The 57,671-nt window shown below is 59.2% G+C and carries 44 protein-coding genes (1 of these 44 running past the window's edge); 23 read left to right on the top strand and 21 right to left on the bottom strand.

Going from position 1 to position 57,671, the window contains the following annotated elements; translation table 11 throughout:
- Nucleotides 1-1,906, bottom strand: a 1,906-nt coding sequence (locus AC3WP4_RS21365) for a dermonecrotic toxin domain-containing protein (protein ID WP_371917831.1), incomplete at its 3' end; no start/stop codon positions are given.
- A 134-nt stretch (nucleotides 1,907-2,040) separates the two neighbouring features.
- Entirely contained in the window at nucleotides 2,041-2,745 is a 705-nt protein-coding gene (gene treR, locus AC3WP4_RS21370; RefSeq protein ID WP_102616052.1) for a trehalose operon repressor, read from the bottom strand.
- Between the two features lie 237 nt (nucleotides 2,746-2,982).
- Here treR and treP point away from each other — a divergent pair, with 237 nt between their 5' ends.
- The 7 genes from treP (at nucleotide 2,983) to tadA (ending at nucleotide 12,688) form a co-directional block, all read left to right on the top strand.
- Entirely contained in the window at nucleotides 2,983-4,425 is a 1,443-nt protein-coding gene (gene treP / locus AC3WP4_RS21375) for a PTS system trehalose-specific EIIBC component (RefSeq protein WP_102616051.1), read from the top strand.
- A gap of 114 nt (nucleotides 4,426-4,539) precedes the next feature.
- Nucleotides 4,540-6,186, top strand: a complete 1,647-nt coding sequence (gene treC, locus AC3WP4_RS21380) for an alpha,alpha-phosphotrehalase (RefSeq protein ID WP_102616050.1) — start codon at nucleotides 4,540-4,542, stop codon at nucleotides 6,184-6,186.
- A 104-nt stretch (nucleotides 6,187-6,290) separates the two neighbouring features.
- The gene (locus AC3WP4_RS21385) at nucleotides 6,291-7,514 is read left to right on the top strand and encodes a maltoporin (protein WP_102616049.1); all 1,224 of its coding nucleotides are present in this window, start codon (nucleotides 6,291-6,293) and stop codon (nucleotides 7,512-7,514) included.
- Between the two features lie 62 nt (nucleotides 7,515-7,576).
- Entirely contained in the window at nucleotides 7,577-10,111 is a 2,535-nt protein-coding gene (gene ptsP / locus AC3WP4_RS21390) for a phosphoenolpyruvate--protein phosphotransferase (RefSeq protein ID WP_102616048.1), read from the top strand.
- A 2-nt stretch (nucleotides 10,112-10,113) separates the two neighbouring features.
- Nucleotides 10,114-10,413, top strand: a complete 300-nt coding sequence (locus AC3WP4_RS21395) for a PTS sugar transporter subunit IIB (protein ID WP_102616047.1) — start codon at nucleotides 10,114-10,116, stop codon at nucleotides 10,411-10,413.
- 404 nt (nucleotides 10,414-10,817) lie between these two features.
- The gene (locus AC3WP4_RS21400; protein ID WP_102616046.1) at nucleotides 10,818-12,194 is read left to right on the top strand and encodes a multicopper oxidase family protein; all 1,377 of its coding nucleotides are present in this window, start codon (nucleotides 10,818-10,820) and stop codon (nucleotides 12,192-12,194) included.
- Nucleotides 12,194-12,688, top strand: a complete 495-nt coding sequence (gene tadA, locus AC3WP4_RS21405; protein ID WP_046049260.1) for a tRNA adenosine(34) deaminase TadA — start codon at nucleotides 12,194-12,196, stop codon at nucleotides 12,686-12,688. The genes AC3WP4_RS21400 and tadA overlap by 1 nt, the downstream gene beginning before the upstream one ends.
- A gap of 122 nt (nucleotides 12,689-12,810) precedes the next feature.
- Here the strand turns inward: tadA and cmoB are convergent, their stop codons facing one another.
- The 5 genes from cmoB to lon form a co-directional block, all read right to left on the bottom strand.
- The gene (gene cmoB / locus AC3WP4_RS21410) at nucleotides 12,811-13,767 is read right to left on the bottom strand and encodes a tRNA 5-methoxyuridine(34)/uridine 5-oxyacetic acid(34) synthase CmoB (protein WP_102616045.1); all 957 of its coding nucleotides are present in this window, start codon (nucleotides 13,765-13,767) and stop codon (nucleotides 12,811-12,813) included.
- The gene (gene cmoA / locus AC3WP4_RS21415) at nucleotides 13,764-14,543 is read right to left on the bottom strand and encodes a carboxy-S-adenosyl-L-methionine synthase CmoA (RefSeq protein WP_173860486.1); all 780 of its coding nucleotides are present in this window, start codon (nucleotides 14,541-14,543) and stop codon (nucleotides 13,764-13,766) included. Before cmoA ends, cmoB begins: the two co-directional genes overlap by 4 nt.
- Before the next feature lie 138 nt (nucleotides 14,544-14,681).
- Nucleotides 14,682-15,326, bottom strand: coding sequence for a lysoplasmalogenase (locus AC3WP4_RS21420; protein ID WP_102616044.1), 645 nt, complete (start codon nucleotides 15,324-15,326; stop codon nucleotides 14,682-14,684).
- Nucleotides 15,327-15,328: 2 nt separating this feature from the next.
- The gene (locus AC3WP4_RS21425) at nucleotides 15,329-15,721 is read right to left on the bottom strand and encodes a protease inhibitor I42 family protein (protein ID WP_074873979.1); all 393 of its coding nucleotides are present in this window, start codon (nucleotides 15,719-15,721) and stop codon (nucleotides 15,329-15,331) included.
- A gap of 215 nt (nucleotides 15,722-15,936) precedes the next feature.
- Nucleotides 15,937-18,354, bottom strand: coding sequence for an endopeptidase La (lon, locus tag AC3WP4_RS21430; RefSeq protein WP_102616043.1), 2,418 nt, complete (start codon nucleotides 18,352-18,354; stop codon nucleotides 15,937-15,939).
- Nucleotides 18,355-18,654: 300 nt separating this feature from the next.
- Here lon and AC3WP4_RS21435 point away from each other — a divergent pair, with 300 nt between their 5' ends.
- On the top strand, nucleotides 18,655-19,902 hold the full coding sequence (locus AC3WP4_RS21435; RefSeq protein ID WP_074873982.1) for an NHL repeat-containing protein: 1,248 nt from the start codon (nucleotides 18,655-18,657) through the stop codon (nucleotides 19,900-19,902).
- A gap of 91 nt (nucleotides 19,903-19,993) precedes the next feature.
- On the opposite strand, the gene AC3WP4_RS21440 is transcribed toward AC3WP4_RS21435, so the two are convergent.
- Both AC3WP4_RS21440 and AC3WP4_RS21445 read right to left on the bottom strand, forming a co-directional pair.
- Entirely contained in the window at nucleotides 19,994-22,402 is a 2,409-nt protein-coding gene (locus tag AC3WP4_RS21440; protein ID WP_074873983.1) for a glucose/quinate/shikimate family membrane-bound PQQ-dependent dehydrogenase, read from the bottom strand.
- A gap of 214 nt (nucleotides 22,403-22,616) precedes the next feature.
- On the bottom strand, nucleotides 22,617-23,999 hold the full coding sequence (locus AC3WP4_RS21445; RefSeq protein WP_102616041.1) for a carbohydrate porin: 1,383 nt from the start codon (nucleotides 23,997-23,999) through the stop codon (nucleotides 22,617-22,619).
- 305 nt (nucleotides 24,000-24,304) lie between these two features.
- Here AC3WP4_RS21445 and AC3WP4_RS21450 point away from each other — a divergent pair, with 305 nt between their 5' ends.
- Entirely contained in the window at nucleotides 24,305-24,535 is a 231-nt protein-coding gene (locus AC3WP4_RS21450) for a VF530 family protein (protein ID WP_007944895.1), read from the top strand.
- Between the two features lie 2 nt (nucleotides 24,536-24,537).
- Nucleotides 24,538-25,194 carry a Pr6Pr family membrane protein gene (locus tag AC3WP4_RS21455; RefSeq protein WP_102616040.1) on the top strand — a complete coding sequence of 219 codons (657 nt, stop codon included), beginning with the start codon at nucleotides 24,538-24,540 and terminating at the stop codon, nucleotides 25,192-25,194.
- Nucleotides 25,195-25,372: 178 nt separating this feature from the next.
- On the opposite strand, the gene AC3WP4_RS21460 is transcribed toward AC3WP4_RS21455, so the two are convergent.
- Together AC3WP4_RS21460 and AC3WP4_RS21465 are read right to left on the bottom strand one after the other, a co-directional pair.
- Nucleotides 25,373-26,158 (bottom strand): siderophore-interacting protein, encoded by a 786-nt coding sequence (locus AC3WP4_RS21460; RefSeq protein WP_102616039.1) that lies wholly within the window; start codon nucleotides 26,156-26,158, stop codon nucleotides 25,373-25,375.
- Nucleotides 26,155-26,730 carry a PadR family transcriptional regulator gene (locus tag AC3WP4_RS21465; RefSeq protein ID WP_076028505.1) on the bottom strand — a complete coding sequence of 192 codons (576 nt, stop codon included), beginning with the start codon at nucleotides 26,728-26,730 and terminating at the stop codon, nucleotides 26,155-26,157. The genes AC3WP4_RS21460 and AC3WP4_RS21465 overlap by 4 nt, the downstream gene beginning before the upstream one ends.
- Nucleotides 26,731-27,234: 504 nt before the next feature.
- Between AC3WP4_RS21465 and AC3WP4_RS21470 the strand changes: the two genes are divergently transcribed.
- The 5 genes from AC3WP4_RS21470 to AC3WP4_RS21490 all read left to right on the top strand — a co-directional run bounded on the left by AC3WP4_RS21470 (nucleotide 27,235) and on the right by AC3WP4_RS21490 (nucleotide 32,905).
- On the top strand, nucleotides 27,235-27,711 hold the full coding sequence (locus AC3WP4_RS21470) for a CS1 type fimbrial major subunit (RefSeq protein WP_102616038.1): 477 nt from the start codon (nucleotides 27,235-27,237) through the stop codon (nucleotides 27,709-27,711).
- Between the two features lie 107 nt (nucleotides 27,712-27,818).
- On the top strand, nucleotides 27,819-30,341 hold the full coding sequence (locus AC3WP4_RS21475) for a CS1-pili formation C-terminal domain-containing protein (protein WP_074873989.1): 2,523 nt from the start codon (nucleotides 27,819-27,821) through the stop codon (nucleotides 30,339-30,341).
- Between the two features lie 4 nt (nucleotides 30,342-30,345).
- Nucleotides 30,346-31,566 carry a hypothetical protein gene (locus AC3WP4_RS21480; RefSeq protein ID WP_074873990.1) on the top strand — a complete coding sequence of 407 codons (1,221 nt, stop codon included), beginning with the start codon at nucleotides 30,346-30,348 and terminating at the stop codon, nucleotides 31,564-31,566.
- A 59-nt stretch (nucleotides 31,567-31,625) separates the two neighbouring features.
- Nucleotides 31,626-32,372: a pilus assembly protein gene (locus AC3WP4_RS21485; protein ID WP_074880501.1), complete on the top strand. Its 747-nt coding sequence runs from the start codon at nucleotides 31,626-31,628 to the stop codon at nucleotides 32,370-32,372.
- A gap of 32 nt (nucleotides 32,373-32,404) precedes the next feature.
- Entirely contained in the window at nucleotides 32,405-32,905 is a 501-nt protein-coding gene (locus AC3WP4_RS21490) for a CS1 type fimbrial major subunit (protein WP_102616037.1), read from the top strand.
- Nucleotides 32,906-32,975: 70 nt separating this feature from the next.
- Here AC3WP4_RS21490 and AC3WP4_RS21495 read toward each other — a convergent pair whose 3' ends face one another.
- Nucleotides 32,976-36,092, bottom strand: coding sequence for a transglycosylase domain-containing protein (locus AC3WP4_RS21495; RefSeq protein WP_074873992.1), 3,117 nt, complete (start codon nucleotides 36,090-36,092; stop codon nucleotides 32,976-32,978).
- Nucleotides 36,093-36,754: 662 nt separating this feature from the next.
- Between AC3WP4_RS21495 and AC3WP4_RS21500 the strand changes: the two genes are divergently transcribed.
- Nucleotides 36,755-38,173 (top strand): amino acid permease, encoded by a 1,419-nt coding sequence (locus tag AC3WP4_RS21500; protein WP_074873993.1) that lies wholly within the window; start codon nucleotides 36,755-36,757, stop codon nucleotides 38,171-38,173.
- 191 nt (nucleotides 38,174-38,364) lie between these two features.
- Here the strand turns inward: AC3WP4_RS21500 and AC3WP4_RS21505 are convergent, their stop codons facing one another.
- On the bottom strand, nucleotides 38,365-39,489 hold the full coding sequence (locus AC3WP4_RS21505) for an OpgC family protein (protein WP_102616035.1): 1,125 nt from the start codon (nucleotides 39,487-39,489) through the stop codon (nucleotides 38,365-38,367).
- Between the two features lie 240 nt (nucleotides 39,490-39,729).
- Between AC3WP4_RS21505 and AC3WP4_RS21510 the strand changes: the two genes are divergently transcribed.
- The 4 genes from AC3WP4_RS21510 to AC3WP4_RS21525 all read left to right on the top strand — a co-directional run bounded on the left by AC3WP4_RS21510 (nucleotide 39,730) and on the right by AC3WP4_RS21525 (nucleotide 43,076).
- Nucleotides 39,730-40,104 (top strand): GtrA family protein, encoded by a 375-nt coding sequence (locus AC3WP4_RS21510; RefSeq protein ID WP_074873995.1) that lies wholly within the window; start codon nucleotides 39,730-39,732, stop codon nucleotides 40,102-40,104.
- Nucleotides 40,101-41,042, top strand: a complete 942-nt coding sequence (locus tag AC3WP4_RS21515) for a glycosyltransferase family 2 protein (RefSeq protein ID WP_074873996.1) — start codon at nucleotides 40,101-40,103, stop codon at nucleotides 41,040-41,042. The genes AC3WP4_RS21510 and AC3WP4_RS21515 overlap by 4 nt, the downstream gene beginning before the upstream one ends.
- Before the next feature lies 1 nt (nucleotide 41,043).
- Entirely contained in the window at nucleotides 41,044-42,552 is a 1,509-nt protein-coding gene (locus tag AC3WP4_RS21520; RefSeq protein WP_102616034.1) for a glucosyltransferase domain-containing protein, read from the top strand.
- Between the two features lie 149 nt (nucleotides 42,553-42,701).
- Nucleotides 42,702-43,076 carry a GtrA family protein gene (locus tag AC3WP4_RS21525; RefSeq protein WP_076028495.1) on the top strand — a complete coding sequence of 125 codons (375 nt, stop codon included), beginning with the start codon at nucleotides 42,702-42,704 and terminating at the stop codon, nucleotides 43,074-43,076.
- 55 nt (nucleotides 43,077-43,131) lie between these two features.
- Here AC3WP4_RS21525 and AC3WP4_RS21530 read toward each other — a convergent pair whose 3' ends face one another.
- The 3 genes from AC3WP4_RS21530 to AC3WP4_RS21540 all read right to left on the bottom strand — a co-directional run bounded on the left by AC3WP4_RS21530 (nucleotide 43,132) and on the right by AC3WP4_RS21540 (nucleotide 46,072).
- Nucleotides 43,132-43,416 carry a putative quinol monooxygenase gene (locus AC3WP4_RS21530; RefSeq protein ID WP_076028494.1) on the bottom strand — a complete coding sequence of 95 codons (285 nt, stop codon included), beginning with the start codon at nucleotides 43,414-43,416 and terminating at the stop codon, nucleotides 43,132-43,134.
- 57 nt (nucleotides 43,417-43,473) lie between these two features.
- Nucleotides 43,474-45,093: an FMN-binding glutamate synthase family protein gene (locus tag AC3WP4_RS21535; RefSeq protein WP_102616033.1), complete on the bottom strand. Its 1,620-nt coding sequence runs from the start codon at nucleotides 45,091-45,093 to the stop codon at nucleotides 43,474-43,476.
- A gap of 178 nt (nucleotides 45,094-45,271) precedes the next feature.
- The gene (locus AC3WP4_RS21540) at nucleotides 45,272-46,072 is read right to left on the bottom strand and encodes a helix-turn-helix transcriptional regulator (RefSeq protein WP_102616032.1); all 801 of its coding nucleotides are present in this window, start codon (nucleotides 46,070-46,072) and stop codon (nucleotides 45,272-45,274) included.
- A 125-nt stretch (nucleotides 46,073-46,197) separates the two neighbouring features.
- Between AC3WP4_RS21540 and AC3WP4_RS21545 the strand changes: the two genes are divergently transcribed.
- Both AC3WP4_RS21545 and AC3WP4_RS21550 read left to right on the top strand, forming a co-directional pair.
- The gene (locus tag AC3WP4_RS21545) at nucleotides 46,198-47,019 is read left to right on the top strand and encodes a carbon-nitrogen hydrolase family protein (protein ID WP_102616031.1); all 822 of its coding nucleotides are present in this window, start codon (nucleotides 46,198-46,200) and stop codon (nucleotides 47,017-47,019) included.
- Between the two features lie 184 nt (nucleotides 47,020-47,203).
- Complete coding sequence (locus AC3WP4_RS21550; protein ID WP_102616030.1) at nucleotides 47,204-48,529, top strand: APC family permease; 1,326 nt, start codon at nucleotides 47,204-47,206, stop codon at nucleotides 48,527-48,529.
- A 125-nt stretch (nucleotides 48,530-48,654) separates the two neighbouring features.
- Here AC3WP4_RS21550 and AC3WP4_RS21555 read toward each other — a convergent pair whose 3' ends face one another.
- The 5 genes from AC3WP4_RS21555 to AC3WP4_RS21575 are packed head-to-tail and all read right to left on the bottom strand — an operon-like array spanning nucleotide 48,655 to nucleotide 57,046.
- Entirely contained in the window at nucleotides 48,655-50,061 is a 1,407-nt protein-coding gene (locus AC3WP4_RS21555) for an ATP-binding protein (protein ID WP_102616029.1), read from the bottom strand.
- Nucleotides 50,058-51,869, bottom strand: a complete 1,812-nt coding sequence (locus AC3WP4_RS21560) for a DAHL domain-containing protein (protein WP_102616028.1) — start codon at nucleotides 51,867-51,869, stop codon at nucleotides 50,058-50,060. The genes AC3WP4_RS21555 and AC3WP4_RS21560 overlap by 4 nt, the downstream gene beginning before the upstream one ends.
- The gene (locus AC3WP4_RS21565; RefSeq protein ID WP_076028487.1) at nucleotides 51,866-52,825 is read right to left on the bottom strand and encodes a cytochrome-c peroxidase; all 960 of its coding nucleotides are present in this window, start codon (nucleotides 52,823-52,825) and stop codon (nucleotides 51,866-51,868) included. Before AC3WP4_RS21565 ends, AC3WP4_RS21560 begins: the two co-directional genes overlap by 4 nt.
- A gap of 43 nt (nucleotides 52,826-52,868) precedes the next feature.
- Nucleotides 52,869-54,743 carry a putative bifunctional diguanylate cyclase/phosphodiesterase gene (locus AC3WP4_RS21570; RefSeq protein ID WP_102616027.1) on the bottom strand — a complete coding sequence of 625 codons (1,875 nt, stop codon included), beginning with the start codon at nucleotides 54,741-54,743 and terminating at the stop codon, nucleotides 52,869-52,871.
- Nucleotides 54,740-57,046 carry a GGDEF/EAL domain-containing response regulator gene (locus tag AC3WP4_RS21575; RefSeq protein WP_102616026.1) on the bottom strand — a complete coding sequence of 769 codons (2,307 nt, stop codon included), beginning with the start codon at nucleotides 57,044-57,046 and terminating at the stop codon, nucleotides 54,740-54,742. The genes AC3WP4_RS21570 and AC3WP4_RS21575 overlap by 4 nt, the downstream gene beginning before the upstream one ends.
- A 259-nt stretch (nucleotides 57,047-57,305) precedes the next feature.
- On the opposite strand from AC3WP4_RS21575, the gene nosR reads away from it, so the two are divergent.
- Nucleotides 57,306-57,671, top strand: partial view of a response regulator c-di-GMP phosphodiesterase, NosR family gene (gene nosR, locus AC3WP4_RS21580; protein ID WP_102616025.1) — the start only. It continues 993 nt past the right edge of the window; only the first 366 of its 1,359 coding nucleotides appear in the window; the start codon lies at nucleotides 57,306-57,308; the stop codon falls past the right edge of the window.

The following is a 57,671-nucleotide window of genomic DNA, read 5'->3' on the forward strand; positions in this document are numbered from 1 at the left end:
AGGTAGAAGCTACTGGTTCAAGGGGGACAGGGGCTGGTGGCGCGGAGTTGCTGGTGCTCTGGCCGGGCTTCGGTGTCGCCGGTTTAGAGAGGTTTTTGCCACCGCCCTTCAAACCCTGTCGCGAGAACATTTCCCATTCATCTGCTTCATTCAGACGTACCGGAATGTTGCGGAAAAAGGAGTAGGGATTGGTGGGGGCGACGATTGCCCAGGACCGCAGTTCATTGCTGTAACGCACCTGAAAAAAACGGTCGTCGATAGTAATGTAGTGACCCCCGGTTGCGGGTTGATAGATGCCTTGAAATTTACCTTCAACACTCACCGGGAATTCGCCGTCGAGAACCTCATTGGTTTCAAAGGGCGCCAGTATGTCCCTGTCTGAGGGGCCAATAGCCTCGGCGTCGACGGAAAGGGAAGGTATCGCCGGCGATTCTATGTCTGTCTTCGGCGCTTCCCCGGAGGCAAGCGCCTCTTCTGTCTCGGCGGCCTCTGCGATCTCGGCGGCATCTGCCAGTTCAACTGCGCCGCGCAGAAATGGCAAATTAAACAGTACATCCACACTGCCAAAAATCGCAGCTTTGACCGCGGCCTTACGTTCCATCGCAGTGGTGCCGTTGATGGCCTGGTCGATGTGCAGGCCGACATTGGCGATGCCGGCACCGATGACGACCAGCGCTGCCGGCCATGCAAGGGCGGCCATCGGTCCGAACGTGTGGTTGAAGGCATTGAGGTAGCCGATCCACAGCTTTTTCCTGATCTCGCCGTTGGAGTGCAGCAGGAAATTGGCGTCGCTGAGCATGCGCTCATGGGTGGACTGATTCAGATAGGTGAACGCATCACCGGCAATTTTCTCGCCACGATAGTGGAGCAAATGAACGTTCCCGGCTTCATTGTCACTGGGTAGAACGTCATAGGCGTGGGTGAGGCCGACATTTTCATGTTCCGTGTTTTCCAGGAAATGAACGATCAGACCAATGCCGGTGAAGTTGGCCAGTTTGTGCCCTAGGGAAGTGGGCTTTTCCTGAACGATGTCGCGCTCTTCCTGCTTGAAGTGCATGAGCATGCGTTCACGGCCTTCGGCGTCCTTGACCTCATTGACCAGCCATTCGTGCAGCTCTTCGACCTTGTTGAAACAGTGAAAACCTCTGAGCTCGCCCGGAATGTAGAGAATGTTCAGGTCACTGTCGTCAGTGATGCTGAGGATGTCCGTCGACACGAAGTGGTCAATGCAAAACTTGCGAATCGATAAACCGCTGGGTGTGGTCGCCTCGTCCATCAGCATTTGCCGGGTGAGCGGCCTGCTGACATTACCGGCGCAGGCGCTGAGCACCGTGCTGAAGTGTTCTTGGGTCAAGTAACCCTTCTCATAGTCTTCAATCGCTTTGGCGATGAACGTGCACTTGGCCAGCGCACGGAAGTTGGCGCTGTGTTTTTCCCAGAATGTCGCAATGGCCGTTTTGTAGCGATCAGCGAAATTGATGTCCCAGAAGGCTTTCAGCACGTCGTTGCCGTGCAGGCGCACTTCATTGGTTTCATCGTAGGATTCGGCGTCCGCCCCCACACGATAAAAGCCGCCGTAGAGGTCCAGCAGGTCGGCATTGTCCTGATCGTGGACGCTGAAACGTTGCATGACCAGTTGCGGGAAGGTCATGGATTCCTTGGGTTTTTCAAGGATGTGCTGCCAGCCGGTAAAAGCCGTGGAGCTGCTTTGGGCGCCATGGAACCGGTGCCAGTAGACTTTGTCGGGTTCGATATCCGTGATGTCGTGCTTGACGAGAATGTCCTTGGCGACCTGATATGCCAACGCGTGCAGGTCGGGGCAATCGGCAACGAGATCAGTGATCAGGGGCTGGAGGGCCAACACATCGGCAGCGTCGGGCAGGGTAATTTCTTGGGTATCGTCCATGATGTCTTCCTTGAGAGGTGGTCGGGGCGCTCACTATCTCAAGGGGCATCGATTCCAGCTGTAAGGCACTGGGTCGCTGGCGGTGGTCAGTTGCTGACGCAAGACGTAGGAAATGATGAGTACCAGAGTCAGGCTCAGCGGCGCGCAATGTCAGAAAAGTAAAACTTGTCCAGCGTATGCCGCGACTCTGTGTATTCGAACTGCCGACCATCCTGCAAAAACGTCTGATTGCTGACCACTATCACATGGCTCTGGCCGTCGAGGTCCAGGTGTTGCTGATCGTCCTTGCTGCGGGGCACCGCTTCGATGGTGCGCTGGGCGTAGGCGATTTGCAGTTGCAAGGTCTGCTCAATGAAGGCGTAGATCGAGTGCTCGGCAATGTCCCGGGACAGGCCGGGGATCACGTCGCTGACGAAATGGTTGATGTCCAGGATCACGCGTTTACCGTCGATCCACCGTACTCGCTTGATCCGCGTGATCTGGCTGCCGGCTTCGGCCTGGATGTGTTCCAGCAGCGTGCCCTCAAGGGGGATTTGAGTGAACTCGACCACCTCGGTGCTGACGTCGTTACCCAGGCGTGGATACGTTTCCTGAAAGCTGACGATCCCGCCGAGCTGGAATTCGATCGGGTTGGTCGACAGCACGAACGTGCCTTTGCCGTGAACCTTCTGCGCGAAACCGCGTTCCTGCAATTGCTCGATGGCCTTGCGCACGGTGCCGCGACTGGCCTGATAGCTGTCCATCAGTTCGGTTTCGGAAGGCAACCGGGCGCCGCGTTCCAGACGTTCGGTCGTGATGCTGGCAAGCAGATCGCTGTAGATCTGGTTGTATTTACTCATGGGAATGGCTCTATGCCGCGCTGTACTCAAGGCTTCGAACCTTAAGGGCAGGGTAGGGGTTTGTCCATGCGGCGTTAGGTTTCTTTGACTTTGGAGGTAGGAAACATCGCCGCCTGTCGGGTTCAGGATAAACAAATTCAAACTCGTCTGTACGAGTTGTTGCTTTAACTCGTACAGACGAGTACTTTTCGTTTCGGCGTGCTGCCAATAACAAAAAACTACAGCGGAAGAACAAGCATGAGCCACGACTATCCGAATATCGCCAGCGAGCTGCTGCAAAGCCTCGGTGGCAGCGACAACCTCGAGCAGGCCGCGCACTGTGTCACACGGTTGCGCCTGGCTCTTAAGGACCCGAGCCTGGTCAACAGCGCCACGCTGAACCAGATCGATCTGGTCAAAGGTTCGTTCTTCACCGGCGGCCTGTTCCAGGTGGTCATCGGTCCCGGTGAAGTGGAAAAGGTCTACGCCGAACTGCGCCGGCAAACCGGTCTCGCCGCCTCGACCATCGCCGACGTTAAACAAAAAAGCGCTGACAAGATCAACGCCGTGCAGCGTCTGGTGCGGGTGTTTTCCGACGTCTTCATGCCGATTCTGCCGGCGCTGATCATTGCCGGCCTGTTGATGGGCATCAACAATCTGATCGGCGCCAAAGGCATGTTCATCGAGGGCAAGACCCTGCTTGATGCCTATCCCAAGCTTGACGGGCTCTGGAGCCTGATCAACCTCATGGCCAACACTTCGTTCGTGTTCCTGCCGGCGCTGGTGGGCTGGTCGGCGGCCAAGCGGTTTGGCGGCAGCGAAATCCTCGGCATCGTGCTCGGTTTGATGCTCGTTCACCCCGATCTGCTCAATGCCTGGAACTACGGCAAAGCGGTGGCCGGGTTGGACGGGCAGAGCCTGCCGTACTTCGACATCCTCGGTTTGTTCCAGATCGAGAAGGTGGGTTACCAAGGGCAGATCCTGCCGATCCTGATGGCAGCCTACGTGATGAGCGTCATCGAAAAATGGCTGCGGGCGCGGGTGCCAAATGCGGTGCAATTGCTGGTGGTGCCGATCACCACCATCGTCGTCACCGGCGTGCTGGCGCTGGCCGTGATCGGCCCGGTGACCCGGCATCTGGGGATTCTCATCACCGAAGGCGTGGTCATGCTGTTCGACCTGGCGCCGATGGTCGGCGGGGCGATTTTCGGTTTGCTCTACGCACCGCTGGTGATCACTGGCATGCACCACATGTTCCTCGCGGTCGACTTGCAGTTGATTTCCACCCAGGGCGGCACTTTCATCTGGCCGATGATCGTCATGTCCAATCTGGCCCAGGGCAGCGCGGCATTGTCGGTGTTCTACATGACCCGCAGTGTGCGGGATAAAAGCATGGCCTCGACCTCGGCGATTTCGGCTTACTTCGGCATCACCGAACCGGCCATGTTCGGGGTCAACTTGCGCTACAAGTTTCCGTTTTATGCGGCCCTGATCGGTTCGGCCCTGGGCTGCATTTTCCTGTCGCTGAACAAGGTTCAGGCCTCGGCAATCGGCGTCGGTGGCTTGCCCGGTTTTATCTCGATCATCCCGCAGTTCATTCCGATGTTCGTGATCGGGATGGTGATTGCCATGGTCGTGCCGTTTGTTCTGACCTGCGGGTTGAGCATGAAGATTGTTCGGCCTGGGTATCGGGTTGCCTGACTGATCGCTATCGCGAGCAGGCTCCCACATTGGAACGCGATCAACTGTGGGAGCGAGCCTGCTCGCGAAGAGGCCCGCAAGGCCAGTATCAAACCAAATTGAAGGAACTCAGTCATGCAAGACTGGCAACGTTCGGTGATCTACCAGATCTACCCGAAGAGTTTTCACAGCCACGCCGGCAACCCCACGGGTGATTTGCTCGGCGTTGTGGCCAAGCTCGATTACCTGCACTGGCTGGGTGTCGATTGTCTGTGGATCACGCCGTTCCTGCGCTCGCCCCAGCGCGACAACGGCTACGACATCAGTGACTACTACGCCATCGACCCGAGCTACGGGACCATGGCCGATTGCGAATTGCTGATCGCCGAGGCCGGCAAGCGCGGCATCAAGTTGATGCTCGACATCGTGGTCAATCACACCTCGATCGAACACACCTGGTTCCAGCAGGCCCGCAGCAGCCTCGACAACCCGTACCGGGATTTCTACATCTGGCGCGACCAGCCGAACAACTGGGAGTCAAAGTTCGGTGGCTCGGCGTGGGAATACGAAGCCCAGACCGGTCAGTATTACCTGCACCTGTTCGACCACACTCAGGCCGACCTGAACTGGGATAACCCAAAGGTGCGTGCCGAAGTCTTCAAGATGATGCGTTTCTGGCGCGACAAGGGCGTGGGCGGGTTCCGTCTGGACGTGATCAACCTGATCTCCAAACCGGCGGACTTCCCCGAGGACAATACCGACGGTCGACGTTTCTATACCGACGGCCCGAACGTTCACGAGTACTTGCAGCAGATGCACCGCGAAGTGTTCGAAGGCCATGACCTGATCAACGTTGGCGAGATGTCGTCCACCAGTCTGGAGCACTGCATTCGATACTCGCGACCCGAGTCGAAAGAGCTGTCGATGACCTTCAACTTCCATCACCTGAAGGTCGATTACCCGAACCTGCAGAAGTGGATTCGCGCCGATTTCGACTTCCTCGAACTCAAGCGCATTCTTTCCGATTGGCAAACCGGCATGCAGGCCGGCGGTGGCTGGAACGCGCTGTTCTGGTGTAACCATGACCAGCCTCGTGTGGTCTCGCGTTTTGGTCATGACGGCGAATATCGGGTGCTCTCGGCGAAGATGCTCGGCACGGCGCTGCATTTCCTCCAGGGCACACCGTTCGTGTACCAGGGCGAGGAACTGGGCATGACCAATCCGGGCTTCGATCACATCGATCAGTACCGCGATGTCGAGACGCTGAACATCTTCCGGCTCAAGCGCGAGGCGGGTGCGAGCGATGCCGACAACATGGCGGCGATCATGCAGAAGTCCCGGGATAACGGCCGTACGCCGATGCACTGGAACGCCGAGCCCAACGCGGGTTTCAGCGTTGTCGAGCCGTGGATCGGGGTGCCGGTGAACGCCGGGCAGATCAACGTTGCCGCTCAGCTCGATGACCCGGATTCGGTCCTGCATCACTACCGTCAGTTGATCGCCTTGCGTCGCACTGAGGCGCTGATATCCGACGGCATTTACCGGCAATTGTTGTCCGAGCACACGCAAATCTGGGCGTATGTGCGTGAGGGCAATGGCGAACGATTGTTGGTGCTGAACAACTTCTACGGCACGCCATGCGAAGTCGAACTGCCCGATGAAGTGATCAGCGAAACCATGGCCCAACGTTTGGTCATTAGCAATTACCCGGACTGTCCGACGCGAAATCGGCAGGTCCACTTACGGCCCTATGAATCGTTCGTGCTGCATATGACCGACTGACCGAGCGCAAAAAACACCGAACAAAAAAACACGCAGAACGCTGCGCGGGGGAGTTTTGCGCGCCGATTTTGCCGCTGCACACAATAAAAATAATGGGGTAGCTCTTGAAAACAACAATAAATCGCAGCCTTGCAATGGCGGGCGTGTGCCTGGCTTTGCCTCTTTCGGCCCAGGCGCTGGAGTTCGCCGGTTACTTGCGCAGCGGCGTCGGCACCTCGGTCAACAGCGGTAAACAGCAGTGCTTCCAACTGCCGGGTGCGCAGACCAAGTACCGCTTGGGCAATGAATGCGAGCAGTACGCCGAACTGGAGTTGCGCCAGGATCTTTACACCCTGGATGACGGTTCGGTACTGAGCATCGACGGCATGGCTTCGTTGTACAACCAGTACGACAAGGACCTGACCTTCAACGGTGACAACGGCTCGGTGCGCTTGCCGCAGGCGTACGCGCAATGGTCGAACATGCCAAGCCTCAACGGCGGTTCGCTGTGGGCCGGCCGGCGTTACTACAAACGGAACGATATTCACATTTCCGACTTCTACTATTGGAACCAGAGCGCCACCGGCGGCGGTATCGAGGACGTGCTGATTGGCGATCTGAAATACAGCTACGCCTTCTCGCGCAAGGACAACCTGTACCAGAAGGACTACATCAACCGACATGACTTCAACGTTGCCGGCTTCAACACCAACCCCGGCGGTGCGTTGGAATTCGGGCTGAGCTACATCGATAAACCCGACAGCCGCGACGCTCATCGTGGCTGGGCGATCACCACCCAGCATGTGCAGAAGGGCTTTTTGGGCGGCAAGAACAAACTGGCCTTCCAGTACGGCGAAGGTCCCGGCACTGGGTTGGGTTATACCGGTAACGTGAAGCTCGACGACAGCAACAAAAGTTATCGGGTGGTGGAGTTCTTCGACTGGCAAGTGACGCCGCGATTTGGCGGGCAGATCGAGGCGGTTTACCAGAAAGACATTCGCCCGGACGGCAGTGATCAGAACTGGATTTCCCTGGGTGTTCGCCCGGCCTATGCGCTCACCGAGCAGTTCAAACTGGTGACCGAACTGGGTCACGATCAGGTCGACGCCACGGGCGGCACGCGCAAGCTGAGCAAGTTCACCTTCGCCCCGACCTGGTCGCCCAAGGGGCCGGAATTCTGGGCACGGCCCGAGGTGCGTTTGTATTACACCTATGCGAGCTGGAACGAGGCGGCCAAACGGGCGGCCAATGAACAGGCGCAGGGCTCGGCGTTGTCCGACACCGGGGCGTTTGGCACGGCGCGGCACGGTTCGAACGTCGGATTGCAGGTCGAGTACTGGTGGAAATAAGCGATGCTGTCGGAGCCTCGCGCTCCATCGGCACTTCAAAGAACAAAACAGCAGGTGACGTCATGGCCACACCCCAACTATTGCAACTGCACGCGCCCCTGTCTGGCGTATTGATGCCACTGGACCTCGTGCCCGATCCGGTGTTTTCCACCCGCGTGATCGGCGATGGCCTGTGCATCGATCCGACTTCAACGACGTTGTGCGCGCCGCTGGCAGGGGTTGTCAGCAACGTGCAGGCCAGCGGGCATGCGATCAGCATCACCGACGAAAATGGCGTGCAGGTGTTGATGCACATTGGCCTCGACACGGTGAACCTCGCCGGGAAAGGCTTCACGCGGTTGGTGGAGGAGGGCCAGCAGGTTGACGTTGGGCAGTCGCTGATAGAGTTCGATGCCGATTTTGTGGCGTTGAATGCCCGCAGCCTGCTGACGTTGATGCTGGTGGTCAGCGGTGAGCCGTTCACTTGGCTGACGCCGGAAACGGGTGTGGTCGACAGTGGCCAGCCGTTACTGAGCTTGAAGCCCATCGAGCAGGCAACAGATGAGCCGGTGCCGGAAGCGGGCGAAGCAGTGTTTTCCAAACCAGTGACGCTGGCCAATCCGAACGGCTTGCACGCCCGTCCGGCAGCGGTGTTCGCCCAGGCGGCGAAAGGTTTTTCGGCGAGTATTTATCTGCATAAACAGCAGGCGAGTGCGAACGCGAAATCCCTGGTAGCGATCATGGCGTTGCAGACGGTTCATGGTGACGTTGTGCAAGTCAGCGCGGCCGGCCCGGATGCTGAAGCGGCGATCAAGACACTCGCCGAATTGCTGGCGACTGGATGCGGTGAAGCGGGGGCGGCCCCGGCGCCGGTTGAGGCGGTTGCGATTGAGGCTTCATCGCTGACGGTGTTGCGTGGGGTGTGCGCATCGGCCGGGTCGGCGTTTGGCCAAGTGGTGCAGATAGCCGAACAACACCTGGACGTGAATGAATTCGGCGCCACACCACAGGTTGAACGCGATCATCTGTCCCGCGCCTTGGCCGAGGCGCTGCTGGCCCTGCAACAATTGCGTGACACCGCCGTTGGCAGTGCGCAGGCAGACATCTTCAAGGCTCATCAGGAATTGCTCGAAGATCCGGGTTTGCTTGAGGTGGCTCACGTGCAGATCGACGAAGGCAAAAGTGCCGGGTTCGCCTGGCGCGCGGCCACCGAGTCGGCGGTAACCGTGTTCAACAGCCTGGGCAATGCCTTGCTGGCGGAGCGGGCGGCGGACCTGGCCGATGTCGGCCAGCGAGTGCTCAAGCTGATCCTCGGCGTACAGGATCAGGCGATGGAGCTGCCTGAAGGGGCGATCCTGATCGCCGAACAACTGACACCGTCGCAGACCGCCGGGCTCGATACCCGCAAGGTACTGGGTTTCGCCACGGTCGGTGGCGGCGCTACCAGCCACGTCGCGATCCTCGCTCGGGCGTCCGGTTTGCCGGCGATCTGCGGGTTGCCCGTTCAGGTGCTGGGGCTGGCCAACGGCACTCAGGTGTTGCTCGACGCCGACAAGGGCGAGCTGCACCTGGACCCGGATCTGGCGGCCATCGAGCAGCTGCAAGCCAACCGTCAGCGCCAGCAGAAACGCCATCAACATGAGTTGGCGCACGCAGCGCTGGCGGCGTGTACCCGCGATGGACACCACGTTGAAGTGACGGCCAACATCGCCTCGCTGGCTGAAGCGGAGCAGGCCATGGCACTGGGAGGCGAGGGCGTTGGACTGTTGCGTTCGGAGTTTCTTTATCTGAACCGCAATCATGCGCCAAGCCATGACGAACAGGCGTCCACCTACAGCGCCATCGCCCGCGCCCTGGGGCCGGCGCGCAATCTGGTGGTGCGCACACTGGATGTCGGCGGCGACAAACCGTTGGCCTACGTGCCGATGGAGAGCGAAACCAATCCGTTCCTCGGCATGCGCGGAATTCGTTTGTGCCTGGAGCGCCCGCAGCTGTTGCGCGACCAGTTCAAGGCGATCCTGAACAGCGCCGGGCTGGCCCGTCTGCACATCATGTTGCCCATGGTCACGCAGCTGTCGGAGTTGCGCCTGGCTCGGCAGCTGCTTGAGGAAGAGGCGCTGGCTTTGGCCCTCACCGAACGGCCGAAACTGGGGATCATGATCGAAGTGCCGGCAGCGGCGCTGATGGCTGACCTGTTTGCGCCCGAAGTGGATTTCTTCTCGATCGGCACCAACGACCTGACCCAATACACCCTGGCCATGGACCGCGATCACCCGCGCCTGGCCAGTCAGGCCGACAGCTTTCATCCGTCGGTGCTGCGTTTGATTGCCAGCACCGTGAAGGCCGCCCACGCCCATGGCAAATGGGTCGGCGTGTGTGGCGCCATGGCCTCGGAAACCCTGGCGGTGCCGTTGTTACTGGGACTTGGGGTGGATGAACTGTCGGTGAGCGTGCCGTTGATTCCGGCGATCAAAGCGGCGGTTCGCGAAGTGGATCTGCTGGACTGCCAGGCCATCGCCCAGCAAGTGCTGGGCCTGGAAAGCGCCGAGCAAGTGCGCGAGGCGCTGCGGCTGTATCACGAGGCGACGGTCGATACTTCACTGGTACTGGAGAACTGAACATGTTCGAGAAAATGCAGCGGGCGTTCTGGAAAGCGTTGACGCCGGACTTGGTGGTGGATGAGCCGAAAGTGCTGGCTCAGCCTGTTTCTGGTCTGGCTCCGGAAATTGTGGCCGCTTTGGGTGGTGTGGATAACCTGAAGGCACAGCGGCCGGTGGCGCTGACCCGGGTTCGGGTTGAATTGCGGGATGTGGCGCGGATGGATCGGCAGGCTTTAAAGGTGGCCGGGGTGCCGGGCGTGATGATGCTGGACGAAGGCGTTGTGCATTTGTTGATGGGGTTGGTGGTTGCCGGACGTTAGGTGATCAGATTCAAGAGCCACCCCTCACCCCAGCCCTCTCCCCATGGGGGAGAGGGGAAAGGGAGCAGATCTTCAAGCTTTTCAAACCTGAGTTCGACTCGGTTTTTCAGGTCGATGTAGCTCCAAGAGCAACTCGGTCAGTTCCCTCTCCCCACGGGGGAAAAGGGGAAAGGGAGCAGATCTTCAAGCTTTTCAAACCTGAGTTCGACTCGATTTCTCAGGTCGATGTAGCTCCAAGAACAACTCGGTCAGTCCCCTCTACCCCCTGGGGAGAGGGTTAGGGTGAGGGGTGGCCTCTGCGGCCATCCGCCACCCCACCCTTACTGTTTCTCATCCGCAGGTGTATCGTATTCGCCTTTTACAGGCCCCCGTGCCTGTCGCTGATACGTGAGGTAGTTGAGTTCATGTCCTTTACCCGTCGCCAAATCCTCGGTGGCCTGGCCGGTCTTGTTGTCGTTGGTGTCGGAGCGGGGGGCGCGTCGCGGTACTGGTTGGGCAAGATGGCCGACGCCGACGCGGGCCACGACTACGAGCTGATCGCCGCACCGCTGGACGTTGAACTGGTGCCCGGGCACAAGACCGAAGCCTGGGCGTTCGGCCCGTCGGCGCCGGGCACCGAGTTGCGCGTGCGTCAGGGGGAATGGCTGCGGGTGCGCTTCATCAACCACCTGCCGGTTGCCACCACCATTCACTGGCACGGCATCCGCCTGCCACTGGAAATGGACGGCGTGCCCTACGTCTCGCAGCTTCCAGTGCTGCCGGGCGAATACTTCGACTACAAATTCCGCGTGCCCGACGCCGGCAGTTACTGGTATCACCCGCATGTGAACAGCAGCGAGGAACTGGGTCGCGGGCTGGTTGGCCCGTTGATCATCGAAGAGCGCGAGCCTACCGGCTTCAAGTACGAAAAGACCTTGAGCCTCAAGAGCTGGCACGTCGATGAAGAGGGCGCTTTTGTCGCGTTCAGCATTCCTCGCGAAGCGGCCCGTGGTGGCACGGCGGGGCGCCTGTCGACCATCAACGGTGTCGCGCAAGCTGTGATTGAATTGCCCGCCGGGCAGATCACCCGGGTGCGCCTGCTCAACCTCGATAACACCCTGACTTACCGCCTCAACATCCCTGGCGTCGAAGCGCAGATCTACGCGCTGGACGGCAACCCCATCGAACCGCGGCCGTTGGGCAAGGAATACTGGCTCGGCCCGGGCATGCGCATTTGCCTGGCGATCAAGGCCCCGCCGGCCGGTGAAGAAATGTCCCTGCGCAATGGCCCGGTACGCCTGGGCACGCTCCGTTCGGTGGCGAACGCCGATGCACCGACCGAGTGGCCACCCGCACTGCCCGCCAACCCGGTGGCCGAGCCGGACCTGGCTAACGCGGAGAAACTCAACTTCAATTTCGAATGGGTAGGCTCAGTGTCGGTGAACGTCGACAATGGCAAGCCGCCGAGCCTGTGGCAGATCAACGGCAAGGCCTGGGACATCACCGACAAGACGTGCGCCGACCGCCCGATTGCCAAGCTCGAGAAGGGCAAGAGCTACATTTTCGAATTGAAGAACATGACTCAGTATCAACACCCGATTCACCTGCACGGCATGAGTTTCAAGGTGATTGCGTCGAACCGGCACAAGGTTATTCCGTATTTCACGGACACCTACTTGCTGGGCAAGAACGAGCGCGCACAAGTGGCGCTGGTGGCGGATAACCCTGGGATCTGGATGTTCCACTGCCATGTGATCGACCACATGGAAACCGGCCTGATGGCCGCCATTGAGGTGGCCTGATGCGTCAGATACGCCCGACAGCAATCATTGATCGCAGCCGTGATCGTGACTTCATGCGTGAAGCCCTGGCCCTGGCCGCCCAAGGCGCGGCGCTCGGTGAAGTGCCGGTGGGTGCGGTGCTGGTGCAGGATGGTGAAATCATCGGTCGGGGTTTCAACTGCCCGATCAGCGGCAACGACCCGAGTGCCCACGCCGAGATGGTGGCGATCCGCGCTGCCGCGTTGGCCGCCAGCAACTATCGTCTGCCCGGCAGCACGCTGTATGTAACGCTTGAGCCATGCAGCATGTGCGCCGGGCTGATCGTGCATTCGCGGATTGCGCGGGTGGTGTATGGGGCGCTGGAGCCGAAGGCCGGGATTGTGCAGAGTCAGGGGCAGTTTTTTACCCAGGGATTCTTGAACCACCGGGTGCTGTATGAAGGCGGGGTGTTGGCCGAGGAATGCGGGGCGGTGTTGAGCGAGTTCTTCAAGGCCCGAAGAGCCAGTAGAGACTGATCGTTCCCACGCTCCGCGTGGGAATGCATCCAGTGACGCTCTGCGTCACATCCGCAAGGGACGCGGAGCGTCCCGGGGCGGCATTCCCACGCGGAGCGTGGGAACGATCATTGGAAGGGGATTTATTTGCGGGCGACGATGACGGCGCGCATCGGCGCCGGCAAGCCTTCAATCGTCTTGCTGTGATCTTGCGGATCAAGGAAATCGCTCAGCGACTGATACTTCATCCACTCCGTCCCGCGCTGTTCCTCGACCGTGGTCACGCTAACGTCCACACAGCGAACATCCGTGAACCCGGCGCGGCGCAGCCACAGTTCCAGCGCGGGCACTGATGGCAGGAACCACACGTTACGCATCTGTGCATAACGGTCTTCCGGTACCAGCACCTGTTGCTGATCGCCTTCAATCACCAGCGTTTCCAGCACCAGTTCGCCGCCCTTGACCAAGCAATCCTTCAGCGCCAGCAAATGCTCGATCGGTGAACGACGGTGATAGAACACCCCCATGGAGAACACCGTGTCGAAGCCTTCCATGTTCGGCGGCAGGTCTTCGAACGGGAACGGCAGGTGCCAGGCGTTGGGTTCGGACAGGTAGCGCTGTACCGCCTGGAACTGACAGAAAAACAGCCAGTTCGGGTCGACACCAATCACACTGTCGGCCCCGGCACCGAGCATGCGCCACATGTAATAGCCGTTGCCGCAGCCGACATCGAGGATGCGTTTACCCTTCAGATCCAGATGCGGTGCAACCCGCGACCACTTCCAGTCCGACCGCCATTCGGTATCGACGTGCACGCCAAACAGATCGAACGGCCCTTTGCGCCACGGCGATAAACCCATCAGTGCGGTGCGCATCTGAACGCGGGTTTCGTCATCGCAATCGGTGTCCAGCGTCAGGCCATTCAGTAAATCGACGACCTTCGGCTGAATCTTCGGCAAGGCGTCCAGCGCACTCTGCCAGCGCTCCAGATCGCCGTGACCTTTTTCCATTTTCTTGTCGAGTTGCGCCTGCAGGGTGTTCGCCCAGTCGGCCAGCGGAGTACCGGCCAGACGGCGGGCGAGGGGGGAGAGATCAATCATGGCAAGGCAATCAACGAGGCAAAGTTAAGACACTGGAACCACGGCACGACTTTCGAGAACCCGGCGGCCAGCAAGCGCTCGCGGTGTTCTTCGAGGCTGTCGGGCTTCATGACGTTTTCGATGGCGCTGCGCTTCTGGGCAATCTCGAGTTCGCTGTAGCCATTGGCGCGTTTGAACGCGACGTGCAGGTCGGTGAGCAGCGCATGTTCTTCGGGGTCGTTGAAGCGCAGCTTCTCCGAGAGGATCAACGCACCACCGGGCAGCAGCGATTGGCGGATGCGCGAAAGCAAGGCGGTGCGCTGCTCCGGAGCGATGAATTGCAGGGTGAAGTTCAGCGCCACCACCGAGGCTGGCTGGAATTCGAGGGCCAGGATGTCGCCTTCGATCACTTCCACCGGCAGCAACTCCTGGAACATCGAGTCCTGACCGTTGAGGTATTCGCGGCAGCGTTCGACCATCGCCGCCGAGTTATCCACAGCGATGACGCGGCAGCCGTCGGTGCGCACGTGACGGCGCAGGGCCTGGGTCACTGCGCCGAGGGACGAACCGAGGTCGTAAAGCATGCTGTTGGGCTGGGCGAATTGCGCGGCAAGTACGCCCAGGTTTTCAACGATGGTCGGATAACCTGGCACCGAGCGCTTGATCATGTCCGGGAACACCCGCACCACGTCCTCGTTAAAGGCGAAGTCAGGCACCTGGGCCAGAGGCTGGGCGAAAAGGCGATCGGATTCTTTGCTCACGGCGGTTCCAGCGGTGTAGGTGGAAAAGGCCGGCATTTTAGCCAAATTGACGGGGTTACGCACTGATCGTTCCCACGCTCCGCGTGGGAATGCATCCTGTGACGCTCTGCGTCACGCTTGCGCAGGGACGCGGAGCGTCCCGGGCGGCATTCCCACGCAGAGCGTGGGAACGATCTATTGGGGGCGGTGAGCGGATTGAGAAAAGGCCGACGCCGCAATCCCCCATTGCCCCAACCAATAGCTGAGGATGATGACGTAAGGCGCGGCATGGAATGGCATCACAAACCGATTAATGCCAATCACGCTGTCCGAAAACACAAACGCCACCGCACCTGCGGCCGCCAGCAGCGCCGAGCGCTTGGGCACATCGGTGTCGAGTCGGGCGAGGGCGCGCCAAAGCATGGCGCTGATGGCCAGACCATAGACGATCACCGGGATCAGCAGCGGCCCCAAGCCATTGGAAATCAGAATCCCCAACAACACCGCGCCGACGCCCAACGCGATGATCAGTGGCAATAGCGCCAGTCGCTGGCAATCACTCAAGTAGGCTTTCAGGTACGCCAGGTGCGCGACCAAAAACGCGCCGAGTCCGAACACAAACAAGTCCCCGGGCCATGCCAGCAACACATCGCCGAGCAGGGAGAAAATCAATCCAAGGCTGATCCAGCGCCGATATTCGCTGGGCGGTGCGTCATGCAACCAACCGAGCAGCGCCAATACCGGCAGCGGTTTGACCAGCAGGCAGAGCAACGCTGCATGCACACTGACGCCGTAGAGGAACGTCACCGCGCCCATCAGCGCCAGAATCAGCCAGCCCACGATCAGTTAACCGAGATCGCGCAGTCGAAGGTTTCCACTGCCGGTACTTCCGGTTCCCATGGCTGTGAGTAAATCAGGCGCAAACGGCCAGTGCCCGCGGCGAAGGACTGGAAGCGCCAGGTGGAGAGGCCGGCGCTGCCGACGATCCCCGCGTCTTGCGGATTGCTGTAAACCTCGGGGCTGAGCGCGCGCAATACGCCACCGGCCGAATCCTGGATCGTCCAGCGATAACCCGTGGTCGGGTTGCTTGGCAGGGTCAGGATCAGGTTTTGCCCGTTGTGCAATTGCACTGGGCATTCGCTTTGTTTTTCCACGGTCACGTTCTGTTTCGGTTGCGTGGCGCAGGCGGCCAGCAAGGAGAGGGCGAGGGGGACAAACAGGCGGGTGGGGGACATAAGGTCAGTGGCTCCGGCATTCACGACGAACGGCGAGCATAACTGAAGATGAGACAAAGTGTGACGGCACAGAAGGAGATGTGTTGTAAGTGCCGACGCCTTCGCGGGCAAGCCCGCTCCCACAGGGATCGAGTGTGGTCACACATTTGTGTCCACCCCAAACCTGTGGGAGCGGGCTTGCCCGCGAAGGCGTCGGTACAGGCGCTACAGTTCTGTCAGAACAGAATTTTCGCCACATCCGCAAAGCGCTTGGCAAAGTGCACGGTAATCCCTTCCTTCAAATAATCCGGCAACTCCTCAAAGCTGCCGCGGTTAGGCTCGGGCAGGATCAACTCGAATATTTTCTGCCGCCGCGCCGCAATCACCTTTTCACGCACGCCGCCAATCGGCAGCACATGCCCGGTCAGCGTCAGTTCGCCAGTCATGGCGATGCCTTTTTTCGGTGGCTGGTTTCGGGCGAGCGAAAGCAGGGCGCTGGCCATGGTCACGCCGGCACTCGGGCCGTCTTTCGGGGTGGCGCCTTCCGGGACGTGCAGGTGAACGAAGGCTTCGTCGAAGAACTTCGGATCACCGCCGAACGATTTGAGGTTGGAGCTGACGTAGCTGTAGGCGATTTCCGCCGACTCCTTCATCACGTCGCCCAATTGCCCGGTGAGTTTGAAGCCGCGGTTCAAGGTGTGAATCCGCGTGGCTTCGATCGGCAAGGTTGCGCCGCCCATGCTGGTCCAGGCCAGGCCCGTGATCACACCAGTCCCCGACAGCACTTGTTCATTACGGAACACCGGATGACCGAGTGAGGCTTCCAGGTCTTTCGGCCCGAGCTTGATCACCGCTTTCGGCTCGTCGATCAGTTTCACCACGGCTTTGCGCACCAGTTTGCCCAGTTGTTTTTCCAACTGCCGCACGCCGGCTTCGCGGGCGTAGCCATCGATCAACGCCTTCAACGCGCTGTCGCTGATCGACAGGCTGCCTTTGGACACGCCGGCCTTCTCCAGTTGCTTGGGCCACAGGTGACGTTTGGCGATGGCGATTTTTTCTTCGGTGATGTAGCCCGACAGGCGAATCACTTCCATCCGGTCCAGCAACGGGCCGGGGATCGAGTCCAGGGTGTTGGCGGTGCAGATGAACAGCACTTTCGACAGGTCCAGACGCAAGTCCAGGTAGTGGTCGAGGAATTCGACGTTCTGTTCCGGGTCGAGGGTTTCCAGCAGCGCCGAGGCCGGGTCGCCCTGGAAGCTCTGGCCCATCTTGTCGATCTCGTCGAGCATGATCACCGGGTTCATCACTTCGACATCTTTCAACGCATGGACGAGTTTGCCCGGCTGCGCGCCGATGTAGGTACGGCGGTGGCCCTTGATCTCGGCTTCGTCGCGCATGCCGCCGACGCTGAAGCGGTAGAACGGCCGACCGAGGGATTCGGCGATGGATTTGCCGACACTGGTTTTACCCACGCCCGGCGGGCCGACCAGCAGCACGATGGAGCCGCTGATTTCGCCTTTATAGGCGCCGACCGCGAGGAACTCGAGGATGCGGTCCTTGATGTCGTCGAGGCCGGCATGGTGTTTGTCCAACACCTTGCGTGCATGCTTGAGGTCGAGTTTGTCCTCGCCGTACACGCCCCACGGCACCGAGGTCGCCCAGTCGAGGTAGTTGCGGGTAACCGCATACTCCGGCGAACCGGTTTCGAGGATCGACAGTTTGTTCATTTCCTCTTCGACGCGTTTTTGCGCCTGAGGCGGCAGAACCTTGCCGGTCAGCCGCTGTTCGAACTGCTCGATGTCAGCGCTGCGATCGTCCTTGGTCAGGCCCAGTTCTTGCTGGATGACCTTGAGCTGTTCCTTGAGGAAGAACTCGCGCTGGTGCTCGCCGATCTTGCGGTTCACTTCGGCGGAGATTTCTTTTTGCAGGCGCGCGACTTCGACTTCCTTGCGCAACATCGGCAGGACTTTTTCCATGCGCTTGAGCATCGGCACACAGTCGAGCACTTCTTGCAGCTCGCTGCCGGTGGCCGAGGTCAGTGCGGCGGCGAAGTCGGTCAGCGGCGACGGATCGTTGGGGCTGAAGCGGTTGAGGTAGTTCTTCAGCTCTTCGCTGTACAGCGGGTTGAGCGGCAGCAGTTCCTTGATCGCGTTGATCAGCGCCATGCCGTAGGCCTTGACCTCGTCGGTCGGCTCGGTGGGCTGGTGCGGGTATTCGACTTCCACCAGGTACGGCGGGCGATGGTGCTTGAGCCAGGTCTTGAGGCGGACGCGGGTCAGGCCCTGGGCGACGAATTGCAGTTTGCCGTTTTCGCGACTGGCGTGATGCACCTTGACCAGCGTGCCGTAGAGCGGCAGGGCCGAGGTGTCGAAATGGCGCGGGTCTTCCTGGGGCGTGTCCATGTAGAACAGGGCCAGGCAGTGGTGATCGGATTTGCTCACCAGATCCAGCGTTTCCGCCCACGGTTCTTCATTGACGATGACCGGCAGCACTTGGGCCGGGAAGAACGGGCGGTTGTGGATCGGGATGATGTAGACCTTGTCCGGCAGGTTCTGGCCTGGCAGGGCGAGGCCTTTGCCGGTGGAGTGGTGTTCGGCGTTCTCTGGGTCGGCGTAGTCGCTCGGGTCTTCGGGGAATTCTTGCTGGTCGGTCATGGGGCACCTGCGCAATTGGGTATGGGTGTTAGATGGGGCAAGTGGGGGGTGGTTTCAATGGCTCGGGATATTTCTGATTCGCTGCGCCAGCTGTAATTACGCCGCGGACGATTGGGGCTGCTTGGTATACAAAGACATCAATTTGGCTTTTAAGGATTCAAACGCTGTTATTTCTGTCAGGTCCCAGCAGGTGAAGAGCATGGTTCAGTAGTCAGGTGAGAGGTTTCAGGAACTCATCACAAAACTATCGCGCGCCGCAGGATATGCCGTGCTGCATATCGCTTGCGTCAGGGAGGAAAGATGAGCAGCAATTTTGAGTTGGTATCCGCATTGAACACAGGAAATCTGGACCCCTCCTTCGGATCAGGAGGCATCGTCGGCTTTCCCGGATTACAAGGGCAGTGTCGAGCTGTGGCGAAAGATCAGCAGGATCGCTTGATCGTCGCGGTCTGGGCCAATAGGGCATGCGAAGTGTTTCGACTGGATCAACATGGCACGGTTGATCGCTCGTTCGGCATGAACGGTAGTGTGCTGGTTGAGTTCGAAGCAGGATTTGATACCCGGGTTAACCACATCCTGATTCAGCCTGACGGGAAGATATTGTTGGCGGGAGTACGGTTCCAACTGAACCTTTCGAAAGGTTTGCCGGCTCTTGCCCGATTGGACGACAAGGGTAGCCCTGATCATCAATTCGGGGTGGACGGCAAAGTTGTTTTCAAGGGGCGCCCCGGTGCGGAATACAGCATTTTTCTGGGGGAGGTTGATGTTGTGTCAGGGGCCCCCGGAGAACTTTTAATGACATTTCCCTACGTGGACATTGCTGGAGGAATCGGCACTGGCACCACATTACTGCTGACAGTCAATGATGTGACGGGAGAGTTGATCAGAACGCATCCCGTTCAATACCGAGGTTTGAACACGGTCATTAACAGCATTGCACGCTTGAAGAGCGGAAAACTCATTGCAGGCGGCTATGTCACTCTGTCTTCAGGAGAAGATCGTATTCTCTTGAATCGCTACGACGCTGATGGCTGGCCTGATCTGAATTTCGGTGAATATGGATCTATTGTGTATGGGCCTCTTCCCGGCTATTACAAAGCATCGAAAGTGTTGTTGCAGGCTGATGCTGTTGATCAGGGAATTCTGGTAATGGGGTCGTATCAGAAAGAGGGTTCCTTACCCCATTGGAGTGCTTTGGTGATGAGATTCACTGAAAACGGTCAACCGGATGGTTCGTTCAATAAAGGCGAACCCGCTTTGGTTGATGCCGAACAGCAAACCGATTGGGCGGCAGGTGCTCTGCAACAAAATAAAGCCATCGTCATGGCCGGAACGGCGGGCCTGCGCGGTATTTCACAGGCATTGATACTCGGGCGAGTGCTTGAGGATGGGAGCTTTGATAAAACATTCACGGACAAGGGGTGGGTCATAGGCCCAGGCGGGAGCGGCGTCTCGGGGTTGGATATTCAGGACAATGGTCGATTGGTTATTGCGGGTGATGAAATGGCTGAGAGATTCTTGCCCAAGGTATTCGGCTACCAACCCTGAGTGAACGCATACCGAGCCGATTTGAGTAGTCACTCGCAAAAAAGGCGCCTCCCCAAACGGGAGGCGCCTTTCCTTTAACCGCCGCTAAAACTTACTCGGACAGTTTGTACGCAATCACATAATCACCTTGCTTGGTGCCCAGCGACCCATGACCACCCGCAACAACGAGCACGTATTGCTTGCCGTCCTTGCCGGTGTAGGTCATCGGCGTGGTTTGTGCACCGGCTGGCAGGCGGCCTTCCCACAACTGGTTACCGTTTTTCACGTCGTAGGCGCGCAGGTATTGGTCGAGGGTGCCGCTCAGGAAGGCCACGCCACTGGCCGTGGTGAAGGCCCCGCCCAGGCTAGGCACGCCCATGCTCAGCGGGATCGGAACCGGTGAGCTGTCGCGCACGGTGCCGTTCTTGTGCATCCAGATGGTTTTGTTGGTGGTCAAGTCGACCGCGGCCACGTAACCCCAGGCCGGTGCCTGGCACGGCAGGCCCATTGGCGACAGCAGGGCTTCGAGGATCACGCCGTAAGGCGCGCCTTTGTTGGGCTGTACGCCTTCGGTTTCGCTGACGCGAGGGCCTTGTTTGGCTATTTCGGCGGCCGGGATCAGTTTCGATTTGAACGCCATGTAGCTCGGGTTCACGAAAGCAATCTGACGCACCGGGTCAACCGAGATGCCGCCCCAGTCGAACACGCCGAAGTTACCGGGATAAACGATCGAGCCTTGCAGCGATGGCGGGGTGAACATGCCGTCGTAGCGCAGGGATTTGAAGTCGATCCGGCACAGCATCTGATCGAACGGGGTCACGCCCCACATGTCGCGTTCCTTGAGGGTCGGCGGCACGAAGTTGAGGTCGGACATCGGTTGGGTCGGCGAAGTGTGGTCGCCTTCCACTGCGCCTTGCGGCACCGGGATTTCCTTGATCGGCACGATCGGCTGACCATTGCTGCGGTCCAGCACGTAGATGCTGCCTTGCTTGGTGGACGCGAGTACCGCTGGCTTGACGCCGTCAGCGGTTTTCAGGTCCATCAGGGTTGGCTGGCCGCCGACGTCCATGTCCCACAGGTCGTGGTGGGTGAACTGGAAGTGCCAGCGCACTTTACCGGTGGCGATGTCGAGGGCGGTCAGGCCGGCGGCGTGCAGTTCCGATTCAGGGGTGCGTGCGCCACCGAACTGATCCGGGGTCTGGTTGCCCATCGGCAGGTAGATCATGCCGAGTTTTTCGTCGACGCTGAAAATCGACCACATGTTCGGCGAGTTGCGGGTGTAGACCTTGCCTTCGGCAATCGGCGTGGTGTCGTCCGGGTTGCCGCTGTCCCAGTTCCACACCAGTTTGCCGGTGTGCACGTCGAACGCGCGGATCACGCCGCTTGGCTCGTCGATGGAAACGTTGTCGGTGACGTGGCCGCCAATCACCACCAGGTCTTTGGTGACCGCTGGTGGAGAGGTGGAGTAGTAACCGCCGGCGGTGAATTCACCGATGTTGGTCGTCAGGTCAACCTGACCACCGTTGCCGAAGTCTTCGCACATTTTGCCGGTGTCGGCGTTCAGGGCGATCAGGCGGGTGTCGGCGGTCGGCAGGAAGATCCGGCGCGGGCAAACACTGGCGACTGGCGCGTTGGCAGTGCCGGTAGGGCTCTGCTCGGATGCGTAGGCGGCGTCATCGTGATAGGTCACGCCACGGCAGGTCATGTGCGCCCAACCCTTGAAGTTCGCCGCGTTTTGCGTGGAGAGCTTCGGATCGAAACGCCAGATTTCCTTGCCGGTGTCCGGGTCCAGCGCGATCACCTGGCTGTGCGGCGTGCAGACGTAGAGCATGCCGTTGGCTTTGAGCGGGGTGTTTTCGGCGGTGGTTTCGCCCGGATCGTTCGGCCCTGGCAGGTCGCCGGTGCGGAAGGTCCAGGCCGGAACGAGCTTGTTCACGTTCTGCGGGGTGATCTGGCTCAGTGGCGAGTAACGATCGCCATGGGCGCTACGGCCGTAGGAATTCCAGTCACCGTCCGGCATGGCCGGGGCGGTGTTGCTCATGCCCGGCACGCTGTCGCGATCCAGTTGGCCTTTGATTTCACCCGGGTTGGTGAACAGGCTGGCCAGCGCGGCGATACCGGCAATGACCACGGCAGCGCTCAGTACGCCAGTGCCGACCGGGTTGAATTCGCCGATACGCAATGGACGACGAAACCATGGCAGCAGCATGACGATACCGAGGGCGAAGAGCAGCGCCAGGCGTGGCACCAGTTGCCACCAGTCGAGGCCGACTTCCCACAGTGCCCAGACGGTACTGGCGAACAACACCACCGCGTACAGGCTCAGCGCGGCATAACGGTCGGCAAGCAGCAGCACGCCGGTCAGCGCCAGGCCGATACCGGCCAGCAGGTAATACAGCGAGCCGCCGAGCATGCTCAGCTTGATCCCCCCGGCCAGCATGGCCAGGCCCATTAGCAGAAGCAGGATACCGAGCAGGCTCGGCAGCAGACGGCTTCGACTCAAAGCACCATCAGTGCTCATAGTGTGGTTCTCCGTGACGTTTTAAGTAGTCCCGCGCCAGTTCACTGTAGATGACGATCCGGCGCGGGCAGGGTTCAGTTAAGAAAGGTGTGCGGTTGATTCAATCCCTGTGGGAGCTGGCTTGCCTGCGATGACGGTGTGTCAGTTGGCAAAAGTGTCGGCTGACACACCCTCATCGCAGGCAAGCCAGCTCCCACAGGTCTTGTGGTTTTAATTAGAACGACGACTGGATCTTGATCCCGCCAATCAGCGCGTCATCGACCTGGTCAACGCCACCGGGGTGGCGGATGTATTGCAGGTTCGGGCGCACGGTCAGCCAGTTCGTGACGTGCACGCCGTAATAGAGTTCGGCGCTGTATTCGGTGTCTTGCGGTGGCAGGAAGGACGGGTCGTTGTAGTCGAACACGGCGCGGGCCTGATTGGTCGCCTCGGCGTTCTTGCGATAGGCCGGGTTGACGTGGACGCGAGCCAGGGCGAAACCGATGTCGTCCCTGGCGCGTGCATCGAACAAGCCTTTGTAGACGACGCCCGCCTGGACATAGTTGTCGATGGCGTTGGTCTTCTTGTCGTGCATCGTGCCGTTGGCAAACACGCTCAGGCCCCGAGAGTGGTCGCTGGCGCGGCTGGTCAATTGCTGCTGCACACCGAGCCACACGCCGTGTTTGCTCGACGCGCTGCGGTAAGCCTCGCCACTCAGGGCAGCCGGCTGACCGTTGCTGTCCTTGTAAGCGTCGGTGGCATTGGCATTGCTGTAGTAATAGCCGGCACGGTATTCACCCGGCAGGCCGTTGAGCTTCGGCGACCAGACCAGTTCCACCGGCAGGATCGCCCCCTGGGTGCCGCTGCCGCTGAGCTTGAAACCATTGTCGCGATCAAGGTTCGACGGGTTTTGCTCGTAGGCGCCGACTTGCGCGTACAGCTCGGGCGTCAGGTGATATTTGACCCGCATCGCCCATTGGCTGACCGGCCAGTTGTACCAGATGTCGCCCACCCAGTTACCGACCTGGGAGCCGCAGAACGCCAGGTTCTGGAAGTCGCAGGGGAAGCTGTTGAAATCTTCGCCTTCGCCGAAACGGCCGACTTTGATGTCGAGCTTCTGATCGAAGAATTTCTGCTGATACCACATCTGCGTCAGGCGCCAGGTTTGCCCACGGCCCCAGACTTCCTGAGCCGAGGTGAACCCGCCCACGCGCGGATCATTGATGCGGTCGTTGCTGATGTTGTTGCCGTTGCGCTCGGTGATGGTCAGCTGAAATTCGGCGTCGTCCCAGCCCAGAATTTTCTGCAAGTCCAGATGAGTGCCAAAGCCGAACTGGTCGCTGTAGCGAGCGGTACGGTCGTGGTCGTAACCGCCGTGCAGATTGCTGCCCATTTCGCCGGTGTAATCGACTTTGAAGTCGTAGCCTTTTTCCGAAAGTTCGGTGCGCGTGCCGTTCCAGTCGCCGAGCATCCACGGCGACTCACTGTCGAAAGCCGGAGCGGCCTGGGTGCAAGTGGCGAGGCCCAACGCGGTGAATCCGCCGATCAGGTTCAGGGCTTTTCGATGAGCAATAGGGGGGCAGACAGCGCTGTCTCGCGGAGTTTGAAGATAAGGCATAGGGGAAGTAATTCTGGGTCTTTTTCTGGGAAGTGAACTGAAGCGGCAGTATGTCGCGGGCAACGGAAGCGTTTCAGCTTGACGGGCGCAAGGATAATGTCCTGTTACAAATAGAGAAAGCGCTTTTACTGACATGGAGCGTTTCGGATTTGGTAACAGTGCGCACCGCTTGCTCCTACAGGTCCGGGTGCGTTCTTTTGCAGGTCACCTACATTTAATGGAGGAACACACAGAGCGCTTCCACCCGACCACACCCTCGGCTAAGGTGCGCGGCTTCCCATTCTTTCACCGCTCGAAGGCCCGGCATGACCGAACAGAACAACAACCCGCTGCACGGCGTGACCCTGGAACAAATCCTCAACGCGCTGGTTGAACACTACGAGTGGTCGGGGCTGGCCGAACGCATCGATATCCGCTGCTTCAAAAGTGATCCGAGCATCAAGTCGAGCCTGACTTTCCTGCGCAAAACCCCGTGGGCGCGGGAAAAGGTCGAACGCTTATACGTGAAGTTGATGCGCACCAAGCGCCCGGTCTGAGCATGGTTAGCCTCTCGACGCCGGGGGCCGCCGCGAGGCGTCGTTTTGTTGCAGTGGCGACGGTGCTCGGCTGGGCGGGACTGAGCATTCAGCTGTACCTGATTTTCTACTCACGCTGGACGCTGGAGGCCAGCCTGCTCGGCGGGCTGGTCAGCTTCTTCAGCTATTTCACGGTGCTGACCAATACGCTGGTGGCGACCGTGCTGACCTGTGAACTGACGTCCCGCGAGTCGGCGACACGCCGCTGGTTTTTGCAGCCGTGGGTGAGTAGCGGCATTGCCGTGAGCATCGCCGTGGTCGGCCTGGCCTACAACGTGTTGTTGCGCCATTTATGGCATCCACAAGGCTGGCAATGGCTGGCCGATGAGCTGATGCATGACGTCATGCCCCTGCTGTTTCTGGCGTATTGGTGGTGCTGTGTGCCGAAAGGCGCGTTGCGACTGCGGCATATCGCTGCGTGGGTGATCTATCCAGTGGTGTACTTCGCGTATTCATTGTGGCGGGGGCATCTGCTGGCGGTTTATCCCTATCCGTTCATTGATGTCGAGAAGCTGGGTTATCCACAGGTGTTTGTGAATGCCGGGGGGGTATTGGTGGGATTTGTGGTGATTGCGCTTGTGTTGATTGGGCTGGATCGCTGGCGCGCGGGTCGAAAGTGAACACTGATGGTGATTTGATTACTTTTGTGGCGAGGGAGCTTGCTCCCGTTGCGCTGCGTAGCAGTGCTAAAACCTGCGACTGAGTTTTAACTGAAACACCGCGTATGCTGATTTCACGACTGCTTCGCAGCCGAGCGGGAGCAAGCTCCCTCGCCACAAAAAAGCTTATAAGCCTTGATCACTCATCAACGCTATCATCCAGCCGCCAGTAACCCACGGCTTTGACGAACTTTTCATCCAGCCCATGCTCATCGAGCAACACCCGGCGGATCTGCCGCGACACTTTGCTTTCGGTCGCCACCCAGGCGTACAGGTTGCCGCTGGGCACTTGCAGTTCCTTCACGGTGTTGAGCAAGTTGTTCTTCCCGCCTTCGCGCAAGACCCAGATCACATTCACCTGCGCAGCGCTTTCCAGCTTCTGTTGCTCGGCACCGTTCTCCACTTCGATGACCGCCAGCACCCGGCGATCGGCCGCCAGGCCTTCCAGGCGTCGAGCGATCGCAGGCAGGGCCGTTTCGTCACCGATCAGCAAGTAGCTGTCGAAGATGTCCGGCACGACCATCGATCCCCGTGGCCCGCCGATGTGCAGGAACTGGCCGGGTTTGGCTTGCTCGGCCCAGGTCGAGGCCGGGCCGTCGCCGTGCAGCACGAAGTCGATGTCCAGTTCCAGCGTGTCGAGATCGTAACGACGCGGCGTGTAATCGCGCATGGCCGGCATCGGCTGATCGGTTTTGCCGGCACCGAGCACCAGGGTTTCCAGCGCCGCTTGTTCCGCCGCGTTTTGTGGAAACAGCAGTTTGACGTGGTCGTCCGTGCCGAGGCTGACGAAGCCCGCCAATTCCGGACCACCCAGCGTGATGCGACGCATGCGCGGCGTCAGGTCGACCACCCGCAACACTTCCAGACGACGGCGTTTGATCTCGTGGCTGACACGGTGGATGGTTTGCACGATCACTTCAGTCATTCGGCTTGCTCCTGAGCGGGTTGAACGGCAGGGCCGTCGACGATGGCTTTGGCGGTGTTGTTCAGCAGGTCGCGCACCCGCAGGATTTCTTCCGGGCTCCAGCGGCCGTGATGCATCTGCAAGGCATGACGCAAGTTGTGCACTGCTTCGTGAATTTCGGCGGGACGGTCATGGCCGCGCAATGAGCGCTTGCTGACTTCGATGCGCATCCGCACGCCGTCCAGTGCGATCGCCTGATCGCTTAATGACAGACGTCCGGCCTCGGTGATGGTGTAGCGTTTTTTTCCGCCCTCGGCGTCGCCCAGGATCATTTCGCTTTCTTCGAGGAAGGTCAGGGTCGGGTAGATCACACCGGGGCTGGGGCAGTAGGCGCCGTCGAACATGCTTTCTATCTGGCGGATCAGGTCATAGCCATGGCACGGCTGTTCGGCGATCAGCGCCAACAGCAGCAATTTCAGGTCACCGGGGGCAAACACCCGGGGGCCGCGTCCACCGCGTTCGCGGCCGGGACGTTTCTCGAAGCCGTCGCGGCCGTCACCGTGTTCACGGTGGGGGGAATGATGGTCTCTCATTTTTTGCTTTCTCTCGTCGTGTTTAGATACAACTTAAGATATATCTTAACGAGAAGGCAAGGACTCCCGACCAGTGGCTACCCCGAACGTCGCGTCGGGTCGAAGCCTGCAATATCAGAAAAATGGTGGTTTTTAATTCAGTTAAAGGCCGGAAATTAGTGTTAACTCTCTAATGTTATGTGTGTGCCTAATGTTTGCTGGGTATGTAGTGTTAGTCCTACAGAAGTTGCTTCGTTAATATCTCGTTGTTATTGCTGATAGAGCAGGGTTTGTAGTCTGTGTCTTACAGTCAGACAGTCACTTTTATGTTATTTCAGGTTTTTTCTTTCCTCGCTGATGCACTTTGGCTACACAGTTGTCGGAACTTGCCTGCTTACTTTCCAGAACAATTGGTCGATCATCTTTCGGCGTTGAAAGTTCAGTTGAGTCATAACTGCTCGTGACAGTTCTACTTATTCAGGAACTTTCAACGAATCGATTATTTAAAACGACAGGTACTGACTAATGTTCAAGAAAATCGCGTTTGCTGCTCCTTTGGCTGTTCTGGCACTGAGCTCCTCGATGGCGTTTGCCGCTACCGAGGCCAAGCACTCCATCAACATTTTGGCCCACGTTCCGGCCGACGATTTCTACGCGGTACCGGTCGATGCGGACCTGGTCAACAAGGACCAGGACATGAGCTACAACCCGTCTACCGACTCCATGAGAACAGTCGACGGGCACTTTGACGTGCTGCACACCGCCGGCAAGGTTCACGCCCGCCTGGAAGGCGTGCCGAAGCTGATTGCCGGTAACAAGACCATCGACCTGAAAGTCGAGCTCAACGGCAAAACGCTGACGACCACTTCGCAGGAAGTTGTTGGCGAAACCGAGTCCAACGTCCGCTATCGCGCACCGTTCAAAATCAGTGCAACAGGCGGCAAGCCTGATGCAGGTGATTACACCGGCGTTGTCCTGCTGGTCGTTGAACCTTCCGTCTAAGTAACACTCGCGGCAGAACGTTTACTTATTCAAAGTAACGTAACCGGTCGGCAAACTTTCGGTTTGTCGGCCGGGTTTTGACTTCCTTGTAATCAGAGTACTTGTTCATGTTCCCGATGACGCCCATCGCGGCAGCGCTTGCGTTGCTGTTATGTAGCAGCGCATTTGCGGCGCCGACTTCTATTGATAATACCCCCAGAAGTTTGCTGGCCCAGGCCAAGGGTCTGCCGGCGGATTTCGAGGAGCATTTCTTCGATGTGCCGTTGGCCGTTCGGGTCGAGCTCGATCAACAGCCTCTCGGCGAGGCGATGATTGTGTTGTCCCGCGACGACCGGGTGACGTTGCTCGATTTCACCGATACCAGCGAAAGCCGTTTTGACGCCAGTGAGCGCCAAACCTGGGCCGATGTTCTCAAGCCCGGCGTGGCGCTGGGCGCCTGTACCGGCCAGTGCCCGGAACAGATGCTGGCGGTTCACTACAACCTGGAAAGCTCATTGCTGTCGATCGTCACCGAAAATGCCGAGCGCGACACTCAAGCCAAGCGGTTTTACGAACAGCCCGAAGGCGGCAGCAGCGGCCTGATGGTGCGCAACCAGCTCAACCTCAACGGAGGCCAGGAACAGGATCTGGGGGGGCGCTTCGGCCTCGAAGCCAGTGGCAGCCTTGGCAACTGGAGCCAGACCTTCAACATGCAACTGGCACGTCTTGGCGGCCCGGACACCAAGACCTACCACGCGGTGCATGAGCTCTACACCCAGCGCGAACTGCAAGGCAGTTTTTTTCGACTGGGATATTTCACCCCCAATTCCGAAGGCCTCACTCGCCAGCCGCGCTCGTTTGGCACCAGCCCTGACATCGCCGTGGGCGTGATGTACGGCAGTTCTGACAGCCTGGCGATCGACAGCCCGAAACCCAGTGTTTATCCGATTTATGTCACCGCCAATCGCCAGGCCTCGGTGGAGATTTATCGCGATGGTTTGCTGATCCACACCCAATCCGTCCCGGCAGGTTTGCAGACCCTCGACACCCGGCCATTGCCCGGCGGTATTTACGAAGTGGAAGTGCGATTGATCGAAGACGGTCAAACCACCACGACCACCCAGGAACTGATCTACAAACCGAACAACTGGCGCAATCTCGATGAACGCTGGCGCTACAACCTGTTCGCCGGGCAGGAAAGCAAACTGCTCAGCAACTGGGATCAACAGAACGACGGCGATGCGACGGCGGGAGCTGCGATCAACTACCTGCTGCATCCTCGAGCGATTCTAGGGTTGTCGGCACGTCAGGTCCGCAACACCCTTCAGTACGGCAGTTCCATCGACTGGAGCCTGGCCAACAGCATCAACCTCTACGCCAATCTGTACCAGACCGAAGACCACGGCAGCGGCGCCGATCTGCAAGCGCTCTACAACTATGGTTCCGGCAGCCTGGTCGTGAGCCATAACCGCAGCTGGCTCGACACCACCAACACCTACGACACATTGCCCGACGGCACCCGCGTGCGCCAACGTAACGTGTTCACCGGCGAAACCAGCAATTCATCGCTGGCGTTGAACCACCGGATCAGCCGCAAAAGTTCGCTCAACGCGCGGGTGTCTCACAGCGACGGCAACGTTGAAGGCGTCGGCCTGGACCTGGGTTGGACGCAACGCATGACGCTGCTGGGCAGCGATGCCAACTGGCGACTGTCGCTGTTCGATCGTCCGGGCAGCTTCAGCAGCGGCGATGCGCGTAATCGCGGGGTCGATCTAAGCATCAACATGGCACTGGGCGGACCTGGTCAGCAGGTATCCGGCAGCATCGGTTCGCGTACGGCCCGTGACGGCAGCCGCGACAACAACGCGTCACTCGGTTACCGCAAAGACCTGCAAGACCATGTGCTGCAAAGTGTCTCGGTAACCGCGCTCACAGACACTTACGGCGTCGGCTTGTCGAGCCTGACGAACTTTCGCACCGATGCAATCAACGGCGACGGTTTTGTTCAGCGTTCCTCCTTCAACGGCAACTTCACAGGCGGCGTAAACCTCGACAGCACGGTGGTCGTTGGTGGTCAGCGCATGGCCCTGACCAGCCAGCATCAGGGGCGCGGCGCCGGGATGATTGTCGACATCGAGTCCGATATCGACGGCATCGCCCTGCGCGCCGACGACCTCAGTGGCGGCAGCGTGGCGTTGCGCCCGGGGCGCAATTTCATTCCATTGACGGCCTACAGGAACAGCTCGGTGAGCTTTGATTTCGAAGGCAACCATGTGCCGGCGGCGAGCATCGAACCTTCCCGTACCCGCTATCACTTGAACAAGGGCGGCGTGGAATATCGCCAGGTGCGGGTGATGAAAACCCTGACTGTGCTCGGACGCTTGCTCGATGCACAAGGACAGCCGCTCAAGGGGCATCACGTGATCAACCATGCCAGCCGTGGGGTGACTGAAGTCGACGGGTTTTTCTCGATGGAGATGAACGCCGGTTCACCGACCCTGGAGGTGCGTTACGCCAATCAGCTGTTGTGCCAGTTCCGCCTTGATGCCAATCGTTATCGCAGTGAAAACAACGTGTTGATGATCGGTGATCTGCAGTGCACGCCGGACACGCTGGCCGATGCCAGTTCCTCTGACCAGAAGGCAGGTTGAAGCCATGAAAATCTCTACTATCGGCCTGGCGCTGGCGATGACGCTGGTGGCTCCATCGGTTGGGGCGGTGAATCAGGAGATCCGGGCGCTGTTCACCCCCGATCCCTCGCAGCCGCAAAAAAACGTATTCATCAACAAGACCCCGAACAGCGGCTATTGCGCGACTTACCCGGACCAGTGCCAGGACAACAATATGTTCAGCATTCGTTTGCCGATTCGCTTCGGACCGAGGGCAAACATCGGGCGTCTGGATCTCATCCCTGTGAAAGTACCGGCCAACTGGCGGCAACTGACGGTGACGAACAGGCAAACACTGGAAACCGAAACGGTCGAGGTGCGCATTACCGGTGTCGGTTCCGAATACGTCCTGAGTCATTCGGCCGCCAGCCTGGTCGGTGTGACAGACATTCTCGAGGGACATCAGAAACTGTGGTACGGCAGCAGCTGGGTATACGCGCCACCTCCTTGCGAGTACAGCGGTGTAGGGGCGTACTCACCCAGTACGTATCGATTCTTCTGGAAAACCCCGACAGAGGCGGCCTGCAACAAAAGAACCTACTTTGCTATCCCGCACATGTCCTTCGAAAATCTGGATATTGCCTATGAACTGCGCACGCCCAACCCGCTGGGAATGTCGAGCGGGCTCTATACCGGATCGATGAGCTATCGGGTCGGCCCAGGCGCTGATTTCGACTTGGGAAGCATGCCTGCGAACGACAGTAACCTGACCCTGGACTTCGTGCTGGACGTACAGCACACGCTGAAAGTCGATATCCCTCCTGGCGGGGAAAAAGTCCGGTTGACCCCGGCAGGTGGCTGGCAAAGCTGGCTGCAGGAAGGGCGAAAGCCTGTACGGCTGTTCCGGGATCAGAGTTTCAATATCTCGGCGTCGACGCGTTTCAAAATGCACCTGGAATGCGAAATCGCCATAAACCCTTTTGAGTGCATGATCCTGGACCGCAAGACCGGGCGTGCGGTTGAGGTGCAGGTCAGCACCACGCTGCCCAATGGCCTGACCGACCTCGCCGGCCAACCGGTCAAGCAACGCCGGCTACGTACCGGTGCAGCGAATGCCCAGCAGTTTCAACCGAGCTTTTATGTGGAAAGGCGTCCAGGCGTACTGCACTTCGAAATTCCAGCCAGTCAGATGGGTTTCATGCTCAGCCCCGGCCAGGCGGGCTACTACGCCGGCAACGTCACGGTGATCTGGGATTCGGATCTTTGATGGGCTACGTATCGCCAGGTGCCATTCGTGTTGTGTTCATTGTCATGAGGTTCAAGGGTATGAAACGTCTGTGGTTGCTGTTGGGGTTGAGCGGTTTTTCATTGGGTCTTCAGGCCGGGCCGCAGATTAACGTCGGAACGGTCTACGACTATCTGGATGGTGACAAGAGCACGTACCTCAAGCGTGTGTTCAACCGCGGTGACAGCACCGCGTTCGTCAAAGTCAACATCCTGGAGATCCTCTACGACGACGATGGCACGTCCCGTGAAGTGCCGGTCAAGACCCAAGCGGATGCGAGTGGCCGCGATGGCTTGATGGCCAGTCCCGCGCGCTTGATCGTGCCGGCCAATGGCATGCAGGGCACACGCTTGCTGCTGATGGGCAATCGGGACACCGAACGATATTTTCGCGTGCGCTTTGTGCCGGTGGTGCCGGAAAAGGAAGACGATTTTGCGGTGTCCAGCGAGGAACGCGATGAGTACAAAAAGAATCTGTCGGCGGGGGTCAACGTCATGACCGGGTTTGGCACGGTGTTCTTCGTGCGGCCAAAGGACACTCGTTTCGACAGCGTGATCGATGACGCAGCCGAGCGTTACACGCTGCGCAATAACGGCAATACGGTCGTGGTGGTCGACGAGTTTCGCAACTGCTCGCTGAAGGATGAAACCGAGTGCGAGCCGACTACCAAACACCACATCCTCGCGGGCAAGACGTTCGAATTCGAGAAAAAGCCCGGTCGCGAGTACCGCTTCAATCTGGTCGAGGGCAACGCGAAAAAAACGCTGCGCATCGCCAGCAAGCAATGAAGAGGTGATCGGTGATGCAACAGATAACTGACATGATCAAGCAAGCGACCGTCGCCGGATGCGTGGGGGCCTTGACGCTGATAAGTGCTTGCGCTTTCGCGGCGCGGGAGGAGCACATGTTCGAAGTGTCGGCGGATATTCCGACCCTCGGGTTTTACGTAATCCCGGCCGAGTCGGACTGGATTCACCGACCGCAGCGGTTGAACTGGAACCCTTCCACCAAGACCCTGAGCAGCGTGCGCAAGTATTTCGATGTGCGGCATGACACCAGCGCCATTGAAGCGCGCCTGGAGGCCACCCCCTACCTGTCGAACGGCAGGCCGAGTGACAACATGGCATTGCGGGTCAGTTTCAACGGGGTGGAGTTGAGCCCGGACCTTTCTTCACGGCTGGTGGTGTCGGCGGCTGAAGCGGCGGCAGGCACGCGGGTGTTGCTGGAAATCGCGCCAGTGAAGCCGCCCGGGGGATACCGCCCGGGGGATTACGACGGCAACGTACTGTTGTTGTTCAACGCCAGGGCGCCGGGGGAGTGAGCGCAAGCAGCGCTTCGGTTTTCAAGGCGCTCGCGCATCGGCCGCCACCATTGAACTGAATGTCTGAAACTCACAGTCGCGATGTCGGAACCGGCGCACACGCGACACTGCTTCCCGGTTGCAGATACGGCGTCAGAATCGGCGCCATCCCCTTGAGCACTTGCACTGGCAGGGCAGAGGTGAACTTGAACGCTTCGGCCGTTTGCCCGGGCACGAACGCGGTCATCGTGCCGAAGTGACGATCGCCGATGTAGAACACGAAGGTCGCGGTGCGGTTAATGGATTTCGAACTCAGAATTCGCCCCCCCGAACCGAAGGCTTCGATGCGGTTATCGCCCGTACCGGTTTTGCCGCCCATGCCCAACGGTTTGCCATCAGGCGTTATGAAACTGCCGGAGATGCGTTTGGCTGTACCGGCATCCACCACCTGCGACAACGCTTCACGCATGGCTGTGGCCACCTCGGAAGACATCACCCGTTTACCGACATCCGGGTTATTGATCAGTTTGGTTTCGTACGGTGTGTTCGCTGCAAAATGCAGGCTGTCGATGCGCAGCGTGGGCATGCGCACGCCATCGTTGAGGATGGTGCCGATCAGCTCCGCCAAGGCTGCCGGACGATCGCCGGAGCTGCCGATGGCGGTGGCCAGCGATGGCACCAGGTGATCGAACGGATAGCCGACTTTCTGCCAGCGCTGGTGAATGTCGAGAAACGCCTCGATCTCCAGCATGGTGCGAATGCGGCTGTCGCGCGCACCCTTGTGACGGCTTTTGAACAGCCAACTGTAGACTTCCTGGCGTTCGAACTGGCTGGCTTTGACGATCTGGCTGAACTTGGCGTCGGGGTTGTTCAACAAATAGCCGATCAACCAGAGATCCAGCGGGTGAACCTTGGCGATGAAGCCTTGGTCCGGTAGGTCATAGGCGCCAGGGCCGTAGCTTTCGTAAAGCCGCTGAAGACGTTCGTCAGTCAGTTTTTCGGTGAGCTTGGCGCCTTTGAGGTGCGAGCGCACGAACATGTTGAAGCTTTCCTGACTGGCCTGTGGCAACAGATACCTATGCACCGCGGCCATGCGGATCGGGGTCGGGCGCATTCCGTCGAGGAAGGTCTCGAGTCGCGCCTGGGTGTCCTTGTTCTTGTACTTCTTCCAGAACTTCAGCAGGAACGATGTGCCTTCGCGGTCGGCAAACGAAGCCAGGTATTCCTGACGCCGAGGGTCGCGGTCGTCTTTGAGCAATTCGGCGCTGCTATTGGGGCCGGAATACGTGGTGTAGCGCACCAGGTCACGCATCAGCCGAATGAATGGCAGGTTGATCGACTCGCGCAGGGCATCGCGCAGGGTCGGGAGGCGCCCGTTGTCTTCTTTGCGAAAGTTAACGAATGTGTGCAGCCCGCCACCGGTGAAAAAAGCTTCACCGGGGCTGGCCGAGTATTTGCGATCCAGTGCAGCGCCGAGCATGCCTGGCAAATTGCGGTCCTTGGTCTGGATCAGGTAATCGACGGCCCAGCGACTCAGGCGGTCCTGATCCGGGACGTCGACCTTCTTCAGTTCCGGGACGGTCATGGCTGCGTATTTTTCGTGCAGCTCGGCGATGATCTGCAAATAGGTGGTCAGCACACGCATCTTGGCGGTGGAGCCCAGTTCCAGCTTGCTGCCTTCATTGATATCGAACGGCTGGTCGGTGCTGTCGGTCTGCACCCGCACCCGCGAACCATCCGGGGTCAGTTCGAACAGTGTGAAGCTGTAGCGCACCTGGGCGGTACTGGTGGGGGTCAGCAGGCGTTCGCCCATCAAGCCGATCTGCGCCGCAAACTCAGGGTCGGCCAGATGCTTGAGGTACTCGGTGGCCTGGGCTTGCAACTCGCCTTGCAGGGTGCTGGTGGCGGAAAGATCAAGGCGATCGAGGTCGTACAGCGGACGGTTGAGCAACCCGCCCAGACGACTGCGTGCCACGCTGATGCCCTTGTTGGTTTCGATGGGCTGAATGGTGGGTTGTGTCTGCCAGTCGCGATAGGTCACTTTGCTGGCCAATGCCGCCGCCGCGAGTGGCGCATCGATCACGCCATTCTGAGCCAGCAGGCGGATGTGGCTGTCGGTGAGGCTGGCCAGTTCCTCGCGGCCCTTGGTCAGGTAGTGGGAAGGGCGGCGCTGGGCAATCATCAAAGACAGCATCTCCCGCAGGGCCAGACCTTTTTCCGACATGCTTTTCGGATCGGTCTCCTTGCTGGCCAGCCGCTCGTTGGCCTGGTTGAAGTCGGCGCCGTACCAGACACGCAAACCTTCGGCCATGCCATGCACTTCACCGTGGCCGGGTACCGCCGACAGAGGCACGCTGTTGAGGTAATCGCGAATCACATTCTGCCGGGCTTCAAGGGTCTCCGGCCCGGCCTGATAGGCGCGCACGCTGGCAGAAATCATCTGACGGATTTTTTCCGCGCCCGACACGGTCAGGCCATCGGGTGAATGCCGGTACTTTTCAAGTTGCGTCGCCAGGGTACTGCCGCCCGCCGACTGGCCCGGCAGGTGCATCAACTTGGCAACCTGGGACCACGCTGCCATGCCGAACCGAGGCCAATCCACGGCGGGGTTGGCCCGGGGCTGACGGGGATCGAGCAAGAAGCGGTTTTCGATGAACAGCAAGCTGTTGACCACCACGGGAGGGATTGCCGCAAAGCTTGAATACAGTTGTTGTGGGTACTTGTACTGGTAAAGCGGTGCCGCACGGCAATCGGTGATCGACAATCCCGCCTGGATTTTTTCCGGGTAGGGCACGAAAAAGCCCTTGTCGGTGTAGTCCATCAGTTTTTGTGAAAACCGGGTCTGGGCTGCCACAACGTAGTCACGCTTGATCAGACGTGGCAGGAATTCATCCAGAGAGCTGTAGCCCAGGCGCAAGTCGAAAGGACCGGCACCGGGATAGCGAATGGCATCGCTGGGACCGGGTTTGAGCTCGTAACTCAAAGTGGCGGCGTATTGGCTCAGTTCCCGGGATTGAAACTTCGACGTGCGCATTTCCTTGGCTGCGGCCAACCCGACGACAATCAGGATAATCAGCAACAACAACCAAAACGCACCCCAGCCGTGCCTGGTGCGACTGCTTCGGGATTTTTCAGGTAAAGGCGTTTCGTCCATACGTCCAGTCTGAACCACATTTTTACTCGAATCGGTTTGCCACAAAACGCCCATAGTCGACTGATCCATTCACGCAGATTGAGAGGACTTGTCTGAAGCTTAGACGGTGGTTGGCCTTGGTGAAAAAATTGTGAATGCACAAGTATCGATTTCCCATCATTCCCTGTGGTGAGGGGGCTTTTGTGGCGAGGGGGCTTGCTGTGGCGAGGGGGCTTGCCCCCGTTGGACTGCGAAGCAGTCCCATCAGGAACATCGCGTGTACCGGTAATACGACTGCTGCGCAGCCGAACGGGGGCGAGCCCCCTCGCCACAAAGCCCCTCACCACAAGAGCCCCCTCACCATGCGCGGTGGGGAGTCTGAAACGCCTGAACTAGAGCCATCAGACGGTAACTTCTACGCATGTAGGGGCATGACGATGCACCATTACCGTGCAATACTCTGCGCCGCTTAATCGGCAACTAATCCTACGTAAGCCAGGTAATGCCACTCCGTAAACCGCTCTTTTCCCGAGAGTTCTCGCTGAATGTTGTGGTTTATAGAGTGAAAAGCCCTGTCAGAAGCTTTTTATACTGCACGCCCCGCTGATCTTGCCGGTTTTGTCCTGCAAGACGGGTTTGCCCACAAAGCAGGCCCGGTTTCAGAAAAGCATTGGCTTACCGGTCAGCGCTTCGACACTCGGTGGTCATATCCAATAACAAGATGAGGTTGTACTCCTATGCCAGGCAATCACCTGCCCAATGGCGAGACCGCTCAAGGCGGCCCGCTCAAACGCGAACTCGGCGAACGGCATATTCGGTTGATGGCGCTCGGTGCCTGTATCGGTGTCGGTCTGTTCCTCGGTTCGGCCAAGGCCATCGAGATGGCTGGCCCGGCAATCATGCTGTCCTACATCATCGGCGGTCTGGCGATCCTGGTGATCATGCGCGCCCTCGGCGAGATGGCGGTGCACAACCCCGTCGCCGGCTCCTTCAGCCGCTACGCTCAAGACTACCTCGGCCCATTGGCGGGCTTCCTGACCGGCTGGAACTACTGGTTCCTGTGGCTGGTGACCTGCGTTGCGGAAATCACCGCGGTGGCGGTGTACATGGGCGTCTGGTTCCCTGATGTGCCGCGCTGGATCTGGGCACTTGCCGCATTGATCAGCATGGGCTCGATCAACCTGATCGCAGTAAAAGCCTTTGGTGAGTTCGAGTTCTGGTTCGCCCTGATCAAGATCGTCACCATCATTGCGATGGTGATCGGCGGTGTCGGCGTGATCGCATTCGGTTTCGGCAACGACGGTGTGGCGCTGGGGATTTCCAATCTCTGGGCCCACGGCGGCTTCATGCCCAACGGTGTGCAAGGCGTGTTGATGTCCCTGCAAATGGTGATGTTCGCCTACCTCGGCGTCGAGATGATCGGCCTGACTGCCGGTGAAGCGAAGAACCCGCAGAAGACCATTCCCAATGCGATCGGCTCGGTGTTCTGGCGGATTCTGCTGTTCTACGTCGGCGCGCTGTTCGTGATCCTGTCGATCTACCCATGGAACGAAATCGGCACCCAGGGCAGTCCGTTCGTGATGACCTTTGAGCGCCTGGGCATCAAGACCGCCGCTGGCATCATCAACTTCGTGGTGATCACCGCGGCACTGTCGTCGTGCAACGGCGGTATCTTCAGCACCGGGCGCATGCTCTACAGCCTGGCGCAGAACGGTCAGGCCCCGGCCGGTTTCGCCCAGACTTCGAGCAATGGGGTGCCCCGTCGCGCGTTGCTGTTGTCGATTTTCGTGCTGTTGCTGGGTGTGCTGCTCAACTACATGGTCCCGGAGAAAGTCTTCGTCTGGGTCACCGCGATTGCCACCTTCGGCGCGATCTGGACCTGGGTGATGATCCTGCTGGCCCAGCTCAAGTTCCGCCAAGGCCTGAGCGCCAGCGAACGTGCCGGCCTGAAATACAAGATGTGGCTGTACCCGGTCAGCTCGTACCTGGCGCTGGCGTTTTTGGTGCTGGTGGTCGGCCTGATGGCGTACTTCCCGGACACTCGCGTGGCGCTGTATGTGGGCCCGGCGTTCCTGGTCCTGCTGACAGTGTTGTTCTACGTGTTCAAGCTGCAACCGACCAATGTGTCGCAGGGTGCGGTGCGTTCGGCTTCGTAAGGTGTAACGCCTGAAATGAAAAAGCCCCGGTCGTGATGATCGGGGCTTTTGCGTTTGGAGGGTCAAAAGATCGCAGCCTCGTTTCACTCGACAGCTGCTACAGGAATCGCGATTGACGACCGTACACGGATTCGGCAAACACGTTCCCCTGTAGCAGCTGTCGAGTGAAACGAGGCTGCGATCTTTTGATCTTAAGCGGTCGCCACCGACAGTTGCCGATTCAGGCGTTTGTTGAAATCCAGCCACGCCCCCAGCAACGCCATCACCCCGGCACCCACCAATGCGGTGAAAACCTGCATGGCAAACGCATCGTCGGTCAGGGCGTTGAGCATGTCCGCCAACGGCGCCAACAGCACGCCGAGGCAGAAAACTTCCAGTGAGTAGCGCCCCATGCGGCAGCATTGCTGCGCCAGCCAGTTTTGCGTCCAGCCACTGCCGGGCAAGAGCCTGGCGGTGACATAGGCCAGCGCCAGGAAGTGCAGCAAACGGACCGGCGACAGATCGGTCTTGCTGATCGGGTACAACAAGTTGCTCAGGCTCGCCGGCATCAGGGCATCGTGTATTTGCGGCCAGCGCCAGGAGACAGTAATCACCCCGGCCACCACCACGTACACCGCCGCGCTGACAAACAACGGCTGACGCAACAGCGGGCGAGTGTCGGGCACACGTGGCCGCTGCCCATGAATCGCCATGAAGCCGCCGAGGACAAACAGCAGTTGCCAGGTCACGGGGTTGAAGTACCACACACCGTCCTTGATGGCCGCCAGGTTCCAGCCAAACCGCGGAGCCAGCAAGTACACCGCCAATGACACGGCGACGACCGCCCACGGCTTGCGCACCAGCAACGGCAGGACCAGCGGCAATCCCGCCAGCAGCACGATGTACAGCGGCAGCGGGTCCATCAGGTTCGGCTTGAAGCGCAGCAGTAACTCATCCGTCAACGCTTGCTGGGGGTTGGTGATGAAGTGATGCAGGCCCATTTCTTCTACCAGATCGCGGGTTTCCACATGGCTGTTGGCGAAGAACACGATGCCCATCAGCATGGCCAACAGGAAAATATGGACCACGTAGAGCACCCAGGCGCGCCGCAGAATCTTCACGCAGGCGATCAGGTAACCATCGCGCGCAAGGATTTTGCCGTAGGCCAGAACGGCCGCGTAGCCGGCGAGAAACACGAATATTTCTACCGCATCGCTGAAACCGACATTGCGCAGGGTGATTTGGCCAAGGGGGTTGTGAGGCACGTGATCCCAAAAAATGAAGATCAGTGCCAGGCCGCGAAAAAAGTCGATTCGGTGATCGCGCTCAAACGTCATGACGGCAGGCTCGTGGGCGGGTGTTGAGAAAGGAAAAAGCCAAGGGCGCTAAAGATTGCGCGCCGCACTTAGGCGGCGCGCAGGGTGGCGTGATTCGCTGGTAATTGCAAAACGGGGATATTACGGAATGTCTCTTGGCATTGAGGTAAGCCCTGACCGCTGGTCTGAAAGGTCGTCAGACCTGTGATTTCTGACAGTAGACATGTTCAAAGTTTTATGAAGTGAAACGGGAGAATCACCATGAGGCTCTTGTGGAAAGGATTCTCCAGTTACACGGTGGTCGGGGTCGCCAACACGCTGATTCACTGGCAAATCTTCTTCCTGCTGAGCGTGGGGGCCGGCTTCAGTCAGGCTGTCAGTAACCTGTCTGCCTTCTGCGTTGCCGCCTCGTTTTCCTTCTACATGAACGCGCTGTATACCTTCGAAGCCAAGGCGTCGGTCGGCGGTTATCTTCTATTCTTGGGAGCCATGGGGGCGCTGAGTCTGGGCGTCGGCCATGCCGGTGACGTATGGAGACTTCATGGCCTGCTGACGGTGGCTATTTTTTCGGCGTTGAGCCTGGTGCTGGGCTTTCTGTTTTCAAAGTACGTGGTCTTTCGCAGGCGTAACGCATGAAAGTCTCGCTGATCGTTCCGGTATTCAATGAAGAACAGGCGGTCAGCCTGTTTTACCAGGCCGTGCGTCGCGAGTTGAAGCTTGACCAGACCGAGGTCGAAATCGTGTTCATCAACGATGGCAGTTCCGACCGCACGGCCGAGGAGGTCAAGGCCTTGGCGCAGGCCGATGAACAGATATTGCTGATCAACTTTTCGCGCAACTTCGGCAAGGAACCGGCGTTGTTCGCCGGCCTGGAATACGCCACCGGCGATGCGGTGATTCCCATGGATGTCGATTTGCAGGACCCGATCAGCGTCATCCCGCGGTTGATCGACCAATGGCAAAAAGGCGCGGATGTGGTGCTTGCCAAACGCCGGGATCGCACCGCCGACGGTTACCTGAAACGCCACAGCGCTTCGCTGTTCTACCGGGTGCTGAACCGTATCGCCTACACCCGCATCGAAGAAAACGTCGGCGATTTTCGGCTGATGGACCGCAAGGTGGTCGACGTGATTCGCACGCTTCCCGAACACCAGTTGTTCATGAAAGGTGTGCTGTCGTGGGCCGGGTTCAACACCGTGGTGGTGGAATACGAGCGCGCCGAGCGAGTGGCGGGCACCAGCAAGTTCAATGGCTGGAAACTCTGGAACCTGGCGCTGGAAGGCGTGACGTCGTTCAGCACGGTGCCGTTGCGCTTATGGACTTACGTCGGCGGCGGTATTTCGATCTTCGCGGTGCTCTACGCGGTGTACATGGTGCTGGACAAGATTTTCTTCGGCAACAGCGTCCCTGGTTACCCGTCGTTGATGACCGCGATTCTGTTTCTCGGCGGCGTGCAGCTGATCGGCATCGGTATCCTTGGTGAATACGTTGGCCGCATCTACATCGAAGCCAAACATCGGCCGCGCTACGTGGTGAAAGACATCATCGGCGGCAAAGACCGGCTCGGGATTTAGCATGGGCCGGTTCAGCGACTTTTTCAGCAAGGAACTCGGGCGTCGGCAGGTCTGGCTGTTTTTTTTGCTGGCGACCCTGGTGTATGTGGTGCCGCTGATCCTTGCGGACTATCCGTATATCGATGACAACTGGCGATCCTTGTCGGCCGGTATGGCTTGGGCGGAGCAGGGACGGTTATTCACCGAGTTCTTCTACAACCTGCTGACGTTCAGCCAGGCCGCGCCGAACATCTTTCCGCTGCCGCTGTTGATCGCCACGCTGGCCATGGCCGCGGCACTGACCAGCCTGACGTTTCATTACTATCCCCAACCGACAATCGCCTGCTGCCTGGTAACGCTACCGCTCTGGTACAACCCGTTCTTCCTGCAAAACCTGTCTTATCAATACGACGGGCCCGCCATGGCGTTGAGCGTGGTAGCGGTCATCCATGCGATCACCTTTCGTCCCCCCTCGCGCATTCAGCAGTGGCTGGTGCCGTCCTTCCTGGTTGCCTTGGCGATAGGGCTGTATCAGGTGAGTTTCAATGTGTTTCTCGGGTTGTGTTGCCTGGAAGTACTCAGGGCCGCCAATGACAAACTGGCCTGGCCGCAATGGTGCGGGTTGATCGGCTGGAAAATCGCTCAGGCCTTTCTCGGCTGCCTGATTTACGCCGTCAGTGCTTATCCGTTCACTCAGCACAAGCGCACCCTGCTGCTGAACTGGTCTGCGGAGCCGTTGCTGCAACTGCACGTCAACATCGCCAGGGTGCTGGAAAAAGTCGTGCTGCTGTTTCATGGCGGATTTACCTGGGTGTTCGCCGGGTTGTTGCTGTGTGCCATGGCTGGCGCGGTGCGACTGGGGCTCAACGTCGTGGCGCGCCAGGACCGCCCGGCGAACAAAATGCTGATCGGCCTGATCTGCGTGCTGGCATTACCGGCAGTGACCTTACTGGTGTCGGGTATGGCGCTGTTTTTCCGGGACTTCAATGAAGGCGCCAGGACCCTGATGGGCTTCGCGGTCCTGTTGGTGCTGTTGTTCTATTTGAGCCATCTGGCGCTGGCACGAATCCACCAGCGGTTGCCGCTGTTGTTGGTGATTCCGTTGCTGGCGATGCTTTCGCTGTCGTACGCCTACGGGCGCGTGCTGACGGTGCAGAAAGCCTTCGCGGCCAGCGCGCTATTGAGTCTTCAACACGACATCGCGTCGAGTCGACAGCTGCTCGAGGCCAAGCGCATTTACATGTCAGTGACCTATTCCGATTACTGGCTGAGGGGGGCGGCGGGCTCGTTCAAGCAGATGCCGGTGTTGCACTATCTGCTGAACATCGACTTCTTCATGCTGGCCGAGAACCTGCCGAAAGTGGGGATCACCAACGTTGTTGCAGAGAAGGAGCGACGTAACGCGACCCGGGTGGGTTATCAGCACTTTGCGCCGCTGGTGGAGAGCCAGTACTACCGGATTTATCTGATTGGCGATTACGGTTTTATTGTCATGAAAGAGCCCGCGCCGATTAAGAGGCTGCGCTGGTGAAAGGTGAGGGATACGGTTCGCGACGATATCGTCAGATGTGACCTTTGGTCTGAAATGATCACCTACCTGTTATTACTGTCAGTAGACCGCTACAGGGTTGTCACTTAGTTTGAAAGGCACCTGAAACAGGGATATTGGCAGGTGCCGGAATGAAAACGTTATGGAAAGGATTCTGTAGCTACATGGTCATTGGCGTGATCAATGCGCTCATTCATTGGCAGATTTTTTTCGTACTCACCGTCGCCGTCGAACTCAGTCAGGCGATCAGCAACCTTGTGGCGTTTTGCGTCGCCGTCTCCTTTTCCTTTCATGTGCATGCGCTTTACACCTTTGACAGGAAGGCGATGGTGCTGGGCTATCTGTTGTTCAGCGCTGTCATGGGCGTCGTGAGCTATGGCGTCGGACATATCGCAGATCTGTGGCAGGTGCATGGTTTGGTGACGGTGACATCGTCTTGGTTGTTGTACCTGATCGGCGAGTTCTTCTTTTCCAGGTTTGTGGTGTTTCGTGGGTGTGAGTCATGAAGGCGTCTCAGACGCCGATCCGGAATTTTCGGCTCTTCACTGGTAATGGCAGGCATCAGAACGCATCCATCAGCACGACAATGCAATCTCTGGCCTGGTAAGCATTGATCTGCGGTACCAGCCGCCGAAAGTGCTCAGACTGGCAATGAGCATCCAGCGCCGCCTGATTCGGCCATTGTTCGACGAAGATAAAGTGCCCGGGGTCTTTTTGATCGACGAACAGGTCGTAAGCAATGCAATCGGGCTCCAGTCGCGTCTTCTCGACCAGTTCGGCGTACCACGGGCGAACGGTTTCAATGTGTTCGGGTTTGATGAAATCCTGAGCGATGACTTTCAGCATGCTGTCCTTCCTTGGTGTAAAGCCAACCTCCCGATGAGGTTGGCGTTCAATTGTTGTTTACGCGGCAGCCGACTCGTTCGGCTCAAAGCTGTCCGCCCGCGCCATCTGCCACATCCGTGAATAAAACTCGCCATTCACTTCCCCGGTCAGCAATTCCCCCTGTTTCAAGAACACATGCAACTGCGAGAACAGTTTGATCTCGGTCGCCGACATGCGTCGAACCAAATGCTTGGCCGACAATTGCGAAGGATGGTCCAGCCCGGCAGCGGCGAGCATTTCGGCCAGGGCCTTGAGGGTGTTGCGGTGGAAATTGAAGACGCGTTGGGCCTTGTCCGGGACGACGAGTGCGCGTTGGCGCAGGGTGTCCTGGGTGGCGACACCGGTCGGGCATTTGTTGGTGTGGCAGCTTTGCGACTGGATGCAGCCGATGGCGAACATGAAGCCGCGTGCCGAGTTGGCCCAGTCTGCACCGATGGCCAGGACGCTGGCGATGTCGAAGGCGCTGACGATCTTGCCGCTGGCGCCGAGTTTGATTTTGTCTCGCAGGTTCAGGCCGACCAGCGTGTTGTGCACGAACAACAGGCCTTCGCGCATCGGTACACCAATGTGGTCGGTGAATTCCACAGGCGCGGCGCCAGTGCCGCCTTCCTTGCCATCGACCACGATGAAGTCGGGGAGGATGCCGGTTTCCAGCATGGCCTTGGCGATGCCCATGAATTCCCACGGGTGGCCCAGGCAGAACTTGAAGCCCACCGGTTTGCCGCCGGACAGTTCGCGCAACTGCTGGATGAAGTGCATCAGTTCGATCGGCGTGGAAAACGCACTGTGCCGTGACGGCGAGATGCAATCTTCGCCCATCAGGATGCCGCGGGTTTCGGCGATTTCCCGGGTGACTTTGTGCTTGGGCAGGATCCCGCCATGACCGGGCTTGGCGCCCTGGCTCATCTTGATTTCGATCATCCGCACTTGCGGCGTCTGCGCTTGTGCCGCGAAGCGTTCCGGGTCGAAACGGCCGTCCGCGGTGCGGCAGCCGAAGTAGCCGCTGCCCAGTTCCCAGGTCAGGTCGCCGCCGTTTTCCCGGTGATAGGCGCTGATGCTGCCTTCGCCGGTGTCGTGGGCGAAGTTGCCGAGTTTTGCCCCCTGGTTCAACGCTCGAATCGCGTTGGCACTGAGGGAGCCGAAGCTCATGGCCGAAATGTTGAACACCGACGCCGAGTACGGCTGCGTGCACTGCGGGCCGCCGACCGTTACCCGGAAACTGCTCGGGTCGCTCAATGGCGCCGGGCGCATGGAATGGCCGATGAATTCGAAACCCGACTGATACACATCGATCAAGGTGCCGAAGGGTTTGTCGGCGCTTTCATTCTTGGCCCGTGAATAGACCAGCGAACGCTGGGCCCGGGAGAAGGGCAGGGCGTCGCTGTCGGACTCGAGCAGGTACTGGCGGATTTCCGGGCGAATACCCTCCACCAGATAGCGGATGTTGCCGAGGATCGGATAATTACGGCGCACCGCGTGAGGGCTTTGCAGCAGATCGAACAGGCCCACGAGGCTTAGGACGCCGGTGACGGCGGTGATCGGCCACAGCCAGTCGTGCGCCAGGAAGGGCAGGCTGGCGAGGGTAAAGATCACACAGACGGCAAAGAAGGCGTAGCGGCTCAGGAGTGACAGGCTCATACGGTTTCCTTGGGTTCGGACTCAATAGTTTCAACGCAGCAGGGGCATGGATACACACAGATCCCTGTGGGAGTGAGCCTGCTCGCGATTGCGGTGGTTCAGTCGACATCAATGCTGAATGAAAGACCGCAATCGCGAGCAGACTCGCTCCCACAGTAAAAAGCACTCCGCGTTGTAATCAGGCATTTTGGGCCTGGAGAAAAATCGAAAACAGCTCTGACTGGGATTTGATCCCCAGTTTGCTGTACATGTGTTTCTTATGGACTTTCACGGTTTCGACAGAGATTTCCAGCTTGCGGGCGATTTCTTTGCTGGAGCAACCGCTGAGCATCAAGCGCCCGACATCCAGCTCCCGTGCGGTCAATTGCGCGCCTTTGAGTTGCTGTACCGACGCTTCCAGCTGCACACGCCAGTCGACTTGCGGCGGTGCGGGTGCGAGGGCCGCGACTTCGTTGATTTCGTAGGGCAGGCGCTGACGCAACAGGCCGAGCACCCAGGGCTGGATCAGCGACAGCAAGGCGATCTGCTGGCCACTGAAACGCTGCTTGCTGCCCAGTGACAGGCACAGCGTGCGGTCGCCTTCGAGTTGGCAATTGAACTGGATTTCATCGGCCACCACATTCAGACGAAAGTAGCGCTGGTAATACTCGGTCAGTTCGAAATGCTCCGGCGCGACTTCCGACAGACGATAGAGCCCGGTGCGCGATTGCTCGCGACAGGCGATGTAGAACGGATCGAGCAGGTACAGACCGCGCAGATAGTCCTGGAACAACTGATCAGGACTGCCGTCCGCGCCCGGGCATTCGGCGAACACTTGCGGGTGCTGATCGGCGCTGAAAAGCAGCGCCACCCAGCTGTCGAAGGTCACGTACTGATCCAGTAACCGGACCAGTTGCGTCCAGAAATTGGGCTTGTCCAGGGCGTCGATCAGTTGCCCGACCGAGCGGTGCCACGCGATGTCGTCTAACGAGAGTGTCATGCCTCTACCCCTATCGGGTTACCCCAGCGGCGTGATTTCCCGGCCGGTGGCTTGCTGCGCATACTGGCGCACAGACACCGACCGGGCAATCTTTCTGCCAGCCTGGTCAAGAACAAGGAATACCCATGAAAGTCGAACTCGCCCAGTTGGCGGGCCGTGACAACGACACGGCTTACAACCTCGAACGTACGCTGAAGGCGATAGCCGGCTGTGCTGCCGATACGCAGATGATCGTGTTTCCCGAAACCCACTTGATGGGCTTTCCAGCCCTCGAGGCGTTGGCCGAGACCGCCGAACCGCTGGACGGCCCGACCGTCAGCGCGGTGCTGGCCGCGGCCCGTGAACGCCAGATCGCCGTGGTGATCGGCATGGCCGAGAACGACAACGGCCGCTTCTACAACACCACGTTGCTGATCACCCCCGAAGGTATCGCGCTGAAATATCGCAAGACGCACCTCTGGGCGTCGGATCGCGGAGTGTTCGAGGCTGGCGACCGTTACGCGACGTGTGAGTGGAACGGTGTGCGGGTCGGCCTGCTGATTTGCTACGACATCGAATTTCCGGAAACCGCTCGGGCCCTGGCGCAATTGGGTGCAGAACTGTTGATCGTCACCAACGGCAACATGGACCCTTACGGCCCGACTCACCGCACCGCAATCATGGCCCGCGCCCAGGAAAACCAGGCGTTTGCGCTGATGGTCAACCGGGTGGAAGAGGGCGATGGCGGGTTGGTGTTCGCGGGCGGCAGTGCGCTGGTGGATCCGCTGGGGACTTTGCTGTTCGAGGCCGGGCGGGAGGAGGGGCAGTTTGCAGTGGAGCTGGACCTGACTCAGCTGACGGCGGCGCGGCAGGATTATCGGTATCTGGATGATCAGCGGCTGCGGTTGCCGGGGGAGGTTGTTGAGCATGCTTGTGGATTGCGGGAGCTGCTGATTCCTAAAAACTGAAGAAGACCGATCGTTCCCACGCTCTGCGTGGGAATGCCTCAACGGACGCTCCGCGTCCGCTTTTGGGACGCGGAGCATCCCGGGCTGCATTCCCACGCGGAGCGTGGGAACGATCATGCAATACCCGAAATTTAGCGCCGAACTCGGCTCTGCCATAAATCCAATAAATTCGGAGTAGTCGCTCATGGCTCGTTTGCAACGCACCCTGTCATTGGGTTCGGTGGTGCTGTTCGGCATCGCCTACATGACGCCGATCATCGTGCTCGGCACCTTTGGCATCCTCGCTCAATCCACCGTCGGCATGGTCCCGGCCGCTTACCTGGCGGCGCTGGTGGCGATGTTTTTCACCGCCATGAGTTACGGCCGAATGGCCGCGGCGTTCCCCGTCGCTGGCTCGGCCTATAGCTATGTTCGCAAGGCGATCAGCCCGAAACTCGGGTTCATCGCCGGTTGGGCCGTGCTGCTCGACTACCTGTTCCTGCCGATGGCGATCTGGCTGATCGGCGCGGCCTACCTCCACTCTGCGTTCCCGGCCGTGCCGCAGTGGATCTGGGTGCTGACGTTTATCGGCATCACCAGTGCGATCAACATCGTCGGCCTGAAACTGGCCAACGGCATCAACGCGTTACTGATGCTGGTGCAGTTCCTGGTGCTGATCGCCTTCGTGGCGCTGTGCGTTCATTACGTCGGTGGTGATGCGAGCACGCCGTTGTGGTCGGTCAAACCGTTCTTCAACGGTGACATGCAGATGCCGCTGATCATGAGCGGTGCAGCTATCGCCTGTTATTCATTCCTGGGGTTCGACGCGGTCAGCACCCTGACCGAAGAAACCCGCGACCCGCGCCGCACCATCCCGCGGGCGATCATGCTGATCACCCTGATCGGCGGGCTGATCTTTGTCGGAGTGTCGTACTTCGTGCAGATCGCGCATCCGTCGTTCCAGTTCGACAGCGTCGACTCGGCGGCCTATGAAATTGCCCGCAACATCGGTGGTGACCTGTTCGTGTCGATCTTCCTGATCGGCCTTATCGTCGGCCAGTTCGCGTCGGGCCTGTCGGCGCAGGCCAGCGGCTCGCGGCTGCTGTTCGCCATGGGCCGTGACGGCGTGCTGCCAAAATCGTTCTTCGGCACCTTGCATGAACGCTTTGGCACGCCGGTCAACAGCATCCTGCTGTGCGCCGCAGTCGCTTTACTGGCGCTGAAACTGGACGTCACCACCTCGACCTCGTTCATCAACTTCGGCGCGTTCCTGGCGTTCAGCCTGGTGAACCTGTCGGTGATCTTTCACTACTGGATTGGCGGTGAGCACAAAGGGCTGCGTGAATTCGTGTTGTTCCTGCTGTTCCCGTTTATCGGTCTGGCGGCGGATTTGTGGCTGATGGTCAGCCTCGATCATCTGGCGATCTATCTGGGCCTGAGCTGGCTGGCGATTGGCGTGGTGTACCTGGCGGTGCTGACCGGCGGCTTCCGTCGCCAGCCACCGGAGATGGATTTCCAGGAAGCCACCTGACGTCCGGACCGGTGAAGAACCCTGTGGGAGCGAGCCTCCTCGCGAAGGCGGTGTGTCAGTCACTATCGATGTTGACTGACATGGCCCCTTCGCGAGCAGGCTCGCTCCCACAGTTTGAATTGTGTTCAGGCGGCTGGTTTTGTCTGGTGCACGGGCAACTGAACCCTGAAGGTTGTGCCCACGCCCACCTCACTGCGCACCGTAATTTCCCCGCGATGTTTTTTCACGATGCCATAGGACAGGGACAATCCCAGCCCCGTCCCCTGGCCCACCGGTTTGGTGGTGAAGAACGGGTCGAAGATTTTTTGCAGGCACTGCGGCGCAATGCCGGCGCCGGTGTCCGCGACTTCGATCCACACCGTCTGCGCTTCAAGCCCGGTGCGCAAGGTAATCGTGCCGCGCTCCGGGCCGATGGCCTGAGAGGCGTTGACGATCAGGTTCATGATCACCTGATTGATTTGCGAAGGCAGGCATTCGATGTCGGGCAGGTCCTGATATTCCTTGATTACATCGGCCTTGTACTTGAGTTCGTTGGCGACAATGTTCAAGGTCGATTCGATGCCCTGTTGCAGGTTGGCCCACTGCCATTCCTGACTGGAGTCCACCCGGGAGAAGTCCTTCAGGTCCTTGACGATCTGCCCGACCCGGTTGATGCCATCCTTGGATTCCTTGATCAGCAGCGGAATGTCCTCGCGCAGGAACTCCAGCTCGACCCGTTCACGCAGTTGGTGCAAACGCTCGACGAGCTCGCTGGAGCCGATCGCTTCTTCCGCATCCCGATAGGCGTCGAGCATTTCCTGCAGCTGTTTGAAGTAGCCGTCCAGGGTACCGAGGTTGGAGGAAATGAAGCCGATGGGGTTGTTGATTTCATGGGCGACACCGGCCGCGAGTTGCCCCAGTGAAGCGAGTTTTTCCGATTGCACCAATTGGGTTTCCAGCTGTTTGCGCTCGTCGATTTCCCGCTGCAATTCGACGCTGGCGTCGGTGAGCTGGCGGGTTCGGCGCTCGACCATCTGACCCAGATGGTCCATCTGTACGCTGGCTCGTTCGGTCATGTCCCATTTGGTCAGCAAGGTATTGGCCATCTGCTGGACTTCAATGTTGTCGAACGGTTTTTTCAGAATCAGCAGCCGGTCATGCGCTTTCAAGCGGTCCAGCAGTTCATCCCAGGAATAGTCGGAATAGGCGGTGCACACCACCACTTGCAGGCGCGGGTCGGCCTGCCACAAATGTTCGATGGTTTGTGCACCGTCCCAGCCCTCGGGCATGCGCATATCGACGAATGCCAGGGCGTAGGGGTGGTTTTGCTGCAAGGCTTCGTTCAGTTTGCCCAGGCCTTCCTGGCCGCCATAGGCCGAGTCCAGCTCGAACAGTGCACGGGTTGATTTCACTTCGTTGCCAAACAGTGCGGCTTCCATCTCGTCCAGTTCGGCGGTCTGCTCCGGCATGGGGGTGAGAATCTTGCGGAAGTCCACGTGAATCGACGGGGTGTCATCGATCAGTAGAATGCGTCGGTTCGAAAGCTCGCTCATGCTTCCTCCGGTACGGTTTTCAGCGGGATCTGCAACGTGAACAGCGCGCCCTTGCCCGGTCCGTCGCTATGGGCGGTGAGGTGGCCATTCATTTCGATAGCGGCCAGGGCGCAGCTGTGCAGGCCAAAGCCGTGGCCTTCCTTGCGGGTCGTAAACCCGTGGGCAAAGATGCGTGTCATGTTTTCCTCGGCAATGCCTTCGCCGTCGTCCTTGACGCTGACTTGCAGGGTCGTGTCTTCGACGATTTTGACCCCCAGGGTCATTTGCCGCGGGCGATTGGTGAGATCGGACATGGCGTATTTGGCGTTGCTGATCAGGTTGATCAGGATCAGCAGCAATCGGTGTTTGTCCCCCATGACCTGTGGCACATCGCCGTATTCCTTGACCACCGTGACGTGGTGTCGGGTCAGGGCGCCGGAGTTCATGCGCAGGGCGTCCTCCAGCAATTCGCTGATGTACAGCGGTTCCATCAGGCTGTTGGCGCCCGCGTAGGACTGCTGGGTGGCAACGATGTCCTTGATGTGGTCCACGCTTTTGGTCAGCTGGGCCAGTTCGTCGCTCATGCCTTGTTGTTCCAGGGCTATCGCCTCCACCAGTTGGTTCAGGTAACCCGGTAGCAACTTGCCTTTTGCGTCTTCGGTCAGAAAGGTACCGAGGTCCCCTTGATGGTCGTTGATCAGTTGCATGGCCTTGCCCAGGCCCTGGGTTTTGCTGGCGCGCAGTTTGCGGCTCACCAGGTCGGCCGAAATGTTCACGCTGTTGAGCACGTTGCCGACGTTGTGCAGCACGTTCGTGGCAATCTCGGCCATGCCGGCCTGACGTGCGGTGTCGAGCAGTTCGCTCTGGGTATCCTTGAGTTCGCGGGTGCGTTCTTCAACCCGCAGTTCCAGGTCGTCATTGGCGGTTTGCAGGGCTTTGTTGACGCGATTGATCACCGTGAAACTGCGCATCAGGTGAATCGCCAGGTACACCAGCAGCAACACCAGCAGCACCGAAAACAACAACATGTAGAAGTGATAGCGCTGGTCGATTGCATCGGTCTGCTGCTGGTCCGTGTTCAGCAGGTTGGTAATGTCGTCCAGGCGTTGGGCCACGGGAACGGCTTCGATGTTCTCCAGTAACCGATTGACCACCGGTTGTTCGCGCAGGATCAGCGCGATGTGGTTGCTCAAGATATCGATCGGGCTGTGGAACTGCTCCGGCAACCTCTGTTTGTTGACCCCCAGTTTGTTCAGCCCGAGCAAGATGTCGGCGGCCTTGTCGTCGGAGGTGACCTGAGCGAACTCCAGGCTGCTGAGCAGCAAGTCATAGGTGTCGGTGGCGATGTTCTGCAGTTGCAGTTGGTCGCCATCCACCACCTGACCCAGTTGCCCTTGAATGTCGTCTTCTGCGGTCGGCAGAAATGCCAGCGAGTTGCGCAGCACCGCATTGTGAGATTTGAACCGTTCCACCAGACGGGTTTTTTCCTGAATGGCGGCGAGGTAGGCAGCATGGCTTTCACGCCAGATAGGTGATTCTTTACGGCCGTGGCTGGTTTCCATGGTGTCGAACCGTTCCCATAGCGCCGACATCTGGGTAGGCGGTGTGACCAGCGGATCGTAGTTGTGACTGATGGCAATCCTGGCCTTGAGGATCTCGGTCTCCCACTGCGCGTTCAGTTGTTTGATCCGGCCGATCAGGTCCCGGGATTCGGCGTAGGTCGTCGTCTGGCTCGAATTGGATTTGAGGTACAGGAACAGCAACATCGAGGCCAGCAGCACGGCTACCAAACCAAGCAGCATCAGGTTGCGACGACGGGAAATGTTCATAAGGGCTTGCCTCCCCATTCGCCGGTCAAGGTCTTGAGGAATTTGATGATCAGGGTCTTGTCGTCGTCAGAGGGGTCACGGCCGAGCTGGAACTTGAACATCACGTCCACCGCCTCTTCGAGGGTTTTGGCCGAGCCGTCATGAAAGTACGGCGCGGTCACGGCGACATTGCGCAAGCTCGGCACCTTGAACACATTGCGGTCTTCGTCATCCTTGGTGACCAGATAACGGCCCAGGTCAGACTCGGTGGGGTTGCCGCGTCTCTGGAAGTAATCGCCCATGACCCCGAACTTCTGGTACATGTTGCCGCCGATGTTCACCCCTTGGTGGCAGGCGATGCAGCCGTACTCCTTGAAGCGTTGGTAACCGTACTTTTCCTCTCGGGTGAGAATGTCGGTATCGCCCATCAGGTATTGGTCGAAACGCGAGTTGGCACTGATCAGCGTGCGTTCGTAGGCGGCCAGGGCATTTTGCGCATTGTTCATGGTCACGCCGTCGGGGTAGGCGTTACTGAACGAGGTCTTGTAAGCCGGGTCAGCGGACAGCATTTTCACCACGTGTACCCAGTTGCTGCCCATTTCGCTGGGGCTCTGCACCACTTCGTGGATTTGGGTTTCCAGTGTGTCGGCGCGGCCGTTCCAGAATTGCCGGAAATTCAGGCTGGAGTTGAACACGCTGGGGGTGTTGACCGTCACTGGAACGCCGTTGAACCCGATGGAAAATGCCTTGTTGTCGGCACCGCCGTTTTCCAGTCGATGACAACTGGCGCAGGACAAGGAATTGTTCACTGACAAACGTGTCTCGTTGAACAACTGGCGACCAAGTTCGACCCGCAGCGGATTTTGCTGGGGCACCGCCGGCAGTGGTTTGAGCGGTTCATCCAGCGGCGCGGCGCCAGCGCTCAGGCAGAGCCCGAACAACGGCGCCAATAGCAGACGGTGAAAGAAAGGCGACATCTGATGATTCCTTGGCTTGGGCCTGTGTGTCGTGGCGCATCGTTCACGTGGCTGCGGGCGAAGAGGGCTTCACCGACCCCAGATACCGGACGAAGGCATCGGGTTCGACGGCTTTGCTGAAATAGAAACCCTGGCCTTCTTCGCATCGATGGGCCTTGAGGAAGTCCAGTTGTTCGAGGGTTTCCACCCCTTCGGCAATGATGGTCAGCTTGAGGCTCCGGCCCAGGCTGATGATGGCGCTGACCAGCGCGGCGTCGCTGCTGTCGTTGCTTAAACCGCGAATGAACGACTGGTCGATTTTCAGCACATCGATGGGAAAACGCCGCAAGTAGCTCAGGCTGGAATAACCGGTACCGAAGTCATCGATGGCCAGCCGCACACCCATCTCCTTGAGCCGGGTCAGGGCGTTCACCGTGGATTCGACGTTCTGCATCAACACGCCTTCGGTGATTTCCAGCTCAAGCAAGGCCGGATCCAGGCCTGTTTGTTTGAGTGTCTGTTCGATGCCGTCGATAAAGTCCCGCTGACGGAAGTCGATGGCCGACATGTTCACCGACATGCAGATCTTCGGCAGCCCCGCGGCCTGCCAGGCGCAGCTTTGGCGACACGCCTCGGCCAGCACCCATTTGCTCAACGGCACGATCAAGCCGCTGTCTTCGGCCACACTGATGAACTCCGAGGGGTAGACCAGGCCGTGCCCCGGTTTTTGCCAGCGAATCAGCGCCTCGGCCCCGACCACCTGGCCACTGCCCAGGTCCAGTTTGGGCTGGTAATGCAGGACAAATTCGTTGCGCTCCAGCGCCAGGCGAATGCCGCTCTCGATGCTTTGCTGATCCCGGGCGCGCTGGTTCATCTCGTCGATGAAAAAACTGAAATCGTTGGGGCCGCTTTCCTTGACGTTGCGCATCGCAGTTTCGGCTTTCTTGATCAGCGCGATGGCATCGAAGCCGTCGTCCGGGTAAATGCTGATGCCCAGGCTGGCGGTAACGCTCAGGTCGTGGCCGGCAATGTGCTGCGGCACGCGGATGGCGTTCAAGAGTTTTTCGGCGATGCCTTTGGTCTGCTGGGGATGGCGGACGTCGGCGAGGATCACCACGAATTCATCGGAACCGTAGCGGAACACCGAGTCGGACTCGCGCACCGTCGCCACCAGATTGCGCCCGACCTGTTTAAGCATTTCGTCACCGACCGGATGACCCAGGGCATTGTTGATGCGCTTGAAGCGATCGAGGCCCAGAAACATCACGGCCAGTTGTTTGTCATGGCGCCGGGACAGGGCCAGGGACTGGTTCAACCGGTCACCGAGCAACGTGCTGTTGGGCAGCTCGGTCAGTACGTCGTACTGCAACAGGTGCGACACCTTGAGCAGTTCGTGGACCCGCGCCTCGATGGTTTGCTCCAGGCTCAGGACCTTCATCGCCGCGTCCTGTGCCATCTGCCATTTCCAGGTCAGGGCACTGGCCATCTGACGGATTTCCAGGCTGTCGAAGGGTTTTTTCAGCACCAGCAACTGGTCGCCGAATTCCAGTCGTTCGGCCATGTCTTCCCAGGTGTAATCGGAAAAAGCGGTGCACAACGCGATTTGCAGGTGAGGGTCGGCCTTCCACAGTTGTTCGATGGTTTCCAGGCCGTCCCAGCCCGGTGGCATGCGCATGTCGGTGAACGCCATGGCATAGGGGCGACCTTCGGCCCGTGCGCGCGTGACCAGTTCGAGGGCTTCCTGGCCTTGATAGGCCGAGTCGAGCTGGAACGTCAGCCGATCCAGCTGCACGGTGCCGAAGAGGGCTTCTTCAGTGCCGGCCAGGGTCTTTTCGTCATCGGCCTCAGGCCCAAGAATCTTGCGAAAGTCTTCATGAATCGAGGGCGTGTCGTCGATGACCAGGATGCGCCGGTTGGTCCGCACGAAAGGCGATTTCATCCTTTGTCCTCCGTGAGGCGTGGCATGTTGTCCAGAATCGGCCCGATGTCATGGCTGGGGGGCACGATGCTGCCGGCCTTCAGCAGCTCGGCGGCCTGCTGGCTGCTGACCGCTTTGCTGAAGAAGTAACCCTGGGCGTTCATCGGTGAACCGGTGGCCATCAGCGAGCTGCGCTGCTCCTGGGTTTCGACGCCCTCGGCAATGATGCCGATCCCGACATCACGGGCGAAGTTGATGATGGCGCGCAAAGTGTTCGCACTGGCCGGATCGCGGGCCGCGGTGTCGATGAAGGCCTGGGCGAGTTTCAGGTGATTGACCTGATAGGTCTTGAGGTAGTCGAACGAGGAGTACTCGGTGCCGAAGTCGTCGATGGCGATCTTCACCCCCAGTTCACGCAGGCGCGGCAGCACATCGTTGTGCGTCCATTTGGTCTGGGCCAGCGTCGCTTCCGTGACATCGAAGCGCAGGTCCCAGGGGCAGAGTTCCCAGCGTGCAGTGGTGCGCAACACGTCATAGATCAGTTCGGGACCACTCTTGAGTTGGGCCAGGGACAGCTTGATCGCAATCACCGGCGGCGCCATGCCCTCATCGCGCCATTGACGCATTTGCTGGCAGGCATGATCCAGGACCCAGTGACCGAGCGCGACGATGGTGCCGGTCTTTTCCGCCGCGGGCAGGAACGCCGGGGCTTCCAGCAAACCGCGCTCCGGGTGGTTCCAGCTGACCTGCGCTTCCATGCCGAGGATCTTGCCGCTGCTCAGGTCCACTTCCGGCCAGTAATGCAGTTCGAGTTCGTCGTGTTCGATGGCCGTTCTCAGGTCGCTGGCGATGGTCATGCGTTCGACCACTTCCTGATTGATCTCCTCGGAGTGGAAGTGGTACTGGTTGCGACCCTTTTCCTTGGAGCGATACAGCGCCATGTCGGCCTGGGTCAGCAGACCGTCGGCGCTGGTGCTTGCCGGGGTGTAACTGCTGATGCCGATACTGACCGAAACCCGCACATCATTGCCGTCCAGGGAATAGGGCAGTACCAGCGTGTCGCGGATCTTGGCGGCCAGGGCCGCGGATTGGGTCGGGTCGCTGACGTCCAGCTGCAAGATCGCGAACTCGTCACCGCCGAGGCGGGCGACCACATCGTTTTCGCGCACACAGTCCTTGATCCGGCGCGCAACCTCTTGCAACAACAGATCGCCCACCGGGTGACCGAGGGTATCGTTGATGCGTTTGAAGTGATCCAGGTCCAGGTAAAACATGGCGAACGGAGCCGCCCCCCGACGCGCCGAGGCGAATGCCTGGTGCAAGCGCTCGATCAGCGTCGCACGGTTGGCCAGCCCGGTCAGCCCGTCGGTACGGGCCAACAGGGCGATTTTCTCTTCGGCCAGTTTACGTTCGGTGATGTCGATGATGATGCCTTCGACTTCCAGCAACCGGCCTTCATCGTCGCGCACCGGGATGTAGCGGTTTTCGACCCAGCGCCAGGCTCCTTCGCCAGTGCGCATCCGGAACTCGATGGAAGCGCCTGCCGCATGCCGGTCCAGAACCCGGGCCATGGCAGTGTCGACCTTGCTTTGATCATCGGTATGGATGAGTTCCTGGGCCCAGTTGGCCGAAGCGACCAGTTGCGCCGCGACATGACCGTATTTGGTGATGTTGTGCGAGATATACATCAACGGAAACGACGGCTCGCCGCGCAACCGATACAGAATGGTCGGGCTGTTCTGCACGATGATGTTGGCGTCGGACAGCTCTCGGGTGCGCTCTTCGACCGCCTGTTCGAGCAGCGACATCTTCAGCTCTGCGTCTTCGGTCATTTGCCACTTGGCCGTCAATGCGCTGGCCATCTGGCGAATTTCGATGGCATCGAAGGGTTTTTTCAGAATCAGCAGGCGATCGCCCAGTTCCAGGCGGTCGTCGATGTCTTCCCAGGAATAGTCGGAATAAGCGGTGCAAAGCGCCACTTGCAGCTTGGGATCGACCTGCCACAACCGTTCGATGGTTTGCAGCCCGTCCCAGCCCGGCGGCATGCGCATGTCGATGAAGGCCATCGCGTAAGGCATGTCGTTGGCCAGTGCCGTCTCGACCTTGTTCAGGGCTTCGAGACCCTGAAACGCCGAGTCGAGCACGAAGCTTTGCAGCGATTGCGCCGCAGGAGTGCCGAACAGGGCATTTTCAGCGCTGATCAGGCTGTCGTCATCGATCGATGGCGGGCTGAGGATCTTGGTGTAGTCCGCATGAATCGAGGCTGTGTCGTCGACGATAAGAATTCGTCGATTGGTCCGCGCCAGCAGCGTATTTATCGACATACGCCAGTACCGGCGGCAGCTTGATGCGGTTTTCTCATACGGGGCTTCCTTTCCCTGATCACCTGGCCGAACGCACAGATTATGGATCCGAGTCAGCTGAGCATAGTCGCCTGTCCTGCATTTCGCGCAACTCAATGAGCCGAATCATTTCGGTTGGCGGGCGGAAAATCATCTAGCCTGTAGGTCAGGCTCCGGCAATAGGGGATGTTTGCCTCGGGGCCTGCCACAACGATCTGCCCGTTTCACTTGAGGTAACGCCATGGAAGAGCAACTCCCCACGACACTGAACGATAAACCCAAGGTGCTGCTGGTCGATGACGAGGAGTCAATTCTCAACAGCCTGCGTCGCCTGTTACGCGGCCAGCCCTACGAGTTGCTGATGGCCACCAGCGGTGCCCAGGCGCTGGAGATCATGGAGCAACATTCCATTGAGCTGGTGATGACGGACGCCCGCATGCCCAATATGGATGGCGCCACGCTGTTGGCCCGCATCCATCAGCTATACCCGGCGACTACCCGGATTCTGCTCACCGGCTACGCGGACATGCCGACGATCATCAAGGCGATCAACGAAGGGAAGATTCACCGCTACATCAGCAAACCCTGGAACGACGAGGAAATGCTC

It is taken from the genome of Pseudomonas sp. FW305-20, from assembly GCF_058788075.1.

Excerpts from the sequence above, each read along its gene's own strand:
- treR (WP_102616052.1), bottom strand. The coding sequence starts at position 2,745 with ATGAGTAAATACAACCAGATCTACAGCGATCTGCTTGCCAGCATCACG.
- treP (WP_102616051.1), top strand. The coding sequence starts at position 2,983 with ATGAGCCACGACTATCCGAATATCGCCAGCGAGCTGCTGCAAAGCCTC.
- treC (WP_102616050.1), top strand. The coding sequence starts at position 4,540 with ATGCAAGACTGGCAACGTTCGGTGATCTACCAGATCTACCCGAAGAGT.
- ptsP (WP_102616048.1), top strand. The coding sequence starts at position 7,577 with ATGGCCACACCCCAACTATTGCAACTGCACGCGCCCCTGTCTGGCGTA.
- AC3WP4_RS21395 (WP_102616047.1), top strand. The coding sequence starts at position 10,114 with ATGTTCGAGAAAATGCAGCGGGCGTTCTGGAAAGCGTTGACGCCGGAC.
- AC3WP4_RS21400 (WP_102616046.1), top strand. The coding sequence starts at position 10,818 with ATGTCCTTTACCCGTCGCCAAATCCTCGGTGGCCTGGCCGGTCTTGTT.
- tadA (WP_046049260.1), top strand. The coding sequence starts at position 12,194 with ATGCGTCAGATACGCCCGACAGCAATCATTGATCGCAGCCGTGATCGT.
- cmoB (WP_102616045.1), bottom strand. The coding sequence starts at position 13,767 with ATGATTGATCTCTCCCCCCTCGCCCGCCGTCTGGCCGGTACTCCGCTG.
- cmoA (WP_173860486.1), bottom strand. The coding sequence starts at position 14,543 with ATGCCGGCCTTTTCCACCTACACCGCTGGAACCGCCGTGAGCAAAGAA.
- AC3WP4_RS21425 (WP_074873979.1), bottom strand. The coding sequence starts at position 15,721 with ATGTCCCCCACCCGCCTGTTTGTCCCCCTCGCCCTCTCCTTGCTGGCC.
- lon (WP_102616043.1), bottom strand. The coding sequence starts at position 18,354 with ATGACCGACCAGCAAGAATTCCCCGAAGACCCGAGCGACTACGCCGAC.
- AC3WP4_RS21435 (WP_074873982.1), top strand. The coding sequence starts at position 18,655 with ATGAGCAGCAATTTTGAGTTGGTATCCGCATTGAACACAGGAAATCTG.
- AC3WP4_RS21440 (WP_074873983.1), bottom strand. The coding sequence starts at position 22,402 with ATGAGCACTGATGGTGCTTTGAGTCGAAGCCGTCTGCTGCCGAGCCTG.
- AC3WP4_RS21445 (WP_102616041.1), bottom strand. The coding sequence starts at position 23,999 with ATGCCTTATCTTCAAACTCCGCGAGACAGCGCTGTCTGCCCCCCTATT.
- AC3WP4_RS21450 (WP_007944895.1), top strand. The coding sequence starts at position 24,305 with ATGACCGAACAGAACAACAACCCGCTGCACGGCGTGACCCTGGAACAA.
- AC3WP4_RS21455 (WP_102616040.1), top strand. The coding sequence starts at position 24,538 with ATGGTTAGCCTCTCGACGCCGGGGGCCGCCGCGAGGCGTCGTTTTGTT.
- AC3WP4_RS21460 (WP_102616039.1), bottom strand. The coding sequence starts at position 26,158 with ATGACTGAAGTGATCGTGCAAACCATCCACCGTGTCAGCCACGAGATC.
- AC3WP4_RS21465 (WP_076028505.1), bottom strand. The coding sequence starts at position 26,730 with ATGAGAGACCATCATTCCCCCCACCGTGAACACGGTGACGGCCGCGAC.
- AC3WP4_RS21470 (WP_102616038.1), top strand. The coding sequence starts at position 27,235 with ATGTTCAAGAAAATCGCGTTTGCTGCTCCTTTGGCTGTTCTGGCACTG.
- AC3WP4_RS21475 (WP_074873989.1), top strand. The coding sequence starts at position 27,819 with ATGTTCCCGATGACGCCCATCGCGGCAGCGCTTGCGTTGCTGTTATGT.
- AC3WP4_RS21480 (WP_074873990.1), top strand. The coding sequence starts at position 30,346 with ATGAAAATCTCTACTATCGGCCTGGCGCTGGCGATGACGCTGGTGGCT.
- AC3WP4_RS21485 (WP_074880501.1), top strand. The coding sequence starts at position 31,626 with ATGAAACGTCTGTGGTTGCTGTTGGGGTTGAGCGGTTTTTCATTGGGT.
- AC3WP4_RS21490 (WP_102616037.1), top strand. The coding sequence starts at position 32,405 with ATGATCAAGCAAGCGACCGTCGCCGGATGCGTGGGGGCCTTGACGCTG.
- AC3WP4_RS21495 (WP_074873992.1), bottom strand. The coding sequence starts at position 36,092 with ATGGGCGTTTTGTGGCAAACCGATTCGAGTAAAAATGTGGTTCAGACT.
- AC3WP4_RS21500 (WP_074873993.1), top strand. The coding sequence starts at position 36,755 with ATGCCAGGCAATCACCTGCCCAATGGCGAGACCGCTCAAGGCGGCCCG.
- AC3WP4_RS21505 (WP_102616035.1), bottom strand. The coding sequence starts at position 39,489 with ATGACGTTTGAGCGCGATCACCGAATCGACTTTTTTCGCGGCCTGGCA.
- AC3WP4_RS21510 (WP_074873995.1), top strand. The coding sequence starts at position 39,730 with ATGAGGCTCTTGTGGAAAGGATTCTCCAGTTACACGGTGGTCGGGGTC.
- AC3WP4_RS21515 (WP_074873996.1), top strand. The coding sequence starts at position 40,101 with ATGAAAGTCTCGCTGATCGTTCCGGTATTCAATGAAGAACAGGCGGTC.
- AC3WP4_RS21520 (WP_102616034.1), top strand. The coding sequence starts at position 41,044 with ATGGGCCGGTTCAGCGACTTTTTCAGCAAGGAACTCGGGCGTCGGCAG.
- AC3WP4_RS21525 (WP_076028495.1), top strand. The coding sequence starts at position 42,702 with ATGAAAACGTTATGGAAAGGATTCTGTAGCTACATGGTCATTGGCGTG.
- AC3WP4_RS21530 (WP_076028494.1), bottom strand. The coding sequence starts at position 43,416 with ATGCTGAAAGTCATCGCTCAGGATTTCATCAAACCCGAACACATTGAA.
- AC3WP4_RS21535 (WP_102616033.1), bottom strand. The coding sequence starts at position 45,093 with ATGAGCCTGTCACTCCTGAGCCGCTACGCCTTCTTTGCCGTCTGTGTG.
- AC3WP4_RS21540 (WP_102616032.1), bottom strand. The coding sequence starts at position 46,072 with ATGACACTCTCGTTAGACGACATCGCGTGGCACCGCTCGGTCGGGCAA.
- AC3WP4_RS21545 (WP_102616031.1), top strand. The coding sequence starts at position 46,198 with ATGAAAGTCGAACTCGCCCAGTTGGCGGGCCGTGACAACGACACGGCT.
- AC3WP4_RS21550 (WP_102616030.1), top strand. The coding sequence starts at position 47,204 with ATGGCTCGTTTGCAACGCACCCTGTCATTGGGTTCGGTGGTGCTGTTC.
- AC3WP4_RS21555 (WP_102616029.1), bottom strand. The coding sequence starts at position 50,061 with ATGAGCGAGCTTTCGAACCGACGCATTCTACTGATCGATGACACCCCG.
- AC3WP4_RS21560 (WP_102616028.1), bottom strand. The coding sequence starts at position 51,869 with ATGAACATTTCCCGTCGTCGCAACCTGATGCTGCTTGGTTTGGTAGCC.
- AC3WP4_RS21565 (WP_076028487.1), bottom strand. The coding sequence starts at position 52,825 with ATGTCGCCTTTCTTTCACCGTCTGCTATTGGCGCCGTTGTTCGGGCTC.
- AC3WP4_RS21570 (WP_102616027.1), bottom strand. The coding sequence starts at position 54,743 with ATGAAATCGCCTTTCGTGCGGACCAACCGGCGCATCCTGGTCATCGAC.
- AC3WP4_RS21575 (WP_102616026.1), bottom strand. The coding sequence starts at position 57,046 with ATGTCGATAAATACGCTGCTGGCGCGGACCAATCGACGAATTCTTATC.